Source organism: Hoylesella loescheii DSM 19665 = JCM 12249 = ATCC 15930, from assembly GCF_000378085.1.
Lineage (GTDB): Bacteria > Bacteroidota > Bacteroidia > Bacteroidales > Bacteroidaceae > Prevotella > Prevotella loescheii.
The window spans coordinates 1-57,671 of sequence record NZ_KB899216.1; the positions used below are offsets into that span (position 1 = coordinate 1).

General features: G+C 48.9%; 32 protein-coding genes and 1 pseudogene (1 of these 33 running past the window's edge). 24 read left to right on the forward strand and 9 right to left on the reverse strand.

The window, feature by feature from the left end:
• The 3 genes and pseudogenes from F453_RS0108340 to F453_RS0108350 all read right to left on the reverse strand — a co-directional run.
• Nucleotides 1–225 (reverse strand): annotated as a pseudogene (locus tag F453_RS0108340) (transposase); the annotation flags it as partial.
• A gap of 295 nt (nucleotides 226–520) precedes the next feature.
• Nucleotides 521–1,855, reverse strand: coding sequence for an MFS transporter (locus tag F453_RS0108345; protein ID WP_009237404.1), 1,335 nt, complete (start codon nucleotides 1,853–1,855; stop codon nucleotides 521–523).
• 113 nt (nucleotides 1,856–1,968) lie between these two features.
• On the reverse strand, nucleotides 1,969–3,123 hold the full coding sequence (locus F453_RS0108350) for a LacI family DNA-binding transcriptional regulator (RefSeq protein WP_025789983.1): 1,155 nt from the start codon (nucleotides 3,121–3,123) through the stop codon (nucleotides 1,969–1,971).
• Nucleotides 3,124–3,900: 777 nt separating this feature from the next.
• Between F453_RS0108350 and F453_RS0108355 the strand changes: the two genes are divergently transcribed.
• From F453_RS0108355 to bglX, 20 genes are all read left to right on the forward strand, one after another.
• On the forward strand, nucleotides 3,901–6,921 hold the full coding sequence (locus F453_RS0108355; RefSeq protein ID WP_018967612.1) for a SusC/RagA family TonB-linked outer membrane protein: 3,021 nt from the start codon (nucleotides 3,901–3,903) through the stop codon (nucleotides 6,919–6,921).
• Between the two features lie 23 nt (nucleotides 6,922–6,944).
• Nucleotides 6,945–8,534: a RagB/SusD family nutrient uptake outer membrane protein gene (locus F453_RS0108360; RefSeq protein ID WP_018967613.1), complete on the forward strand. Its 1,590-nt coding sequence runs from the start codon at nucleotides 6,945–6,947 to the stop codon at nucleotides 8,532–8,534.
• A 19-nt stretch (nucleotides 8,535–8,553) separates the two neighbouring features.
• Entirely contained in the window at nucleotides 8,554–9,714 is a 1,161-nt protein-coding gene (locus tag F453_RS0108365) for a SusF/SusE family carbohydrate-binding protein (protein WP_018967614.1), read from the forward strand.
• A gap of 1,535 nt (nucleotides 9,715–11,249) precedes the next feature.
• On the forward strand, nucleotides 11,250–11,816 hold the full coding sequence (locus F453_RS0108370) for a LemA family protein (protein WP_009237399.1): 567 nt from the start codon (nucleotides 11,250–11,252) through the stop codon (nucleotides 11,814–11,816).
• A gap of 21 nt (nucleotides 11,817–11,837) precedes the next feature.
• Nucleotides 11,838–12,848, forward strand: a complete 1,011-nt coding sequence (locus F453_RS0108375; protein WP_018967615.1) for a M48 family metallopeptidase — start codon at nucleotides 11,838–11,840, stop codon at nucleotides 12,846–12,848.
• A 1,016-nt stretch (nucleotides 12,849–13,864) separates the two neighbouring features.
• The gene (gene nagB, locus F453_RS0108380; protein WP_009237396.1) at nucleotides 13,865–14,650 is read left to right on the forward strand and encodes a glucosamine-6-phosphate deaminase; all 786 of its coding nucleotides are present in this window, start codon (nucleotides 13,865–13,867) and stop codon (nucleotides 14,648–14,650) included.
• A 4-nt stretch (nucleotides 14,651–14,654) separates the two neighbouring features.
• Nucleotides 14,655–16,652 (forward strand): glucosamine-6-phosphate deaminase, encoded by a 1,998-nt coding sequence (locus tag F453_RS0108385; protein ID WP_018967616.1) that lies wholly within the window; start codon nucleotides 14,655–14,657, stop codon nucleotides 16,650–16,652.
• Nucleotides 16,653–16,932: 280 nt separating this feature from the next.
• Nucleotides 16,933–18,027, forward strand: coding sequence for a phosphotransferase enzyme family protein (locus F453_RS0108390; RefSeq protein WP_018967617.1), 1,095 nt, complete (start codon nucleotides 16,933–16,935; stop codon nucleotides 18,025–18,027).
• A gap of 89 nt (nucleotides 18,028–18,116) precedes the next feature.
• The gene (locus F453_RS0108395; protein WP_018967618.1) at nucleotides 18,117–18,773 is read left to right on the forward strand and encodes a carbohydrate-binding family 9-like protein; all 657 of its coding nucleotides are present in this window, start codon (nucleotides 18,117–18,119) and stop codon (nucleotides 18,771–18,773) included.
• 29 nt (nucleotides 18,774–18,802) lie between these two features.
• Nucleotides 18,803–21,505 (forward strand): 3'-5' exonuclease, encoded by a 2,703-nt coding sequence (locus F453_RS0108400; RefSeq protein WP_018967619.1) that lies wholly within the window; start codon nucleotides 18,803–18,805, stop codon nucleotides 21,503–21,505.
• Between the two features lie 63 nt (nucleotides 21,506–21,568).
• Nucleotides 21,569–23,701 (forward strand): M6 family metalloprotease domain-containing protein, encoded by a 2,133-nt coding sequence (locus F453_RS0108405; protein ID WP_018967620.1) that lies wholly within the window; start codon nucleotides 21,569–21,571, stop codon nucleotides 23,699–23,701.
• A 1,313-nt stretch (nucleotides 23,702–25,014) separates the two neighbouring features.
• Entirely contained in the window at nucleotides 25,015–25,968 is a 954-nt protein-coding gene (locus F453_RS0108415; RefSeq protein ID WP_018967622.1) for a FecR family protein, read from the forward strand.
• Nucleotides 25,969–26,052: 84 nt separating this feature from the next.
• Nucleotides 26,053–29,472, forward strand: a complete 3,420-nt coding sequence (locus F453_RS0108420) for a TonB-dependent receptor (protein WP_018967623.1) — start codon at nucleotides 26,053–26,055, stop codon at nucleotides 29,470–29,472.
• 5 nt (nucleotides 29,473–29,477) lie between these two features.
• Nucleotides 29,478–31,235, forward strand: coding sequence for a RagB/SusD family nutrient uptake outer membrane protein (locus F453_RS0108425; RefSeq protein ID WP_018967624.1), 1,758 nt, complete (start codon nucleotides 29,478–29,480; stop codon nucleotides 31,233–31,235).
• 32 nt (nucleotides 31,236–31,267) lie between these two features.
• Nucleotides 31,268–34,153 carry a SusC/RagA family TonB-linked outer membrane protein gene (locus F453_RS0108430; RefSeq protein ID WP_018967625.1) on the forward strand — a complete coding sequence of 962 codons (2,886 nt, stop codon included), beginning with the start codon at nucleotides 31,268–31,270 and terminating at the stop codon, nucleotides 34,151–34,153.
• Nucleotides 34,154–34,194: 41 nt separating this feature from the next.
• Entirely contained in the window at nucleotides 34,195–35,889 is a 1,695-nt protein-coding gene (locus F453_RS0108435) for a RagB/SusD family nutrient uptake outer membrane protein (protein ID WP_018967626.1), read from the forward strand.
• Between the two features lie 439 nt (nucleotides 35,890–36,328).
• On the forward strand, nucleotides 36,329–38,350 hold the full coding sequence (locus F453_RS0108440) for a cadherin repeat domain-containing protein (RefSeq protein ID WP_025789981.1): 2,022 nt from the start codon (nucleotides 36,329–36,331) through the stop codon (nucleotides 38,348–38,350).
• Nucleotides 38,351–38,472: 122 nt separating this feature from the next.
• A complete protein-coding gene (locus F453_RS0108445; RefSeq protein ID WP_018967628.1) occupies nucleotides 38,473–39,996 on the forward strand; it encodes a glycoside hydrolase family 16 protein in 1,524 nt (507 codons plus the stop codon).
• 53 nt (nucleotides 39,997–40,049) lie between these two features.
• A complete protein-coding gene (locus F453_RS0108450) occupies nucleotides 40,050–42,545 on the forward strand; it encodes a glycoside hydrolase family 2 (RefSeq protein WP_018967629.1) in 2,496 nt (831 codons plus the stop codon).
• A gap of 48 nt (nucleotides 42,546–42,593) precedes the next feature.
• Nucleotides 42,594–44,876, forward strand: coding sequence for a beta-glucosidase BglX (gene bglX / locus F453_RS0108455; protein WP_244869413.1), 2,283 nt, complete (start codon nucleotides 42,594–42,596; stop codon nucleotides 44,874–44,876).
• A 1,106-nt stretch (nucleotides 44,877–45,982) separates the two neighbouring features.
• Here the strand turns inward: bglX and F453_RS0108460 are convergent.
• Nucleotides 45,983–46,195, reverse strand: a complete 213-nt coding sequence (locus F453_RS0108460) for a PspC domain-containing protein (RefSeq protein ID WP_018967631.1) — start codon at nucleotides 46,193–46,195, stop codon at nucleotides 45,983–45,985.
• A 753-nt stretch (nucleotides 46,196–46,948) separates the two neighbouring features.
• On the opposite strand from F453_RS0108460, the gene F453_RS0108465 reads away from it, so the two are divergent.
• The gene (locus tag F453_RS0108465; protein ID WP_018967632.1) at nucleotides 46,949–48,352 is read left to right on the forward strand and encodes a T9SS type A sorting domain-containing protein; all 1,404 of its coding nucleotides are present in this window, start codon (nucleotides 46,949–46,951) and stop codon (nucleotides 48,350–48,352) included.
• Between the two features lie 96 nt (nucleotides 48,353–48,448).
• Nucleotides 48,449–50,893 (forward strand): phosphodiester glycosidase family protein, encoded by a 2,445-nt coding sequence (locus F453_RS0108470; protein WP_018967633.1) that lies wholly within the window; start codon nucleotides 48,449–48,451, stop codon nucleotides 50,891–50,893.
• A gap of 482 nt (nucleotides 50,894–51,375) precedes the next feature.
• Here F453_RS0108470 and F453_RS0108480 read toward each other — a convergent pair whose 3' ends face one another.
• The 5 genes from F453_RS0108480 to F453_RS16230 all read right to left on the reverse strand — a co-directional run bounded on the left by F453_RS0108480 (nucleotide 51,376) and on the right by F453_RS16230 (nucleotide 56,222).
• Nucleotides 51,376–52,020, reverse strand: a complete 645-nt coding sequence (locus tag F453_RS0108480) for a trimeric intracellular cation channel family protein (protein ID WP_018967635.1) — start codon at nucleotides 52,018–52,020, stop codon at nucleotides 51,376–51,378.
• A gap of 183 nt (nucleotides 52,021–52,203) precedes the next feature.
• Nucleotides 52,204–53,163 (reverse strand): D-2-hydroxyacid dehydrogenase, encoded by a 960-nt coding sequence (locus F453_RS0108485; RefSeq protein ID WP_018967636.1) that lies wholly within the window; start codon nucleotides 53,161–53,163, stop codon nucleotides 52,204–52,206.
• A 176-nt stretch (nucleotides 53,164–53,339) separates the two neighbouring features.
• A complete protein-coding gene (locus F453_RS0108490) occupies nucleotides 53,340–54,614 on the reverse strand; it encodes a replication-associated recombination protein A (RefSeq protein WP_025789980.1) in 1,275 nt (424 codons plus the stop codon).
• A gap of 83 nt (nucleotides 54,615–54,697) precedes the next feature.
• Nucleotides 54,698–55,423, reverse strand: a complete 726-nt coding sequence (locus F453_RS0108495) for a hypothetical protein (RefSeq protein WP_244869414.1) — start codon at nucleotides 55,421–55,423, stop codon at nucleotides 54,698–54,700.
• Between the two features lie 592 nt (nucleotides 55,424–56,015).
• Nucleotides 56,016–56,222 carry a hypothetical protein gene (locus tag F453_RS16230; RefSeq protein WP_018967639.1) on the reverse strand — a complete coding sequence of 69 codons (207 nt, stop codon included), beginning with the start codon at nucleotides 56,220–56,222 and terminating at the stop codon, nucleotides 56,016–56,018.
• A gap of 388 nt (nucleotides 56,223–56,610) precedes the next feature.
• Here F453_RS16230 and clpP point away from each other — a divergent pair, with 388 nt between their 5' ends.
• Nucleotides 56,611–57,273: an ATP-dependent Clp endopeptidase proteolytic subunit ClpP gene (clpP, locus tag F453_RS0108500; protein WP_009231443.1), complete on the forward strand. Its 663-nt coding sequence runs from the start codon at nucleotides 56,611–56,613 to the stop codon at nucleotides 57,271–57,273.
• A gap of 166 nt (nucleotides 57,274–57,439) precedes the next feature.
• A protein-coding gene (gene clpX, locus F453_RS0108505) for an ATP-dependent Clp protease ATP-binding subunit ClpX (RefSeq protein WP_018967640.1) crosses the window boundary here: on the forward strand, nucleotides 57,440–57,671 show its 5' portion. It continues 1,001 nt past the right edge of the window; the window shows 232 of its 1,233 coding nt (coding positions 1–232); it begins with the start codon at nucleotides 57,440–57,442; its stop codon lies off the right edge, out of view.

Sequence of the window (57,671 nt, forward strand, 5' to 3'; positions counted from 1 at the left end):
CTCTTTGGCAAGCAAGGCCTGAAGCTCCTCCACTGTGGTGGGAATATTCTCTTTCTTCATCAGCTCCTGTATTGAGGACAAGTCGGGATTGCCATACTCCCGACAAAAATTGAGGAATGTGGTATAGGGCACACCGCAACTTAACGCAAAGCTGCGGGCATCCATACCGCTCGTGATGTACTTACTTAATAACAGAATTTTCTCCGTTTCATTGTACTTTACCATGTTTTTTTACTTTTTTTTGTTTGAGGTAAAGTGTCAACTTATTTAGTACACTACATTGTGTCGTCAATTGTGCTTTTGGGGGTTAGCAAACGTGGTTCTAGGGCTTGCCTGATGGGTAACCAGGGCGAATGTTTGAAAAGCGGTTCTGAGGTAAGAATGAAAACGGGGAGGCTCCAAGTGGAACATCCCCGTTATGAGTTTATTATGTTGCAGACGTGCAAAGCGAGGGCTTGTGTTTATCCCTTTTGCGCTTGTTTAGCTTTTACGTTGCTGTTAGCGCCTTGCTTTGTCGCCTTTATTTCTCCTTGTCGCTGATAATTGCAACGCAGAATGTGCCGATGACGAGCATTACGCCTGCGGCCATCATCATGTGGCTTTGCACGCTGCCTAATAGGTGCAGCAATGTGCCACCTAAGGCTGCTGCGATGATTTGAGGCACGCAGATGGTGCCATTGAATAGACCTAGGTATGCGCCCATGTGTCCTTTTCCCTCCAAAGCGTTGGTTACGAAAGTGAAAGGCATGGCCAAAGTGGCGGCCCATGCACAGCCAATGAGGATAAAGGGCACAAACATGAGATATTTATCCGTAACGAAGGGCACGAGCATAAAACCTATGCCACCCAACAAGAGTGAGAGGCCGTAGGCCGTTTTGCGGTTGCGGATGTTGGGTAATACCACTGCCCACAGCACGCTACCAATGGCCTGAACGGCGAAAAGTATGCCCACCCAGTTGCCCGCTTCTTGATATTCGGGCGTGCTAGTGGCCGAATGCAATTGCATGTCGACGCCCCAAACGGTGTCGGCAATCGAACCTGTGGTGTAGGTCCACATGTACATGAAGGCCGCCCAGCAAAAGAATTGCACAAGTCCAACGGTCCAGAATGTCTTCGGAGCATGGCGCAGCAAGGTGAAAACGTTGGTTTTCTCCTTGTCGAGTGGCTTTTCCAGTTGGTTGTATTCGGCATATTCTTTCGGATTCCATTCCTTAACCTTCACCGTGGTGTAGATAACGCAGAGTATAAGTATGGCTGCACCCACGTAGAACGACCATATCACCGAGTCGGGAACAACGCCTTCGGCGGCTATGTTGCTAATGCCAATGAAGGTAAAGAAGAAGGGGAAGATAAAGCCCACTACCGAACCAGCATTGCAGAGAAAGCTTTGAATGGAGTAGGCCAGAGCCTTTTGTTTCTCATTTACCATGTCGCCCACCAGCATCTTAAAGGGCTGCATGGCCATATTGATGCTCGTGTCGAGGAACATCAATGCCATTAGGCCGAAAATCATGGCCATACTGGCCTTCATACCAAACGAACCGGCATTGGGCAACAGGCACATCACCAGTACCGCTATTGTTGCACCCACAAAAAGATAAGGTATGCGACGGCCGAAACGTGTCCAAGTCTTGTCGCTGAGCGTACCTACGATGGGTTGAACAAGTATGCCCATCAGTGGCGGAAGTATCCAAAAGTAGCTCAGGTTGTGTGGGTCGGCGCCTAGTGTGGCGAATATTCGCGAGATGTTGGCACTTTGTAGGGCGTAGGCTATCTGTACGCCGAAAAATCCGAAACTAAGGTTCCAGAGTTTCCAAAAGCCTAAATCGGGTTTCTTTTTTAGTTCAGTGTTCATATTTAGATGTATTCGTTATCTAGCGTTAGTTTTCTTTGGTGCTATTGCCTTGCGTTGATTATTGGGGTATGATCTATACTTTGCGCAGTTCGACTTGAAGGGCGCGGTGGCGATTAGGCCGTTTGCTGCGGTTTGCCAACACTGGCTAGCGATGGCTCGGCTAGGCTTTTGCCGTCGTTATGGCGTGTGTCGGTATCCTTTGGCAGGGTTCGTGCCAGTTGTTCGGTTACCGATGTGGCCACGGGGCGTGTGGATTGTCTTACCACGAGCCGAGTACGTACCAACCTTCGTTCTACTTTCCCTTTCTCGATTTTTCCCTCAACGTGGCGTATTAAGATATCGGCAGCCTCTTCGCCCACCTTAAAACCATGTTGGTCTACGGTGGTAAGGGCCGGGTCGCAGGCCACGGCGCGCTGTCCGTTGGTAAATCCGCACACGCTGATGTCTTCGGGAATGCTGAAGCCCTTGCGCTTGGCCGAGTAGAGAATGCCTATGGCGGTATCGTCATTAACGGCAAAGAAGGCATCGGGTCGGTCGTTCCTGTCTAGCACTTCGGGTGTAATGCGTTCGGCATCGTTGCGGTTGTCGCACTGAAACACCAACGAAGGGTCTACCTTGATGCCATGTTTGAGCAGCGCATCGCAATAGCCGTTGTAGCGGTTCTTGGATATTTCGAGTTTCATCGACGAGTTGAAGCAGGCCACCCGCCTACAACCTGTTTCCACCAGGTGGCTAACAGCGGCGTAAGCGCCCGCATAATCGTCTACAACCACACGGCTGGCGTTTACGCCCGTGCATACCCTGTCGTAGAAAACCAAAGGTACGCCCCTGTCAATGAGGTTCTGAAAGTGTCCCCATTGTGTGGTGTCTTTTGCCTGCGACACGATAATGCCACACACTTTGTTTTCGAAGAACGACTTGCAGATATTTACTTCGCGTTCGTGTTGTTCGTTACTGTGGGCCACCATGATGCGATAGCCCTTTCTTTCGGCTGCTTCTTCGATGCCCGCAAGCACCGATGAGAAGTAAAAGTGCGTTAGTTCGGGTACGATTACACCGATAATTTTCATCGGGCGCACCCTGCTGTTGCGCAAACTTTCGGCGATGAGGTTCGGCGAGAAGTTGTGTTCGTTGGCGTATGCTTGTATGCGTTCGCGTTGTTGGCGGCTGATGCGCGGACTGTTTTTCAACGCGCGTGATACTGTCGCAACCGAGACGTTCAACTCCCTTGCGATATCCTTCATCGTGATAGACGCTATTTCTCCCATATTCAAATTCTCTCTTGCCGCTAAAAAGCGCGCGTCATTTTGTGTGTGAAGTACTATTGTGATGGTCTTATGTTGAGGTAGACCTTGCAAAGATATGAATTTATTCTGTATTTCATTGCTTTTGCACGGAATAATTATTTTTATAAAGGAGTAAAAGGAATAAGGAGTAAAGGAGTAAGTGGGAAGGAGTAAGGGAGTAGGTGGAAAGGAGTAAGGGAGTAAGGGAGTAAGTGGTAAGGAGTAAAGGAGTAAGTGGGGAGTAAAGGTAGTAAGTAATAAGGAGTAAAGGAGTTAAGCCAAATGTATTGTTGCAGGGTGACGGACAGGCTTGTAAGTACGTCAACTAGTATCCAGGTTAAGGAGGTAAGTCAAATGCGCAATGGGCGTTAGCCATCTTTTCACCCTTTTCCCTTTCCTCTCTTTCCCCCTTTCTCACATCTTTCCCGTCATTTTACCTTTAATAATGCAAACGTTTGCATTAAACATTTTGTGCTTTTAGTGCGAAAAAAGCACAAGCTAACATAAAGAAAGCTACTTTTGCAAAACAGATGTTGTGTGTCCACTAAAAACCTTGGGTCCAACAAACCTAGACGAAAAGAGACAAAAACTGAGTTATTTGATGTACCCACGAACGGTGATGGCCATCCCTATAAACAGTAGGGGATGACGCCCAAAAGGGATAAGGCTTGCCCTCTTACGCGCGCGCGTACATTATATATAATATCAGCAGACGATTATAATTTAAACAATGCATAACTTAAACTTTTAAAACTGAGAATGATGAAGCAGCTAATTAATGCGATGCCTCAAAGGATTGCCATGCTAGTGTGTGGGCTTATCCTCTCTGTCAGTGCCTTTGCCCAGCAGATAGTGGTAAAGGGTCATGTGAAAGATGCAACCGGAGAACCCATAACGGGTGCTACGGTGCGTGTCGCCGGACAAGAAGGCGGAGTGGTTACTGACATCGATGGTAACTTTAGCATCAACGCTAATGCGGGCGCCGAGGTAACGGTGTCGTACATTGGGTATTCAGACACAAAGGCTCCAGCCACGGCCAATATGGTCATAGTATTGAAAGACGATGCCGCCAAGTCGCTAAACGAAGTGGTGGTGATTGGCTATGGCGTGGTAAAGAAGAGCGACCTCACGGGGTCGGTTGCAGCCTTAAAGCCCGATACGAAGAATAAGGGTCTTGTGGTTAACCCCCAAGACATGCTTTCGGGTAAAGTAGCTGGTGTGAACATTACGTCTGATGGCGGTGCACCCGGTGCAGGTTCGAGCATCCGTATACGTGGTGGCTCGTCGCTAAACGCCTCTAACAATCCCCTTATCGTTATCGACGGAATCGCCATGGATCAAAATGGCGTGCAGGGTTTGTCTAACCCCTTGGCGATGGTTAACCCCCAAGATATCGAATCTTTCAACGTTTTGAAAGACGCTTCGGCAACGGCCATCTATGGTTCGCGTGGTTCTAACGGTGTTATTATCATCACCACGAAGAAGGGTCGCAAGGGTATGGCTCCCCAAGTGAGCTACAATGGTAGCGTAACCGTTGGTGTTAAGAGCAACTCGCTCAAACTGATGAACGGTGACGAATACCGCGATTTCATTACGAAGAAATATGGTGCAGGTAGCGATGCAGCAAATGCATTGGGCACGGCTAACACCGATTGGCAGAAAGAAATTTATCGCACATCTGTGAGCCACGACCACAATGTGGCCGTACAAGGGGCTGTTAAGAACTTGCCTTACCGTGTTTCGGTGGGTTATACGGGACAACAAGGTATCCTTAAGACCTCCGACTTCAAGCGTGTTACGGCAGCTTTGAACCTCAACCCTTCGCTTTTCGACGACCACCTGACGATGAATCTCAACGCCAAGGGTATGTTTGCCGAGACGAATTATCCCAACTACGCAGCCATTAGCGATGCTTTGCGCTTCGACCCCACGCAAAACATTTACGATAACGCTAGCCCCCAGAGCAAGAACTTCGCTGGTTATTTCCAGTGGCGTTCGCCAGGTGGCTTCCTAGATGACACTGATTACAATTTCGCCAACAACAACTTGGCTCCCGCTAACCCTGTTGGGGCATTGGCTTTGCATTACGAAAGGGCTTACAGTCGCTCGTTCGTGGGTAGCGCAGACATTGATTATAAAGTACATGGCTTTGAAGACCTGCGCCTGCACCTTACTCTCGGTGCCGACATTTCTGAGGGAACACAGAACAAACGTGTACCGCGCACTGCGCCCGAAGCATTCTATTATGGTAGCTATGGTGCAGCCAACAAGCTGAAACGTAATCTTTCGCTCAGCATGTACGCACAGTATTTCAAAGATTTTAATGAAAAACACCACTTCGACATCATGGCTGGTTACGAGTGGCAGCACTTCTGGCGCAACGAAACAAGTGACTATGTAGGCTACTATGGCGCTAAACATAAGACGAAAGCAGGCCAAGAAACCCTGCACGCTCCTTATCACTCGCGCACGGAGAACTATTTGGTGTCGTTCTTCGGCCGTGCCAACTACACGTTGCTTAACCGTTACTTCTTTACGGCAACAGTTCGTGACGACGGTTCTTCTCGCTTTAAGAAACACTGGGCTTGGTTCCCATCGTTCGCTTTCGCATGGAAGGCTAAGGAAGAGGGTTTCTTGAAAGACGTAAACGCTCTCTCTGACTTGAAGCTTAGATTGGGTTGGGGTATGACTGGACAGCAAGAAGGCATTGGCGACTATAACTATTTCGCCATCTACAACATCAATACGGGTACACAATCCTACTATCCCATACTCGAAGATGGTAGGCTAGCTATGCCGCAGGCTTACGATAAGAATCTCACTTGGGAAACAACCACCACCTTTAACGTGGGCTTAGACTGGGGCGTACTTAACCAAAGGCTTAGCGGAAGCATCGATTGGTACTACCGTAAGACCACCGACTTGCTCAACTTTGCACCCGCAGCAGCAGGTACGAACTTTGATAACCGTGTGAATACCAACATCGGTGCATTGCGCAACACGGGTGTCGAGGCTACGCTAAGTTGGAAAGCCATCCAGGCTAAAGACTGGTATTGGACGCTTGACTACAACGTAACCTTCAACCAGAACCGTATTACCCAACTGGTTGGTGCAAATTCGCGACCAATAGAAACAGGTGCCTCGATACATAGTGGTACAGGTAGAAAAGTTTTGGCTTACGCCGTAGACCGCGCTGCCACTGCTTTCTGGGTGTACCAACAAGCTTACGACGCTAATGGTAAAGCCATTGAAGGCGCTGTTGTTGACCGCAATCAAGATGGTATTATTAACGATGACGACCGTTATTTCTACAAGCAAGCAGCTCCACCTGTAACGATGGGTCTCTCTTCGCGCCTTGAATATAAGAATTGGGACTTGGGTATGTCGTTCCGCGCAAGCATCGGCAACTACGTTTATAACGATGTTGAGTCTAGCCGAAGCAATATGAGCCAGCTATGGGCACCAAGTGGTTACTTGGAGCAACGCCTTAAGTCGGCCCTCGACTTGAACTGGCAAACCAACGATTGGACACAAAGCGACTACTTTGTACGTAACGCTTCGTTCTTGCGTTGTGACAATATTACCTTGGGTTACAGCTTCGACAAGCTTCTTCAAATGGGATCTTGGCATGGACTCAGTGGTCGTGTCTACGCCACTGCATCCAATGTGTTCACCATTACCAAGTATAAAGGACTGGATCCTGAAGTGTTCAGCGGTCTCGACTACGAACTCTATCCACGTCCTACCTCCTTTATCCTAGGTTTGAGTTTGAATTTCTAACAACCCCCAAAAGAGAAATTACAATGAAACGATATATCAAAAATATCCTTCCAGCAGCTGCAATGCTGCTCACCGTTGGGCTTTCTTCGTGTATTGGAGATCTCGACGTAACGCCGATCGACCCTAACAAGAGAACGGAACTGGACCCCGTAGCCCTGTTTAACCAATGCTACGCCAACTTGGCTATCGAGGGTTTGGAAGGCCCCGGCAAGTCTATCGTTACTGCCGACGATGCAGGAACAACGGGATTGGTGCGCCAATACTTCAACGCCAACGAACTAACTACCGACGAAGCCATCTGTTCGTGGACCGACCCTGGTGTGGCTACGATGAACACCAACGAGCAAGGAGCCAGCAATGCCTTCCTTGCCATCTACTATAACCGCCTTTATGCTGGCATATCTGTGTGCAACCACTATTTGGATGTGGCATCAGACGTAGATGCAACGCGTACGGCCGAGGTGCGTTTCTTGCGCGCATTGCAGTTCTATTTGGCCATGGACGCCTTTGGAAACATAGCTCTGCCGCTCACGGTTAGCACCGAAAAGCCTGTGCAAAGAACTCAAGCCGAGGTGTATGCATGGCTCGAAAAGGAACTGTTAGAGATTGAACCGCTCTTGGCCGAACCAAAAGCCAAGAAGTCTACCGATGCTGGTTACGGACGCGCCGACAAGGCTGCGGTTTGGATGTTGCTAACTCGCCTTTACCTCAATGCAGAGGTTTACAGCGGCACTGCACAGTGGCAGAAAGCCGCCGAGTATGCCGAGAAGGTTATAAAGTCAGATTATAAGCTCTTTACTGCAGGTACCGCCAAATATTCTGCTTACCAAATGCTCTTTATGGGCGATAATGGCGAGAGCGGTGCATCAATAGAAGCGGTGCTGCCACTGCTGCAACAGGGGAACAAAACGGCGGCTTTTGGTAACACCACGTTCCTCATTGCCTCTACGTACAATGGCGATATGCCCGATCATGGCATAAGTGGAGTATGGGCAGGAAACCGTGCACGTCGCGAATTGGTGCAGAAGTTCTTCCCTGGAACACCCCCGACGGGAACCACCGACGCCATTCTGGCTGCTGCTGGCGATAAGCGCGCCCTGTTCTTTGCCGTAGATCGTACGTTGGAAATTCCCACAAACGATGCCGTTAAGGATTTTAAGAAGGGTTATTCGGTAGTGAAATTCACGGGTATAAAGAGCGACGGATCGCCTGTAACAGACACTGGCCATGCCGATACCGACTTCTTCTTCTTCCGTGTAGCCGAGTCTTACCTCGCATACGCTGAGGCAACGGCACGTCTTAATGGCGGAACCACCACGACACAAGGTACTGCTTACCTTAATGAGTTACGTGATCGGTCGGGTGCTCCTGCATTCCGGAGCTTCACATTGCGTCAAATTCTCGACGAGCGTAGCCGTGAATTCTACTTCGAAGGCCAACGTCGCACCGACCTTATACGTTATGGATACTTTGGTGGAGACAACACTTATATGTGGTCGTGGAAGGGTGGAGCGCCCAACGGGCGTAGCTTCGATGTACGTCGCAACATCTTCCCCTTGCCTGCTTCCGACCTCTCCGTTAACCCGAACTTGAAGCAGAACCCTGGATATTAAACCATTAATTCAGACAAACATGAACAAAATCATAAAAACATCCTTGATGCTGCTGGGCGGTATCTTTGTGATGGCAGCCTGTTCGGACGATAGAGACGACAACCCCACTATCAAAGTGCCGACAGAGTTTAAGATGGAAACGCCTTCATTTGCATCCTCGCAAGTGGATTTGAACAATGCAGCCCAATTTAATCTCGCATGGGAAAAGCCCGACTTTGGCTATTTTGCCAAGGTGAACTACACCCTTGAAGTGTCTAACACCGGCAAATTCACCGCATCGCTAGCTGATGAAGAGGCCGACCTCGAGGGTAAAGTCGTGGCCGACTATGCAGAGATCCCCACCATCTTCCCCCTAAACAGGGCCACGATTACCAACGACGACTTGGCTCTGGCCGTTGTGCAAGTGGGGCATTGGGAAAAGCCCGAACAATTACCAGCCACGCAGAAGGTATATGTGCGCGTAAAAGCGACATTGCCAAATGTAGCTTCGCTGCACTCTAATGTGGTAGAATTCACTGTTATTCCTAAGTATGTGAAGTTGCCACCCAAAATTACCGAATGCTATCTCACAGGTAGTGAATACGGATGGGGTAATAATGAAAAGAGCTGGAAGCCGCTTACGCCAGTGAAAGGCACTATAGGAAAGCAAGGTAAGGGTGTACCCACCTTCTGGATGGTAGCTTATTTCAAGGCTGATGAGCAGTTTAAATTCGCTCCAAAGCCTAAATGGGGAGATGATTTTGGCGCAGGTAACGCCACGGTTACTGATCATGCGTCGGCAAGTCCCAGTGATGAAGGAGGTAATATCAAGGTTGGCAAGGCTGGCTGGTATCTCATTGTCGTTACAAATAATGGCGAAAAGCGTACCGTTAGCTTCGAAAAACCTGAAGTTTACCTACAAGGTCCTACAATAGGCAACTGGGATTGCAAGAAAGAAAACATGTTCACTGCGCCCACAACGGCCACTGGTGAGTTTGTTTCGCCCGCTTTCGTTGCTACGAATGAGGTTCGCATGTGCGTAAAACTTAAGGACTTCGAATGGTGGAAGAGTGAGTTTATCGTGAACAAAGCTGGTAGCATTGTTTATCGTGGCGACGGAAACGACCCAGAAAAAATCACTGTAACAGCAGGTCAACGCTGTTACTTGAACTTCTCTACTGGTAAGGGTTCGTACAAGTAACCAACGGTTTTGGCTGATGCCGAACCATCCATAACCTTTAACAAGGCCATACCAACGTCTCTCTTACGAGACTTGGGTATGGCCTTGTTTTCGTTTTTTAATATGTAAAGGTGGTATTCTTACATCGGTTTGGGATATTGTGCTCACCACTGTGTAGTGGTTAGCATAATAGCTTTCTGTTCGGCTTGTTCGAGACAGCAAGCAACTCACGAGCGCCTATTTAAAGGTTAGGGATGTCGTGCCAACTACCTCGTAGCGGTTGGCATGATGATTGTTTCTTATCCAGAACTCGCTTTGACTTGCAAGTTGAAATATTATCACTAAACTTATCAAAGAGAGGCATGAGTGGACTAACCAACCCGTGTGTTCTTAAACATATTTTTGCATACGAGAGCATTCTCCCGCCGTCCTTTTTCTCTCAAAACACAGCATTAAAGCTGCATTCGTAAACACGCATTAAGCAATAAAGGCATAACCGAAACACCTTTATTTTGTGTTATAAAGCATAAATTACAGAGCAAAATAATAATACGCGAAGTATTTAAGTAAAATGTTTTATTTTCTTTTAGAAACATTTGCATCATATTTAATAAATGTGTAACTTTGCATCAGTTTAATGAATACGACCGATTTCCAAAACATTTGAATCGAAGACCGCAATAATCTACTTCATAGAAAACTGAAATGCCTTGTAAAGGGAGTGACGTAAGTTGCTCCCTTTCAATTTTTCCCTCCATTTAGAAAATATTAGGTACACGCCCCGTTGAAAGCAACGGCACGCATGCTTTGCAACCGTTAGTAGGCAATATGGGTGTTAACGAATGGGCTGTTGGCTGTTGTGTTCAGTAGTAATGCCCTTGTATGTCATATCACATTTGCTAAACGATTAATTGTCGGCATGTCTTCATGGTCGATGCGAACGGTGGTTCAGCCATTCAATGCTTAATGTTTAAAACCTGCAAGACCTGAATTTGGAGAACGTGAAATAAGCCCTTGTAGTATGCTTTTTCAGTACCTGCCATGTTATCGCTAAGGTGTAACAGTGTTCCATATAAGATGGAACCCTATTCCATTTATGATGGAACAAGGTTCCAGATGATGTGGAACAGCATTCCAAGATAGATGTACCAGCACGTAGGTTGATAAACCATAGTGCAAGGGGTGTGTAAATGCATCGGTAGAGATAAGCAAACGCCTCGGTATATGTAATATTGGGCATTGCTATGCACAACATCCGGCCGTGGGCGGGCTAATAGGTGAGGGAGCAGAGGGAGATTTCTCTCTCTTTGAAGAGGTCTTAAGGGTAGGTTATTTTTATTTCCATTTGTTTTGCATTATCTCGTTTTTACGCTATCTTTGCAAAACGTAATGTTCGCACTCCCTTTGCATACCGCAGACCCAAGCCGAACTACGGGCTGGTAAAAGGCAACGCAGGGCGAGGCGACTTACCGAGAGTGAATTTACATCTGGGAGCGTGGCGTATGCCAATGGGCATCTGTCGGTACGCACCTTTAAACGTTAAAACTAATAATCCAATGAGTGTAACAGCAATCATTATCATTGTAGTAGCGGTCTTGCTCTTGATTTGGGGCGTGGCTTTGTATAACAATTTGGTGAAATTACGCAACAATCGTGAGAACGCTTTCGCCAATATTGATGTGCAATTGAAGATGCGCCACGATCTTGTTCCACAGCTTGTAGGAGCAGTGAAAGGATATGCCGAACACGAGAAAAACGTGTTTCAGCGTGTAACCGAAGCGCGCGCCGCTGCCATGGGCGCAACAACCATCAACGACAAGATTGAGGCCGAGAACATGCTCACTAGTGCCTTGTCGGGATTGAAAGTGTCGCTCGAGGCCTATCCTGAGCTGAAAGCCAACGCCAACTTCATGCATCTGCAAGAAGAACTCGCCGATATCGAGAACAAGTTGGCTGCTGTACGCCGCTTCTTCAACTCGGCTACGCGCGAGCTTAACAATGCAGTGCAGACCTTCCCATCGGTAATCTTTGCCAAGATGTTTGGTTTCCACAAAGAACCGATGTTTGAAATACCCAACGACCAGCGTGCCGAATTAGATCGCGCACCCGAGGTTAAGTTCTAATTAGCTTAGTCCGACGTACAGATGAAGTATGTAGGAATGCAAACGCAGATAAGCCGCAACAACATGCTCAGCTTGTTGTTGCTGCTGCTGTTTCCTGTTATCATCTTGGCCATGGTGTGGGTTTGCCTCGCCTTGATCAACTATTTTGGCAATGGCTATTACGATGCTGATGGCGAATTTTATCGTCAGCTAGACGTAAATACCGTTAACTACTATTTCCTTGAAGCTCTTCCGTGGGTGGTGGGTATTGTAGGCATTTGGTTCGCGATAGCCTATTTCGCCAATGCAAGCATGATACAGCGTGCGGTTCGTGCGCGCCCGCTCACCCGAAAAGAAAATGCGCGGGTGTATAACATCGTAGAGAACCTTTGTATGACCTGTAACATGGACATGCCGGCTATCTACGTGGTTGACGACGATCAGCTAAACGCCTTCGCTAGCGGCATTAACAAGCGTACATACGCCGTTACGGTAACCACGGGAATGCTCAATTTGCTTGACGACGACGAACTGGCGGGCGTGATAGGGCACGAACTTACCCACATCCGCAACCGCGATACGCGCCTGCTTATCACAAGTATTGTGTTCGTGGGCATTGTAAGTACGGTGATGATGTTGGCTGCCCGAACGTTGTATGCTGTGATGTGGAGTGGCGGAACACGGTCGCGCAGCAGAGGCAAGGACGATCGCAACGGCCTGTCGATAATGTTTGTCGTGCTGGTTGCTGTGATTGTGTGTGCTGCTGTGGCCTATTTCTTCACCATGCTCACGCGTTTTGCCATCTCGCGAAAGCGCGAATACATGGCCGATGCTGGTGGGGCCGAACTCTGCGGCAATCCTTTGGCGCTGGCTTCGGCGTTGAAGAAGATATCAGGAAATCCCGGACTAGACCATGTTGACCGTGGTGACGTGGCCCAACTCTTCATTGTTCATCCCGACGAGATGGACCTTGGCGTGCTGGGATTTGTGGAAGGGCTATTTAGTACACACCCCGACACCGAGAAGCGAATTGCCATTTTGGAGCAGTTCTAGTCATCGTGGCAGTAGCTTAAACCGTCATTCATCCGTCTGCTTGTATGCAAATGCGGGATGAGATTTTGCCTCGCGCGCGTGTATATATAAGATGAGTGCGTGAGGATGGCCGTGAGGCGGAACCCATAAGAAATGTTACAACGCATCGTTTTCATAGCCTTCGAGCGTAGCCAAGTAATTGTGGCTCGCCCAAAGGGATGAAAGCGATGCGTTATGTTTTTGTACCTAGTAGGCCGATTTGTGATAAGATACCATTCGGTTAGAACAAGACAGGGGTATAATAATGACGCCTACATTCTGCTCATTCGGTATTAAGCGCCATATACTTAGCATCTGGCCCAGATGCAACAGGCATCTATTACACCAACTACCGCGTAGCGGTTGGTCCGTTGGAAGGGCAGGGTTGGGAGCGAAAGCGACCTACCCTGCCTAGGCTGCACCGAGAGAAAACAATGCCGTAGGTATTGGTCTGTTTCCGTTGAACACACTTCTAGATGAAGAATGGGTGCAACGCTCTCCTCGTCGTTCTATCATTCTGCCTAATGTATTGGTGACATCTCCTCTTCCAATATGTCAAATTACACCCACAACCAAACACCATCCCCATACAAACTAACCAGCAGAAAAAGACCAACACCTAGGGCATTGTGTGGTTAAACGCCTCGTTATGACAGGGTAGACCGCTTTTGCTCCTAGCCCTGCTCTACAAAAAGGTCTACCGCTATGCATTAGTTAGCGCCACATCCCTCACATGTACAAAAGCTATTATGAGTTGTTTGTTGTCTCGAACGCATCATCAAAATAAAATGATAGATAACTGGTTAATGGCCGATTGGGGTTAAGGCGCTATGAATAACAGGCATCTTGCTTTCCACCCATTATCCTCATGGCTATCCTCATGAAAGAGGAAAAACACGGTTTACTTAGATTTTCTCTATTTTAGTTGCCCTTATTAGGCTTATTTTGTGTATATTTGCAGTTCATAATCTTACAAACAAATTTATATTTAAAAAGCCATGCGATTAATAATAAAGGCAGATTATGACGGACTGTCCAATTGGGCAGCTGAACACGTCATTGAAAGTATTAACAAGGCAGCACCCACTAAGGACCGCCCCTTTGTGTTGGGATTGCCCACTGGCGGAACTCCCATAGGCATGTACCAAGCTTTGGTGAAGGCATGCAAGGAAGGTAGGGTATCGTTTAAGAACGTCGTTACGTTCAATATGGACGAATACGTAGGCTTGCCCGTTGAGCATCCCGAGAGCTACCACTCGTTTATGTACCGTAATTTGTTCGACCATATCGATTGTCCTAAGGAAAACGTGCACATCCTTAATGGTAATGCAGAAGACTGGGAAACAGAATGCCGTCAATACGAAGAGGCCATTAAGGCCGCAGGAGGTATCGACTTGTTTATCGGTGGCGTAGGTGTAGATGGCCACTTGGCCTTCAACGAACCGGGTTCGTCGCTTACTTCGCGCACCAGACGCATGCCCTTGACCCACGATACCCGTGTGGTTAACTCGCGTTTCTTCGATAACGACTTTGAGAAAGTGCCTCGCTTCTCGCTCACCGTTGGTGTTGGCACCGTGATGGACGCACGCCAAGTGATGGTATTGATCAACGGACACGGTAAGGCTGGTGCTTTGCGCGACGCCGTTGAAGGACCCGTTACGCAGATGCGCACTGTTAGCGCGCTGCAAATGCACGAAGATGCAATCATCGTTTGCGACGAAGCAGCCACCGACGAACTGAAAGTTGGAACTTACAAATATTTTAAAGACATAGAAAGGGCTTAACGATATGAGACTTAATCTAAGTTCGGAAATCGTTCTGAACAAAATTCCCGAAGAATATTACAACCCTAAAACCGCCGTCGAACGCTCTGAAATAACACGCTGCGAGAAAATAAACACCGACATCTTCCCTAAGATTGAAGAGGGTGCAGAGCATATCGCACGAGCCATCGAGGCAGAAATTAAGTTTAAGAACGACCAAGGTAAGCTTTGCGTATTGGGTCTTGGAACGGGCAATTCGCTAACGCCCGTGTTCGAAGAGCTTATCAAGCGCCATAAGGAACATGGGCTGAGCTTCGCTCGTGTGGCTGTTTTCAATGCCTACGAATATTTCCCGCTCAACGAAGGAAACCCGCATAGCAGCATCAGTCAGTTGCGCGAACGCTTCCTCAACCATGTAGACATTGCTCCCGAGAACGTCTTTACGCTCGACGGAACTGTTCCGCAAGAGATGGTGAACAGCAGTTGTAAGCAATACGAACAGCGCATTATCGACATGGGTGGCATCGATTTGATGTTGCTTGGTGTTGGTCGTATGGGCAATATTGCCACTAACGAACCCGGTAGCGGACTTACTTCGGGCTCGCGCTTGATACTTATCGATGCCGTTTCGCGTGAAGAAATGACGATGAGTTTCGGTTCTAAAGAGGCCGTTCCTCCGTGTTCTATCACCATGGGTATTTCTACTATCCTTGGTGCACGTAAGATTTACCTCACTGCTTGGGGTGAAGATAAGGCCGACATCATACAGAAGGCGGTGGAAGAGAAGATTACCGACGCGCTGCCCGCTTCGTTCTTGCAAACGCATAAGGATGCTAACGTGGTCATCGACCTACCCGCAGCGTCGCGCCTTACACGTATTGTGCACCCTTGGTTGGTAACTTCTTGCCAATGGACAGACAAGCTTGTGCGTTCGGCTTTGGTGTGGTTGTGCCAGCTTACGGGCAAACCCATCCTCAAGCTTACCAACAAAGACTATAACGAAAATGGTCTAAGCGAGCTCTTGGCCTTGTATGGCTCTGCCTATAATGCCAATATCAAGATATTTAACGACCTGCAACACACCATCACAGGATGGCCTGGCGGCAAGCCTAACGCCGACGATACCTATCGCCCCGAGCGTGCTACGCCTTATCCTAAGCGTGTGATCATCTTCTCGCCACACCCCGACGACGACGTAATCTCTATGGGTGGAACGCTGCGCAGATTGGTTGAGCAAGGTCATGAGGTACATGTGGCTTATCAAACGTCGGGTAACATCGCCGTAGGAGATGAAGAAGTGACCCGTTTCATGCACTTCATCAATGGCTTTAACCAACTTTTCGGTGGTGATGCTGATACCGTTATCAAGGATAAGTATCGTGAAATAAAGGCTTTTCTCAAAGAAAAGAAAGACAGCATTGGCGATACGCGCGACATCCTTACTATCAAAGGACTTATTCGTCGCGGTGAGGCTCGCACGGCTTCTACCTATAACGATATCCCCTTGGATCGTGTTCACTTCCTCGATTTACCCTTCTACGAGTCGGGTAAGATTGAGAAGCTGCCCATGGGCGAGGCTGATGTGAAGGTGGTTCGCGAGTTCATCCACGGCATTCAACCGCATCAGATATACGTTGCAGGCGACTTAGCCGACCCACATGGTACGCACAAGAAGTGTACCGACGCTGTTTTCGCCGCCATTGACGAAGAGTTGAAGGCCGGAGAGAAGTGGCTTGACGATTGTCGCGTTTGGATGTATCGTGGCGCTTGGGCAGAATGGGAAATCGAAAACATCGAAATGTGCGTACCCATGAGTCCTGAAGAGTTGCGCGCAAAGCGTAATTCCATCCTCAAACATCAGTCACAAATGGAGAGCGCACCTTTCTTGGGCAACGACGAACGCTTGTTCTGGCAACGTTCGGAAGACCGCAACCGCGGTACTGCCGAACTCTACGACAAGCTCGGTTTGGCTTGTTATGAGGCCATGGAAGCATTCGTTGAGTATAAGTTCAAGGAGATGTAGAGGAAGAAGAGGGGTTAACGAGTTGGTTATTTCTTGGTTAACGAGTTGACAAGTGAACAGGTTGACAAGAGAAGAATGAACGAGTTGACCAGTTCTTAGTTAACAAGTTGACAAGAGAAAGGCTAACGAATTGCCCGTTAACCACCCGTCCTCACCATATAGACAATACCATTTAAATCCCCGTTGGACTTATTCTGACGATGCGCCAGACCCTGTGCCGCGTCTCCAAAGAATAGACCCAATGGGGATTTTACCTAATCTAAACGATCATATTATCATCATGGAAGAAAAGAATTTGCTCCAACTGGTGTCGCATTTCGACGTGAAAGGCACCGTTAAGAGCGTGAAACCACTGGGAAACGGACTGATTAACGACACCTATAAGGTGACGATGAACGAACCGAACGCTCCTTGTTACGTATTGCAACGCATCAACAATGCCATCTTTAAAGATGTGGAACTGCTGCAACGAAATATCGAAGCCGTTACCGCGCACTTGCGGAAGAAACTGGAAGAACAGGCTGCAACCGACATCGATCGCCGTGTGTTGACCTTCATTAAGGCAGAAACTGGCAAGACCTATTGGCGCGAAGCCGACGATACTTTTTGGCGCATGATGTTGTTTATACCTGATGCCTTCACCTACGAGACGGTAAACGAAGAGTATTCGCACGCAGCAGGGTTGGCCTTCGGACAGTTCGAGGCTGCCCTTGTGGATATTCCCGTGCAGTTGGGAGAAACCATTCCCGACTTCCATAACATGGAATTGCGCGCCCGACAACTGAAAGATGCCGTGCAGAGAGACCCCGTTAAGCGACTGTCTGTGGTGCAAGACATGGTTGATGAACTAAATCGCAACATGGAAGAGATGTGTAAGGCCGAACAGCTTTACCGCGAAGGCAAGCTGCCTAAACGTATCTGCCACTGCGATACCAAGGTAAACAACATGATGTTTGATGCCGATGGCAACATCCTTTGTGTAATCGACCTCGACACGGTGATGCCTAGCTTCGTATTTTCAGACTATGGCGACTTCCTACGCACTGGTGCAAACTACACCGCCGAAGATGATCCCAACCTCGCTAACGTGGGCTTCAACATGGCTATCTTTAAGGCTTTCACCAAGGGTTACTTAACTTCGGCGGGTGCATTCCTTACACCTATCGAGCGCGATAACCTGCCTTTCGCGGCCAAACTCTTCCCCTTTATGCAATGTGTACGCTTCCTCACCGATTATATTAATGGTGACGAGTATTACAAAATCAAGTATCCCGAACACAATCTCGACCGTGCCAAAAACCAATTGGCATTGTTCAACAGCGTTTGTTCGCACGAAGTGGAGATGCAACAGTTCATCGCCGAGAATAGTAAATAATTGTGGCTAAGGTGCAACAGGGATGCAACCGCATGGCTGTATCCCTGTTCGTCCATCGCCAAACACACCCCAACACCAAATTATAAAGCATGAAAAAGTACATTGTAACATCCATTCCCGTAGGCGATGTGAAGGCCGAGAACGTGCCATCGCTGCTCGATAAGGCCGAAATAGGCTTCGAACCCATTGCCAATGCCAATTGGGCGGAGGCCTTTCCTTGCAAGCCCAATGTGGCTTTTCGTATGGCTTATGCCGGCGATAAGATACTGCTTAACTATCAAGTAGAGGAAGACAGCGTGCGCGCTGTTGCTCCCGCAGATAACGGACGCGTATGGGAAGACTCGTGTTGCGAGTTCTTTGTCAGTCCTGCCGACGATGGCACGTATTATAATATTGAGTGTAATTGCGCGGGAACGCTCCTCGTTGGTTTCGGTCCTGGTCGCGAAGGGCGACAGCATTTGCCCGAAGACGTGTTGCAAAAGGTAGACCGATGGTCGTCGTTGGGTCGTCAACCGTTCGACGAAAGGGTAGGGCGATGCCAGTGGCAAATGGCTTTGGTCATTCCCACAAGTCTTTTTATGCACCACCCCAACCTCGAATTGCAGGGCAACGAGATGCGTGCCAACTTCTATAAGTGTGGCGATAAGACGCAAAAGCCCCATTTCCTATCGTGGAATCCCATTGCTTTGCCCAAGCCCGACTTCCATTGTCCACCCTTCTTTGGCACCCTTTCTTTCGCTCGCTAACTCCCTTTTAGCCCCTCGCATCAACCAATATGCCCAATACCAAACAAGCTTGGCAACCCGACGAAAGCCAACAACGGGTGATAAATCTACAACAAGGCATTCACCTTGTGTTGGCTCCGCCTGGCTGTGGAAAGACACAAATACTTACCGAACGTGTGCGCTTGGCTCGCAAAAGCGGTGTAAACTACGCCGATATGCTATGTCTTACCTTCACAAACCGTGCTGCACGTGGTATGGTAGAACGCATAAAGGCCAACATCGACGATGTTGCCGCAGCCGAAGTGTATGTGGGTAACGTGCATCGCTTTTGTTCGCGCTTTCTATACGACAACGGATTGATTGCCGCCGAAACGTCGGTTATCGACGACGACGATGCCCTGAGCATCCTTGTACGCTACACCGAGGAAGACGAAATGAAGGTGGCCGAGAGCTTTAAACGCCGTCGCGACTACTTCGAAATTATCTTCCTGTCGCACCTGATGCACCAAATCGCACACGCGCATCCTAAAAACCTGCGCCTGCATGCTGACTGCTTGTCGGCCGAAGATGTGCATGCCATGCGCAAGTTGTGCGAATTGAGCCATGTAGACTTCACTCCGCAGGCCATGACCGACATCTACCTGCACGCCTCCACTTACGAAACCATGGTGCAGGGCGCACAGATAGACTATGCGGTGCTTTGTCTTGTGATGGCTCTTTTGCGCAAAATGAAGTTCGCCAAGCAATACGAAGACTATAAGCGAGAGAACAAACTGGTAGACTTTGAAGACCTTCTGCTTCTTACTTACGATGCCCTCGTGGCCGATGTAGCGGGTGTTTATCGGCGATACGCTTGGTTGCAGGTAGATGAAGTGCAAGACCTTAACCCCTTGCAACTGGCCATTGTCGACGCGCTAACGGCCAAAGAAAACCCCACTGTGATGTTTCTTGGCGACGAGCAACAGGCCATTTTCTCCTTTATGGGAGCGAAACTCGACACCCTTAATCAACTTCGCCAGCGTTGCGGAACCAATGTTCACCAACTTTCCGTTAACCATCGTTCGCCCAAATACCTGCTCAACGTGTTCAACACTTATGCCAAGGCCATGCTCAATATCGACGAACGACTGCTACCCGAGGCTGACAACAGCGACATGGGCATAGGAAACGAGCTGCAAGTGGTGAGCAGTAACGTGTTGGATACCGAGTATAAGGACGTTGCCCAACTGGCTGGAAACCTGCAAACACAAAATCCCAACGAAACAACCGCCATCATCGTGAACGCCAATCGCGATGCCGACGACCTTAGTCGGGCACTTCATGCGCAGGGTTTAAGTCATTTTAAGGTGTCGGGACAAGACCTCTTCGCCTCGCCCGAGGTAAAATTACTCTTTGCCCACCTTAACATCTTGGCCAACGCCCACAACTTTATTGCTTGGGCTAGGCTGTTAAAGGGCTTGCGCATATTTGACGGTAACGCCGCTGCGCGTAACTTCGTACAATCCCTTTTGCGCTGTGCCATGCTGCCAACCGACCTGCTTTCGGCCGACCTGCCCACCTATATCGAGCGGTTTGCCCATAGTTTCGACACCGAAGAGATTGTGGTTTTCGACACCGAAACCACAGGTTTGAACGTCTTCGAAGACGATATTGTGCAGATTGCAGCCGTAAAAATGCGTGCAGGTTGTGTGGTAGAGGGTTCTGCTTTCAATGTTTTCATCAAGACAGAACGCCCCATTCCCGCCATGCTGGGCGATATTCCCAACCCCATTGTTGCCGAATTGCAGCGCAATACCTGTCTGCCCGCAGCCCAAGCCTTGCAAAATTTTATGCAATATGTGGGCGATAGCGTGTTGTTGGCTCACAATGCCGACTTCGATTACAACATACTCCGATTTAATTTGCAACGCTATTACCCCTCGATAGACTTGCATGCCACCCATCCCACATACTTCGATTCGCTCAAAATCATTCGTTTGCTCCAACCAGGCCTTAAACAATATAAGCTTAAAGCCCTACTCGAGGTGTTGCATCTGGAAGGAACAAACTCGCATTTGGCCGACGAAGACGTGCAAGCCACGGTGAGTCTGGTGGGCTATTGCAGACAAAAGGCTGCTGAAATGATACCTGCCCAGCAGCAATTTCTGGCTCGTCAGCGTGTGCAACATTGTGCTGCTGTGTTTCGGCAACGTTATGCCGAGCTTTTCAATGCTCACTATGCACAACTCTATCGCATGCCCACCGAAGACCAGAAGCCTGCCTTGGTGCGGGTGATGAACGATTTCTACACCTTCCTTATTGAGGAAAACCACATCCAACCTGTGGCAAATATCGCCTACGTTGAGGCTTATTTGCAGGGCAACATGCTTGTTGGCGACGAGGCACAAGCCTTGGTTCAGCAGCTGCAAGCCCACATCATGGAGCTGAACACCTTGAAAGAGGCCGACCTTTGCGGTAGCGATTTTATCGCCGAACGCATCTACGTAACCACCATTCACAAGGCTAAGGGGTTGGAGTTTGATAATGTGCTGATATTTGATGCCGTAGATGGGCGTTACCCCAACTTCTATACGCGTACCGATGAACGGCAAACCAGTGAAGATGCGCGCAAGTTTTACGTCGCCATGACACGTGCCAAGCGTCGGCTTTTCATTTCGTGGGCCTTGACGCGCGAGGCATACAACGGCACGTCGCGCCCTTGCGAGCTAACCCCTTTCATGCGTCCTGTGCTGCATCTCTTTGCTGGCGGTTAGTTTTGCGATACCTTTTTCCACTTTATCTTTCATCCCAACACACATCCATACCATATATAATATATGCGAGCTAAATTGCTTCTCCTTACGTTTCTAACCTTCGTGCTTATCACTTTTGCCATTCCCACCATGCCAGGGATATGGCGAACGGCCAAGCTTGCCGATGGAACAGAGATTCGCCTTGAACAAGTGGGCGACGAAAACCTGCACTATTGGCGCGATGCCCGTGGCCTTTGCTATAATGTAGACGATGATGGCGTGGCTACACCCATCGTCAATATTGAGGCCGTAAGAGCAGAAACGGCCACCCGAATTGCACAAAACAACGCGCGCCGAGCTGCCGCCGCCACTCGCACAGTAGGCATCTCGCGCCGCCACGTAGGCAAACGCAAGGGCCTTATCGTGCTGGTTAACTTCAGCGATGTACGCTTTCAGCCTGCGCATACCAAGTCCCTGCTTTCGCGAATGGCCAACGAGGTGGGCTTTACCTATAAGGACGGACACTGTGGGAGCCTCCACGACTACTTTAAAGACCAGAGCAACGGTCTGTTCGACCTCACTTTCGATGTCGTAGGGCCTGTTCAGCTACGTCACGACATGGCTTATTATGGCAAAGACACGCTTAATCTGCGTGGTTCGCGCACCGATGTGCGCGCTGGGCAGATGGTGGCCGAGGCCTGTATGGCCATTAAAGACTCTGTGAACTTTCGCGATTACGACTGGGATGGCGACAATGTAGTCGACCAAGTGCTGGTAATCTACGCCGGTTATGGTCAGGCTTCGGGAGGTAGTAGCAACACCATTTGGCCACACGAGTGGGCTTTGCAACACTCCGATTACGGTCGTGCGTTGGGTATTGACGGCAACATACTGATTAATACCTACGCATGCAGCAACGAGTTGAACTACAATACCACCCAGTTAGGCGGTTTCGGAACGGCTTGCCACGAGTTTACCCATTGCCTAGGACTACCTGATATGTACGATACCTCAGGTAAAGAGAGTCTTGGTATGGGCTTTTACGACTTGATGAGTGCAGGTAATTACAATGGCGAAGGCTATGTTCCGGCGGGCTATACAAGCTACGAGAAGATGTTTGTAGGCTGGTTAACGCCCCAAGAACTAACGCGCGACACCACCATCACGGGCATGAAGCCGCTAAGCGAACATGGTGAGGCGTTCATCATACGCAACGACGCTAATCCCGATGAGTATTACCTGCTGGAGAATAGGCAGCGAAATGGTTGGGATACGCATTTGCCTGGCGAGGGTTTTGTGGTGCTCCACGTAGACTTCGACCAAATGACTTGGATGACAAATCGCGTAAATGCCACACCCACGCATCAGCGTTGCACCCTTGTTCCTGCCGATAATCGCCAACGAAAGATATGGAACGCACAAGATAGCATACCTTATCCGCAAGCTGGCAACGACAGTCTTACGGCCACATCGCTGCCTGCTGCCAACGTGTTTACTTCCGATTTAGACAGTTGTTACAAGTTGAACAAGTCGGTGTTGGGCATCAAAATCAACAACGAAGGCCATGCCTCGTTCACTTTCCGCATTGACGAATTACGGCCAAAAGACTTGAAAGGCGACACGCTTTTTTACGAATCGTTCGACAATTGCCTAGGCAAGGGTGGCAACGACGAACGTTGGGGCGGGTTTATAGGTGCTAGTGGCTTCAAGCCCGACCACCAAGGTTGGCGCTTTTCGGTGCCCGAGGCCACGTCGGCAGGCAGTCGTTGCGCCCTGATTGGTACGAGTACGAAGTACGGCATCGTTGAAAGCACCCCTTTGTTTTACGTTGAAGACGGCAGCACCATTAGCTTTAAGGCTGCTGCATGGAGCAATGAGGATGGACGTTTGACTGTGGCGAGCTTGAATCCCAAGGTACAACTATCCAAAACCATGTTCGTTTTGCCCAACCGCACATGGCAAACTTTCGCGCTCACCGTTAAGGGTAGCGGTCTGTTACGCCTCAGTATGCGAAACGCTCAACGTCGTTTCTTCCTCGATGAGCTACTGGTTAAGCGTCCCGCCACGTCCTCCATCACCGATATTCCAACTGCGCAGCCCGCCCATCGTACCACCTCTGGCCGCATATACAGCCTCGATGGCGTATATCTCGGCACCGATATCAAAGTGTTGGGTAAGGGCGTGTACGTTGTGGATGGTAAGAAAGTAGTGAAATAGAAGTAACAGCCAGCCTCACCCCCAACAGCTACAGGCCTCATCCCCAACAACTACCGGCCTCACCTCCAACCCCTCTCCAAGGGGAGAGGGGAGTGATATGCGTTGCTGCGATGGCTGTGATAACGTTGCACAAAATGAATGAACACCAACTTTCCTATTGCCTGGTTGCGTTGCGTAATAAGCAAGTTGGTACTCGTTAGTTTTCACAACACAATCATATAATTAAGAAGCTTCCCCATCATAACATGCCATATAAGTTGTAAGTGCATTTCGTTGTCGGCCAACATGTGTGGTATAGGGGAAATGTTTAGTGAGGCTTTTTTCTTTATTTGTAAATATTTTGCACTGATTTTTAACATTGTGAGCGCCTGTCTAATTCACAAACGCGACATAGGTTTGCATTTAAACGATTTTCGCGATAGTTTATAATGGGTTGATACAGTGTTATTTGCGCTGTTGTCTGCAATGGCGCGGGAGGCTTTTAAGGGCATTTAGGCATGTTTTACTACTAGGTTTGAGTGTTCTGGACGTAAATTCTAAGTTTGCGATTCCTTATCACGTGTTTCCTGTTTTCTATGGCTTGGCGTTGCATTTTCCCATTTCTTTCGTTGCATTTTAAGGTAAAACGACGTGTTACCTATAATATGTAACGTTGTTCCATGTGACATGGAACAATGTTCCAGATGATATGGAACGTTGTTCCAGCTTATATGGAACAGGTGTCCCGCTTATGAAAACCATGGCAATAAGCCTAATAATTCGCTGCAAACGATAATGTTGCACAACTCGTTAGTTTGTACATTAGGAGGCGTGGGAATAACGTTGCTTTGTCGTTTGGTGAAATCAGGAGTTGGTAAAACATGAGTGATGGTGGGTGAAATGGGGTGTGACGAGGTGAAAAAAGAAAGTCGTGAAGATATGCTTTTACCGCTTTTTGCAAATAAACCCTTCTAGAATGGTGTAGAAATATGATGTATGTTTGTAAAGATTAATTACTGGATTTAACCTTGTTAGAAAACTAAAGGAAGGATGGGCTTGTTTATTTGATTTGGCTCATTTCGTTGGATTCCCATGTGGAGCAAACCAAGTACACAGCGCATTGGCGCACCCCACATCGCTTTTTTGCTCTATCGTGTCACGACCAGCTCCCACTTACACCATATTATATATATGTGCGCATACGCACACACTAGAAGATACCCCCTTCTTTCATGGCATTTAGGCAGACAACGTCGGATGACCAATTCTTAACGAACCTTAAATTACGGTACCTTCGTGAACTTTTGGCGTATAACCAATAACAAACGGAAGTTATGGTTAAACCCATTGACATATTATATCAGCGATATTTGCGAGGCGAATTGTCGAGCGAGGAGTTGGAGAAGTTTCGGCGATTGGTTTCCGAAACTACCGATAACGAATTGTGGGACTTGATGTGCCTCGACTTCGTAAACGCTTCGGAAACGACACGGATGCCCTCTGAGGCCAAGCAAAACTTGCTTGCCAATATCGAACAAGAAACGCAAACGAAACGCAAACCGTGGCTGGTGCGCTATGTGGCAGCAGCCGTTGTGGCGTTGGTTGTGCTTGTTGGAGGCTATGCTTGGTATGCCATGAACGATGCTTCGGCAAGCCATTTTGCCACCATCACCGTGAAATCAGGGCAGAAAGCCGGTGCGGTGTTGCCCGATGGGACGCGTGTCGACCTGAATGGTGGAACGCAATTGCGCTACGATGTAGTGCCGGGGAAACGGCGCGAGGTGCTGCTCTGCAGTGGCGAGGCCTTCTTCGACGTGGCCAAAGATGCCAATTGCCCGTTTCATGTCAGGGCGAATGGCATGCAAGTGGAGGTGCTTGGCACGCGCTTCAACGTGAAGACGATGAACGGGCGCGTGGAAACGGCCCTCTTCTCGGGCTCGGTACGCCTTACGTCTGACAAGTTAGCCAAGGGCTATCGCATGCAACCAGGCCAAAAGGCGGTGTACTTAGACGGCAAGGGAAGCCTAACCTGGATGCCCAACGACATGCACCGCGATGCGGGATGGAAGGATGGATACCTTGTGTTTAGTTCCACACCGCTGACCGAAGTGCTGCAACAAGTGGCTAACTGGTATGGTGTGCACTTCGTGTTGGCAAGGCCGCGCATCGGGGGCGACCTGTTAACGGGATCGTTCCATAACGAAACGCTCGAAAGTGTGCTACACTCATTGAGTCTGCAATACGGCTTTAAATACCGCAAGCAGGGCAAAGATATCATCGTGGAGTGAATGGCCCAGTCGCGTTTTGGGCTTCGCGCCCCAACGTCGACAAGCATCTCCCCATGTAACTAGAAACCTAAATACACATCTAAAATGACTAAGAACCGAAGAAGTGGACACAAAGACAGGCGCGTTTGGCTGCTTGTGGCTTTGCTTTTGTGGATGGTTCAGACCGTAACGGCCCAAACACAGCGCGTTACGCTCAACCTTCACAACGAAGAGGTTGCCACCTTTATCAGGCAGGTGGAAAAACAAACGCCCTTCACCTTTGTCTATCGCAACAGCGTACTCAACCCTAAGACGCGCGTATCGATGGTGTGCGAGGGCCAACCGTTAGAAAAAGTGTTGGCGCAAGTGCTGTCACCATTGGGCGTGCAGTTCTCGTTTAACAACAACACTGTGGTGTTGGTGCGCAAGACAGATGAAAGCACAAACCGCCAAAGCACTCCTAAACAGGGGTCGGCAAGCCGACAACAGGACGGAAAGAAAATCTCGGGCGTGATAAAAGACGACTCGGGCGAACCCATTGTGGGTGCCAGCGTCATGGTAAAAGGCACTAGCCTTGGCACCATAACCAACGTAGACGGTGAGTTCGCCCTTGAAGTTCCCGCCAATGCAACACTCTCTGTGTCGTATATCGGCTATGTTCAGCAAGACGTAACCGTGAAGAACAACAATCGCCTACGTATCACCATGACCGAAGACGCTGCCAGAAAGTTGGACGAAGTGGTGGTCGTAGGCTATGGCACACAAAAGAAAGCTAGCGTAACGGGTGCCATCTCGTCTGTAACGACAAAAGACCTGGTGCAGACTCCGCAAGCCAACATCAGCAATATGTTGGTGGGAAAGATGCCCGGACTTATCGCCATGCAACGCAGTGGTGCGCCAGGCGAAGACGGTTCTACGCTGTTGATACGCGGTGTGAGTACCTTTACCGACAACACCGCACCGCTGGTGATGATCGATGGCGTAGAAAGGCCCAACTATAACGGTGTCGATCCCAACGAAATAGAGTCGATCAGCATTCTTAAAGACGCCTCGGCTACGGCCATCTATGGTGTTCGTGGAGCCAATGGCGTTATCCTTATCACCACGCGTAAGGGTAAAACGGGCAAGCCCCAGTTGAGTTATTCGGGCAATGTGGCCATACAACGCCCCACGGCTATTCCCAGTTACCTTAACAGTGCCGATTATGCCACGCTCTATAACGAGGCTCAACGCAACGACACTTATGTGTCGGGTGCTCCATACATGCCCCGTTTCTCGGATAAGGACATTGAATTATACCGTAATGGAACCGACCCTTTGTTTCATCCCAACATGGATTGGACGGGCGATTTCTTGCGTAAGAGCACCCTGCGCACCCAGCATAACTTTACGCTAACAGGTGGAACAGACCGCGTGAAGTATTTTGTTTCGGCTGGATATTACTCGCAAGAGGGTATGTATAACCACACTAAGGTAGACGCCGACCATGACGTAAATGCCCATAACTCGCGTTACAACTTCCGTTCGAACCTCGATTTTGTCGTCACACAAGACTTCAAGGCCTCTTTGCAGTTGGCTGCGCAGGTGGAAAACGTGCGTACGCCTGGTTCGGGGAATAGCACCATCTGGCGCGAAATATCGTGGGCCAATCCCCTAAGCTCACCTGGGCTAATCGACGGCAAAGTGGTTAGGCTGCAAGATGTGCTTGGCGAGCAGAACCCTTACGGCATGTTGCTGGGCAATGGCTATGACGCCGACAGTAAGAACAATGTGAACACCACCTTGCGATTAGACTACGACCTAAGCCGATGGTTGCTCAAGGGCCTCTCGGTACATGGTAGCATATCGTTCGACAGCTATTATTACAGTCGTAAGAAGTTCCGCAAGAGCATTCATTATTATACGCCCGAGCGCGACCCTAATGCTGCTGGGGGCGTGGTGTTCGTTCCTAAGGAGGAAGAAACGGTGTGGGCTGCCTCGGCCGATTATGGAAAGAACCGCAAGATATACGCCGAATTGGGCTTGCACTACGACCAAAGCTTTGGCAAACACCACACTACGGCCCTGTTGCTTTACAACCAAAGCAAGTATTATTCGCCCAATTTGCAGTATCTGGTGCCCAATGCCTACCAAGGTTTGGTGGGTAGGCTCACCTACGAATATGCTTCGCGTTATCTGGCCGAGTTCAATATGGGCTACAACGGCACAGAAAACTTCGCCAAGGGAAGGCGCTTTGGTTTCTTCCCCGCAGTGTCGGCGGGTTGGGTAATTAGTGAAGAGCCCTTCTTTCCAAAGAACGATTACGTGGTGTTCTTAAAGCTTAGGGCCACCTATGGCGAAGTGGGTAACGACAAGATTGGTGGCGACCGCTTCCTTTATCTACCCTCTTCGTATGGCGATGCAGAAAACAAAGACCTTTACAAATATAATTTCGGTAAGGCTTCGCAACCCGTTAACTCGCAAATGGTGGTTGAAAACAAGATTGGAAACCCCGAACTGACGTGGGAAAAAGCGCGGAAGCTGAACCTCGGTATAGAGATGAACCTCTTGAAGAACCATCTCACCGTGGCGTTCGACTTGTTTAAGGAACGTCGCAATAACATCTTGGCCAACCGCAACACGCAACCCATGGTTATCGGAGCTAACTTGCCCGCCTATAACATGGGTGAAATGGAGAACAAAGGATGGGAATTGGACGTGAATTATCGCAACAACATTCGCGACTTACGCTATTGGGCACGCTTCAATTATTCGTTCGCGCGCAACAAAGTGCTGTTTAAAGACGAGGTACAGAAGAAATATGCGTACCAAATGGAGACAGGACGGCGAGTGGGACAGTTCTACGGACTGCTTTTCGACGGATATTATAACTCGTGGGAAGAGATAAACGCCCTTGACCGACCAGTGAGTGCGTGGAACGGAAACAAGTTGCAGCCAGGCGATGTGCGCTATGTGGACGTGAACAAAGACGGACGTATAGACGACTACGACAGGGTTCCTATTGGCTATTCGCCCACTCCTGAGATCGTTTACGGTTTCTCTTTCGGAGCAAGTTGGAAAGGTTTCGACCTCTCGGCGCTGTTCCAAGGGGCTGCCAACGTGTCGATCAAGTACTTCGGACGCTCGCTTTGGCCTTTCTTTAATGGAAAGGAGAGTGCCAAAAGCCTTATCTTGGAGCGGTGGACAGCCGACAGATATGGTCGTGGCGAACGCATCAGGTTTCCCCGTCTGTCGTTAAACCCAAACAAAGATACCGACAACAACTATAAGGATTCTGACCTTTGGACGCGCGATGCCAAATATCTGCGCCTGAAAAACCTCGAGTTGGGCTACACCTTCGATAAGAGACTGGTGCATCCCTTGGGTGTGCAGAGCGTGCGTTTATATGTTAGCGGCTCGAACCTTATCACTTGGACCGACGTGATAGACCTTGACCCCGAAGCTCCTTCGCGTGGGGGCAACGTGGAAATAAACACCTATCCGCTGCAAAAGATATACAATATTGGACTTAACATCAATTTCTGACAATCATGAAAAAGTTCATCTATCTATCCATTATATTGCTCGCGGCCACGGCCACAGCTTGTTCCGACTATCTGGAAACACCTCCATCGGTAGAGCTAGACGAAGACAAGGTGTTCGCCGACCGAACTTTGGCCGAGAAATACCTTACCGGCATCTACGCGCAAGGCCTGCCCTTGGGCTTCAATGCCAGCACCAGCAACACCGATAGACGACTAGGCTCGTCGTCGACGCTTGGCTCGGCTTGCGACGAAGCCGAAGATGTGGCCGACTGGGCCAAAGGAAACTCGGCATGGAATGTAGACAATCATAATAACAATAGCATTGAATGGGACGAAGACAGCCGTTTTTACCAACGCTGGAACGTGCTGCGCGTGTGCAACAGGATATTGAAACGTGTGCACGAAGTGCCTTACGATGCAGGCGATCCCGACTTTAATAAGCGTGCAATGGGTGAAGCTTATTTCATGCGAGCCATGCTTTTGTGGGAGGGCACTTATCGTTATGGTGGCATGCCCATTATTCGTACGGTGCTAGATGCCGCAGACTTCTCTACATATCCACGCAACACGTTCGCCCAATGCATCGATTCGATATTGGTAGACTGTGATCGTGCTGCCCAAATATTACCCGATTACTATACCGACGATACCAAAGTGGGGCGCGCCACGCGTATTGCCGCCTTGGCATTGAAGAGTCGTGTGTTGCTTTATGCAGCTAGTCCGCTGTTCAATACCTCCACGCCTTACCTGCCTTTCCCTGGTCATGAAGACCTGATTTGTTATGGCAACTACGACAAAGAACGATGGAAGAAGGCGGCCGATGCCACAAGAGAGGCCATCAACGCTGCTACGGCATCGGGCCATTACGGTCTTCTGAACACAGGAAACCCCGAACAAGACTACGAAAACGTATGGGCAGAACCCGACAACGTAGAAATAATACTGGCCAATAAGAAATATCGCAACTTCAAGGTGAGTCGTTTACCCATGGTGGCCAATCTGCCCATGTGGGCCATGAACAAGTCTTGGGGCGACGGTGGATTGTATGTTACGTTCAACTTCGTGAAGTTTTACGAGAAGAAAGACGGTACACCAGCCGATTGGAACGAAGCGGGCGGTAGCAATCTCATGGAAATCTACAACTCGTTAGACCCCCGTTTCAAGCAAACGGTGGCTTATCATGGGTCGTCTTGGAACAACGAAATCACCTTTATCGACTTTCTGCCAGGTGGATTACACCGTTCCAGCACCGACAAAACACGTCATTTGCTCCACAAATGGGTGCCTCGCACGGTGCGCGTTACGCCTCCGCTCAACTCGGTTAACGTCGATTGGATTAATTTCCGTATGGCCGAGCTGTACCTTAACTTAGCCGAAGCACTGAACGAGTATGCCGACACGCCACCCGCAGAAGCCTTCGAGGCCGTAAATAAGGTGCGACAGCGTGCTGGTATGCCCGATTTTCCAGCTTCGCTAACCAAAGAACAGTTCCGAGCGAAGCTTCACAACGAGCGTGCCGTTGAGCTAGCGTTCGAAGATCACCGATTCTGGGACATCCGCCGATGGATGATTGCCGAGAACGAAGGCGTGATGCGCGGTAAGATATACGGGCTAAACATCTCTTCGCCAGATGGAAACAAGAACCATGTGCATTACAAACCATACGTGTTCGAGAATCGTTCGTGGAGTCGCCACTCGTATTTGCACCCACTGATGCAGGTAGAAGTGGACAAGGGACAACTCTTACAAAACCCCGGTTGGTAAATCCGTTCAACACATCCAAATTGCAAACAACTATGATAAGAAGATATATCAGCTTGATAACAGCATGCGCCTTGTTGCCCCTAGGCCTGTGGGCGCAGCTGTATAACGAAACCGATACGGTGGAAACAACCGAGATAAGCGACAAAGGAGACGCATCCAAGAGCTATTCTGTTGAACACGTGCGCTACCTTAACCATGTGGCTTACGGCTTGCAAGACGTTTGGAAAACCTCGTCGGCCATGTCTACCACAGGTGGAGAACAGCTCATGCGCATCACTTCACCAACGGTTGGTAACGCCCTTAAAGGCTTACTGCCCGGACTTACCGTGATGCAGCAGGCCGACGAACCCGGTTACGACTTCTATATGCAAAACATGTACACACGTGGCGTTAGTTCTTTCGTTGGCGGACAAAAGATGTTGGTGTTCATCGACGGGTTCGAAGCACCGCTCGACTATATCTCGGCCGAAGAGATAGAAAGCGTTTCGCTACTGAAAGACGCTGCAGCACTGGCCCTTTACGGAGCGCGTGGTGCCAATGGCGTATTACTTGTAACCACAAAGAAAGGTAAAATAGCATCGCCCACAATAAGATTCAGGGTGCAAACAGGCTTACAAATGCCCACTACAAGCCCTCAGCCGTTGGGAAGTTACGATTATGCGCGGCTCTACAACCAAGCTTTGGCCAACGATGGCTTACCAGCCCGCTACAACGACGAAGCTCTGGCAGCCTATCAAAATGGTAGCAATCCCTATCTTTACCCCAATGTAGATTGGCGCAAGCAGCTTTTGCGCAGCTCGGCACCGCTAACCATGGCCGAGATGACGTTTCGCGGGGGCAGTTCGGGTATTCGCTATTATGTGATGGCAGGTCTGTTGCATAACGGCGGACTATATGCAGGTACCGACCGAAAGCAAAAAGAGAATGCCAACGCTACCTATTCGCGCTATAATTTTAGGGCCAACCTCGACGTGAACGTGCTACCCGAACTTACGGCATCCTTATATAGCGGTGTGAGTATTGGCGACCAAAGCACGCCTGGTGGTGGAGTGAGCGCAGGCAAGATAATGCGCTCGATGTGGACGACACCCCCCAACGCCTTCCCCGTTATCAATCCCAATGGCAGTTACGGTGGAACGAGCAACTATACAAACCCTGTTGGCGATATCCTAAACCGTGGTTTATACGAAGAGAATGCACGTTCGATGCAGGTAATCTTCAAGTTAGACTACAACTTCAACAAGCTCGTGCGGGGTCTTAGCGCAAATGTGGCAGTGGGATATAACAACTACGTGGCCGAAATTTCGCAGAAAACGCGTAACTATGCACGTTATTCGCTAACGCAAACAGGTGTAGATGCCAACAATATGCCCATTTATCAGTACACCCAATACGGTGCAAACGAGCCCCTACAAAGTGCAGAAGGATTCCGAACAGACTTTAATCGGGCCAATTTTAGGGCGCAAATAGCATACGGCAACACTTTCGGCCGACATGGTTTGGATGCCATGGCCATGTTCGTATCCGATATATATAAGGAATATGGTGTGCGCGACGACGCAAGGTATTTAAATTGGGCAGGTCGACTTACCTATAACTTCGGCAAGAGATATGTGGCCGAGTTCACCGCTTCGTACATGGGAACCGACAATTTTTCACCCAAACATCGCTTCGGGTTCTTCCCTGCGGGATCGGTTGCATGGGTAATAAGCAACGAAAACTTTATGCGCAATGCCCGATGGGCCAACTATATGAAGCTGCGCGCATCGTATGGTAAGATAGGAAACGACCAAACCACGGCCCGCTACATCTTCGATGCCACCTACGATTATAACGGTGGCTACCTGTTTGGCACTACCGCCAACAGCTCGGGTGGCTTCCGCGAAACCACCTTGCCCAATCCCGACATGCGTTGGGAAGACAAAGCCATTCTCAACATAGGCTTCGATGCCAAGCTTTTCAATTGTCTTACGCTATCGGCCGATGTTTTCAACGAAGTGCAATCGGGCATTCTCACCCGTCCTTATTCGCGTGTTCCTGGGTTTGTTGGTGCATCCTGGGGTGGCATTCTGCCCATGACCAACATCGGACGCGTAGAAAACCACGGCTTCGAGTTCTCTGCCCGATACGAGAAAACCTTGAAAAACCAGTTTGCCTATTATGCCGAGGCAGGTCTGTGGTATGCCAAAAGTAAGGTAACCGAGCAGGGCGAAGACCTCAGGGCCGAACCTTACCTCTACCAAAAGGGGTATAGCGTGTGGCAGCCTGTTATGCTCGTGGCCGACGGTTTGTACCAAGAGAGCGACTTCGATGCCGATGGCAAGCTCAAGCCAGGTCTTCCTGTACCCCAGTTTGGGCACGTAGCGCCTGGCGATATCAAGTATGTCGACCAAAATCACGATAACGTTATCAATGCCAACGACGCTTATCCTGTGGGCAATACCACTGTTCCCCAGTGGAATTACATGCTGGCTTTGGGTTGCAAATGGCGTGGACTGAACCTCAACCTGATGCTTCAAGGTGTGGCAAAGCGCGACATCTACATCAACGGACCTGGTGTCTACTCGTTTAAAGACAATGCCACGGCATCGCCTTTGGCACTTGACAGCTGGACACCACAAAACCCCACGGCCAGCTATCCACGACTTTCTACAGTAGACTTCGACAACAATTACCGCTCGTCTACCTTCTGGCGACGCAACGGCAGTTTCCTTCGCTTGCGTAATGTGCAGTTGGGTTACACCCTTCCACAGCGTATGGCGCAGGCCATAAAATTAAGCGACGTTTACCTCTATGCCAACGCCACCAATGTGTTTACCATCGATGCCTTGCACGATTTGGGCGATGCCGAAGCGGGCAATCTCTACAATTATCCACTGATGCGCACCCTAAGCCTAGGCGTAAGGGTGGCCTTCTAAACGTCAGTACTTCCTTATAATTCCCTAAAAACAGCATATCTATGAGTAAAAGCATCATTAAGCGTGGCGCCGCAGCCCTTTGGTTGGGCATCGGCATGTCGCTGATTTCGTGCAGTGGGTTTCTCGACAGGGAGGCCAACTCGTACATCGACAAGGATATGACCTTTTCTTCTTATATCCGCACGCAGCAATATCTCACCAACATATACACCCTTTTGCCCGACGGACTGACGCGTATGGACGGCAACGCCATGTTCGATGCCGCCACCGACGATGCCGAGTTTGCCCTGCAAACGGCCGAAGTGCAGAGCTTTAACACGGGTGCATGGAACGCTGCAACCAATCCCGACAATCCGTGGGACCGTTGTTACATGGGCATACGCATGGCTTGTGAGTTGATGGATCATGCCGACGAGGTGAATTTAGACGCCTATCGGCTCGATCCGAAGACCCATACAGAATACGAAAACCGTAAAAAAGACATCCGTATATGGAAGGCCGAGGCGCGTTTCTTGCGTGCATTCTTCCATTTCGAACTGCTCAAACGTTTCGGTCCTGTGCCCATCGTCAAGTCGTCGCTCAGCATTTCGGGCGATTATAGTGGTATGGCTCGTCCCTCGATGGACGAATGTGTGAAGTTTATAGTCAACGAGTGCGATACTGCCGCTAAATATTTAGACTTGAAACCTTGGCGCGACGACACGGCATTAGGTCATGCCACCAAAGGCGCGGCATTGGCTTTGAAAAGCCGCGTGTTGCTTTATGCGGCTAGTCCTCTGTATCTCGACTACGAGAATCTCGACGAAACAAACCTCCCAACCAATGCCGAGAAATGGGAACTAGCCGCCAAAGCTGCCAAGGCCGTTATCGATTTGGGCGCCTATCAGTTGGCAACCAGCTATGGGCAGTTGTTCCAAAACCAGTTCCAAAGCACCGAATACATTTTCATGCGTCGCTACACGGTTTCCGATAATGTAGAAAAGGCCAATTTCCCCGTTAGCTTTGGCGGTACGGGTGGTACAAACCCGTCGGTGAACTTGCTTGATTCATACGAGATGACAGATGGAACGGACTTCTCATGGACCAACCCTACACAGGCAGCCAACCCCTATGCCGACCGCGATAGCCGAATGGATGCCACTTTCCTCTTTAACGAGCAAAACTTCCATAATGGTAAGGTGGAATGCTATATCGGTGGTAAAGACGGATTGTATCAAACCAATGCCACAACAACAGGGCACTATCTGCGCAAGTATCTTAACGAGTCGGTGAACATTCAGACGGGTGGCGGAAAGCTGGGACACACCTTCCCCTTCTTCCGTTTGGCCGAAATATACCTCAATTACGCAGAGGCATTGAACGAATACGCCCCCGACAATGCCGACATTGCACGATATGTGAACCTTGTTCGTGAACGTGCCGACCAGCACCCGCTGCCCTCTGGGCTTACTCAAGACGAGATGCGCCAACGCATTAGACGTGAACGCCGTGTGGAATTGGCCTTCGAAGAGCATCGTGCTTGGGATGTTAGGCGCTGGAAAGTGGCATCGTCTACACTGGGCGCACCGCTAAGAGGATTGCGAATAGAGCGCGATAACACGCAGGCAACGCCCACTTACACCTACACGCCCTATGTTGTTGAGCGGCGCGCGTTCCAACCTAAGATGTATTGGTACCCCATTCCGCAATCCGAGCTGATGAAACTTGTGGGGTGGAAACAAAACCCACAATGGTGATAAGATTGGCTCGCAATGGTGATAGGGTGGACATGTCATGGTGAACCAGTGGCAATACGCACGCCCGTCTCATGTCATTCTTGCGAACGGCACTTGGCTTTTGCAAGGCCATAAATAAGCCTTTGTAGCAAGCTTTAAGGTAAAACGTCGGGGTCCCGCTAAGATGTAAGGCTGTTACAGATCAACTGTAATGAGGTTCCATATAAGCAGGAACACGATTCCATCTTATGTGTAATGGCAGTACAAAACGTATGCAACTCGACCAGTATCAATTAAATGCCTTTTAAAGGTTTAGTTGGGACATGGCTAAAGTTTGTGAAATGCAAAGCTAGGCTTAGTGCAGAGCCATGAGAAGGCAGGGATATGGCAGGAGAATTTGTCAACTCGTTAACTGTCCAACTCATCAACTAAAAAACATAACATGTAATAAGATAAAGTCATGATAAAGCTAAAACATACACTGCTAGCAGTGCTTTTGCCACTGATGGCAGGCTGCGCAGACAACAATATAGGGTTCGACCCTGTTGAAAACGTGCCTGCGGGCGTTTACGTTTCAGGCTCATCCACCGAGTTTTCGCGACCCATTGCCACAGGGCAACTCGTGGCCAAGACGCACGAAAACATCCTTAGCCACAACGTATGGCTAACAACCAATGGCGGATTGCGCATCTCTTACGTGGGCGATGATGGTCATCCCGTATATTATGGTGGCCAGATAACATCTACCGATGCAGCCTCTGGCGTGATGGAATGCCAACTTGGAGAAGGCAACGGAGAGATAACCGTGCCTGCCGAGGGCTTATATACACTGGTGGTGAGTAAGCAAAAGAAAAAGCTAACAATCATTCCCGTGAAATTGTATGTGCGTGGCGAATTGGCCTTGAACGATAAGGGCGACCGCACTTTGCCTTTGGCCAAGATGGAATACGACCGCTTGCGCCACGTGGTGACATGGAGTAACGCCGATAGCACAGAGTTTGTGTTGCCCACCGAATACGCTTTTGCCTATGCAGATGGCAAACCTGTGGTGGTGAGCGACGATAATGAGGCCGAGACCGATACCTTTGCCACCGTACTAACGGGTACTGGTAAAAGTGTTCGAACCAATGTGCTTAATGCCAAGTACGCACCACTCACGGCAAAATCTGACGTTAATTTGCGCTTCACCCTTAAGGGGCAGTACGCCATTAGTGTGCAATATAGCGTGCTCGACAATGCTTTTACCGCTCGAGTAGGTGGCGACGGCGTCGAGGCTACTGGTCTTTCCGAGCATCTTTACATGGCAGGCGATGGCGTTGGCTCATGGAACTCGCCCCAAATGGTAACGATGACGCCCGTGGGAGCAGCTGGCAACGGCGAATTTTGGTGCTTGTGCTATGTAGAGGCAGGTAAAACGTTGGCGTGGTCTACATCTCCCGATGGCGCTAATGCAGTGAAAACGTTCAACACCGTTGTGGGAACAAAGCTTGATGGCAATGGTCAAGCCGCGGTAGAACAAACAGGACTATACCTTGTTTATGTAGACTTGAACCGCAAATTGCTTGCATTCGAGAAGCCCGAGGTGTATGGCACGGGCGAATGTTTTGGCGGTGATGAAACCAAAGCCGAGATAAAGGGTGCGAAACTCTCGCTGAACACGTCGAACACAGGTGCTTTGAAGCTTTACGCCACATCTAAATACAACGCGCGAGATTGGAATACGATGCTCTTAACCATCGAAAATGGCAAGCTGGTATATCCAGGATTGAATACAGCCAACGTGCCCGCTGTGCCCGTTGCCAAACAAACGACGGTGAATTTGAATGTTGCTGAGGGCAGCGCAGACTTTGGTGAGCCCACGCCCGAGAGCAAAATCTCTGGCAGTGTAGACCAACTTTACCTCACAGGTGATGCTTTTGGCCAATGGAATTGGGCTTCGCCAGGTGTTGTTAGTCTTGAAAATGGCTACGCAGGCAAGTCGCGTTGGTTCTATATTGCCTACCTTAAGGCTGGCACAGGCGTGAAATTCTCTGAAGAAAAGGCATTTGGAAACGGCAATTTTGCTACCCTTGCCACCTCCACAGGATTCACCGTGCAGAACAATCGCGCTGTTGTGGCCGCCGATGGCATATATATGATATACGTAGGACTTGATTCGCGCGAGGTGGCTATCGAGCCTGTTAAGCTCCAAGCGTGGTCGGGAAGCAGCTCGGCTACCTTTACCGTTGATGCCGATGGTAAGAGTATGAGCGTTACTTTGCCCGAGACGGGGCGCGTGAGGATTTATCCCAGCATCCCAACATTCAAGCATGTGAATAAGTTTGGCGACTGGAAACGCGAGGTTTACGTTGATCCCGATACGGGAGAATTCCTCTTTCGCAAGCAAGGAGCACCCGAACCAAACAAAGATTACGTATGGACGGCCGGCACGAAGATAACCATCAACTTCGAAACGATGAAGGCCACCATCGTAAAACCCTAGTTCTTTTGTAGTCGCTCGCCAAACTTTGCCTTCGCAGGCATCGTTTTTGGCGAGCGCAGAACAGGCTAACCGCCCCTTTTAAGTCAGGCATTTTATACATGTAAGATCCCCAAAAAATATTCATGAAAAAGTTATTTCTTTTCCCCATTCTGTTGTTAGCGCCCATGTTTTCGGGTGCGCAGGGGCTGCACAAAGGTGTCAACGGCACTGTTCCTGCCAAGGAACAGCCTGCCGGATGGACCTATTTTGATGGTGACGAGTTTACGTCGCCCAAGCTTAATGCCAACTATTGGTTCCTATATGGTGGAGATGGGCATGGTCCCGGTTGGGATTATGGCTTCAATGCAGGCCAAGGTATGGTGCAAAACTATTATGCCAGTCAGGTTAAACTTCTGCCAGCAGACAAGCCAGACTTTGTGCGTATCACCGCACAAGTAGACCAACACATAACAGCTCCTCATGCTCCGGGCAAGCTTTGTTGGCGTTCGGGGGCGTTGTCTAGCACACATCCCTATCGCGCAAAGCCCCAAGAGAACTATTATCCTCAGCCAAAGAAGTATTATCCGTTATATTCTCGTATTGAGATGCGTGCTAAAATACCTTACGAATATGGTGTTTGGATGGCCCTGTGGTTACGTCACATCAAGGGAGCGAGCATGTTTGAGATTGATTTGGAAGAGGTTTTCGTGAGCAGTGCTCGCAAATACCATCCCGGAAAGTATATGGTTAACCAGAGCATACATGGCAAAGACATAACCTGGGGCGATAAAGTGCACTACAATATCAATGATTCTGCCCACCGTATTCGCCCGGTTGACTTCAATCCAAGTGCAGATTTCCACGTCTATGGCGTGCAAGTTGACAAGCAAACCGACCGCAATGGCATTGTGGTTACGTTCCTTATTGATGGCAAAGTGCGCTCGGTGTGGCAGTCAACGGAGAAGTTTGAGAGCTTGCTTAAACCCGAAAACATGCCCAAGGGTGAAGACCAGGTTTGGGATTTAGCCATTACGGGCCAGATAGGTGGTAATAATTGGGGCGTCAGCTATCCCGAAGACAATCCCGAACTGAATGGCAAACGTTTTAACCGAAACACCAAATACACGCTAGACCTTGATTGGGTGCGCGTTTATAAGCGTGCTAACAGACCGATATGGTTTGGCGAAGTGCCCTCGGTAGACGTTAAACAGGTGAAGTCGCCCGATGCGCAAGTGGTGCTCGAAGCAAGTCGCTTCGCCAAGTTAGCGGCAAATGATGCGCTGGTTGTCGATATGGAGACCTTCGGCCATTCGCCTTCGCTCTCGCTTTGTGATGCCCAAGGCCACGAATTGGTTAAGCTATCGGGCACGATGAAAGAAGGCAATACCCACGCCGTGTTTAAGATAGGTACCGATGCACTGATGAAACGCCTTCGTAAAGAGGGCTGCGTGCTTCGCGCCCACAATGTGCGCATGTTCATTGCTAGCCTTAACACGCCCGCACAAATACCTGTAAGCACGGGTATAGACATGCCAAAAGCCGATAAGCAACGAGCAAAGAAAGGCGTTTATAGCGTGTCGGGGGTGAAGGTAGCCGATGAATTGGAGGACGGAAAACTGCAACCTGGTGTCTATGTAGTAGATGGCAACAAGATATTGGTGAAATGATGCGCCCCTTATCTATACTTGTCAAGGCTTGGTTGGCCTGCTCCTTGCATCGTATGGAGCAGGTTTGCAAGTTGTCGCTCTTGTCGTTTGTGACATGGGCGACACTTGGCTTGCATGCAATGGAACGCCAATTGTGGGACGCCAACTGGCGTTTCGCCTTGGCCGACAGTGCAAACATGGCGCAACCAACCTTCGACGACACTTCTTGGCGTGTGCTTAACCTGCCTCACGATTGGGCTATCGAGGGCAACTTCTATGTAAAGAACCCCTCAGGAGCCGTTGGCGGTGCGCTGCCAGGTGGTGTGGGGTGGTATCGTAAACATCTAACGCTGAACGATAGCGATACTTTAAGCCGCTACGTACTGCATTTTGATGGTGTGTTTATGAACACTTCGGTGTATGTTAATGGCCATTTGGTGGGCATTAGGCCCAACGGCTTCATCGGTTTCGGCTTTGATATCACCCCATTCTTAAACAAGAAGGGGGGCGACAACGTTGTGTGCGTGCGGGTAGACAATGCCCAACAGCCCAACTGTCGTTGGTACACTGGCTGCGGAATTTATCGACATGTCTACCTATTGCGTAGTTCTGAGGTTAGGGTGGCTCAATGGGGCGTGCAGGTTTTGCCTACGGTGAAAGGCCATAAGGCAACCGTCGCCCTCAATACAACCATCGAAAGCTTTGCAAAACAAAATCGCAAGCTTAGCGTTAGACAATCGCTCTACGATGCCGAAGGGCGTCGTGTGGCGCAATCGGTAACTGGATGTGTGGCGCGAATGGGTAAAACCACCGTCAATCAGCGACTCAACGTGTCGCATGCTAAGCTGTGGTGGCCCAATGCCCCTCATATATATAAGGTGATAACCGAATTGATGGCGGGTCGCGAGGTAATAGATCGCGACACCACCACCATGGGATTGCGCACCATTGCCTTTGATGCCACCACGGGTTTTTCCATCAACGGTCAGCCTACAAAGCTCAATGGCGTGTGTCTTCATGGCGATTTGGGTTGCTTGGGCACAGCTATCAACGAAGATGCCTTGTATCGGCAGCTGCGTATGATGAAAGAAATGGGCACCAATGCCATTCGTTGCGCCCACAACCCACCTGCTCCCGAACTGCTTAACTTATGCGACACCATGGGACTGATGGTGATAGACGAGGCTTTTGATCAATGGCGGGTGGGCAAAACGGAGTTCGACTACGCCTTATTCTTTGATAAATGGGCCGAACGAGACCTTACCGACATGGTACTTCGCGATCGAAACCACCCTAGTATCGTTCTGTGGAGCATCGGCAATGAAGTTCTTGAACAATGGAACACCACCAAAAAACAAGGCGTAGACCTCGACGACGTGAACATTTTGCTAAATAACGCACGCGACCCAGTACGTTTGGCCGCAGACAAAGGACTTAGCGACAATGCCAAACTTACGCGTTGGCTGGCCGATATCGTACGTCGTAACGACCCTTCGCGTCTTATAACGGCTGGATGCAACGAGGTTTCGCCCAACAACCACTTGTTTAAAAGTGGTGCGATAGACGTTGTTGGCTTTAACTATCATAGCAAGCAAGTGGCCAATGTGCCCAAGAATTTCCCCCGAAAGCCATTCTTGATGACCGAGAGCGTATCGGCTTTGCAAACCCGCGGCTTTTATGCTATGCCCAGCGACTCCGTTAGGCGCCTGCCAGGTAAGCGTCGTCCGTTTATCGACCCTTCGTTTCTTTGCTCGTCTTACGATAACTCGTGCACGTCGTGGAGCGCAACTCACGAGGCCACATGGGATGTTGTGAAGCACACACCCTATTGTTCGGGGCAGTTTATTTGGACTGGTTTCGACTACATTGGCGAACCAACACCCTTCAATTTCCCTGCACGCAGCAGTTATTTTGGTATCGTAGACTTGGCGGGATTTCCCAAAGACGCCTATTATCTCTACCAAAGCGAGTGGACGATGAAAACCGTATTGCACCTATTTCCACACTGGAACTGGATGCAGGGACAAGAAATCGACCTGTGGTGTTATTACAACAATGCCGACGAAGTGGAGCTTTTTGTCAATGGGCAGTCGCGTGGCGTTAGGCGAAAGGCCAACAATCACCAATACCACGTTATGTGGCGCGAACGGTTTGAACCAGGAACGGTGGAGGTTGTGTCGCGAAAAGGCGGACAAGTGGTGGCAAAACGAGCCATCAACACCGCAGGACAACCCCACCATTTGCGACTGACGGCCGATAAAAATACGCTTCGTGCCAATGGGAGAAGCCTTGTCTTCGTCACCGTTGAGGTGGTAGACAAGGATGGCAACCTTTGTCCTTGGGCCGAAAACGAGGTGCTTTTCTCGCTCGAAGGCAGTGCCACGATAGCTGGAGTAGACAACGGTAGCCCCTTCTCGCTCGAAAGATTTAAAGACAATCGTCGTAAGGCGTTCTTCGGGAAGTGCCTTGTGGTGGTGCAGGCAGGCAATGAAGCGGGTGCGATTAACCTCAAGGCGAAGTCTATCGGACTAGAAACGGCCGAGGTGAAGATACAAATGATTGATAAATAAGAGATGGAGTGGGGACTCAGCCTATCTCAAACGTAACACAAATACATAATGAATTTACAATTGCAAATACGACGTGCAACAATGTTGGGCATGCTCCTGTTGGGCATTGCCTTAACTACGAATGCCCAACGGCAGCGCAGCAAGGCTGTGAAAAAACAGGTTCCAGTTCTTGGGAGACATGTTATAACAACAGCCGAAGACCTTTTTGTGGCCGACCTTCTGCGCAAGATGACGCTCGAAGAGAAGGTGGGGCAACTCTCCCAGTATGTAGGCGGCTCGCTATTAACGGGTCCGAAGAGCGGGGCGCTTAGCGATTCGCTCATGGCACGTGGTATGGTGGGGTCGGTATTGAATGTGGGCGGAGTAGACAACCTACGCAAATTGCAAGAGAAAAACATGCGCTTGTCGCGCTTGAAGATACCTCTAATCTTCGGTTTCGACGTTGTTCATGGCTACAAAACCATCTTTCCCACACCATTGGCTGAGTCGTGTTCGTGGGATTTAGACCTTATGTACCGCACGGCAAAGGCTGCTGCCATCGAAGCTTCTGCTTCGGGAATACACTGGACCTTTGCCCCGATGGTGGATTTGGCACGCGATCCGCGTTGGGGACGTATCGTAGAGGGGGCGGGCGAAGACCCTTTCTTTGGCTGTAAGGTGGCCGAAGCGCGCGTAAAAGGATTTCAATGGAACTTGGGAAAACCCAATTCGGTGTTGGCTTGTGCCAAACATTTCGCCGCGTATGGTGCTCCGCAGGCTGGTCGCGACTATGCCCCCGTAGACATTTCGCCCGCTACCTTGGCCGAGATGTACCTGCCTCCCTTTAAGGCTTGCATAGATGCGGGGGTGCAAACGTTCATGTCGGCCTTCAACGATCTTAATGGCGAACCCGCCACTGGCAGCCATTGGTTGCTCACCGACTTGCTTCGAAACCAATGGGCATTTAAGGGATTTGTGGTGAGCGATTGGAATGCGGTGGTTCAACTCAAAGCGCAAGGCGTGGTAGAGAACGATAGGGATGCCGCCATTATGGCCTTAAAAGCGGGCGTTGACATGGATATGGTAGACGGATTGTATAATGCGCACATCGCAGATGCCGTGCGAAAGGGCTTGATAAGCGAGTTTACCGTGAACACGGCAGTGGAAAGAATACTACGACAAAAATATCGTTTAGGCCTGTTCGACAATCCATACGCCTTCTTAGACAAGGCCCGCGAGCAACAAACTGTTCGTTCGGCCGAGCTTATGGCCTTAGCCCGCGAGGCGGCAACAAAGAGTATGGTGTTGCTTAAAAACGAAGGTGGGGTGCTTCCACTTTCAAAGCAGGTTGGGCGAATAGCCGTTATTGGACCTTTGGCCGACAATCAAGCAGAGGTGTTGGGCTCGTGGAAAGCACGGGGTGAAGATGCCGATGTGGTTACGGTGGTTAAGGGATTGCGCAACAAACTTGGGACTAACGCAAATGTGGTGTATGTTCGCGGTTGCGATTTTCTCGACATGAAGAACAACGAATTTGCAAAAGCAAGGCAGGCTGCTGCCAATACCGACGTGGTGATTGCTGTGGTAGGCGAGAAAGCTTTGATGAGTGGCGAGAGCCGAAGTCGTGCCTTTTTGTCGCTTCCCGGTTTGCAACAGCAGCTTATTGATACGCTCAAATCCACGGGTAAACCGCTTGTTACGGTGCTGATGAACGGTCGCCCGCTGACGTTAGCTCATGTGGCAGAGCAGTCAGACGCATTGTTGGAGGCGTGGTTTCTTGGTACACAATGTGGAAACGCTGTAGCCGACGTGCTCTTTGGCGATGTAAACCCTTCGGGAAAACTCACTGTCTCGTTTCCATACGCCGAGGGACAGATACCCAACTATTATAATTACAGGCGGTCGGGACGGCCTGGCGACATGGAACAAACATCCACCGTGCGCCACATCGACCTAAAAAACCGCAACCTTTATCCCTTCGGTTTCGGACTTAGTTACACCACTTTCGAATACGGTGCCATAGAATGTGCATCGCATTTCGATGCCAACGGACGCCTAAAAGTTAGTGTAGACGTGAAGAATACGGGCGATAGGGATGGTGAAGAGATCGTACAGCTCTATGTAGCCGATAAGGTGGCGTCGATGGTTAGGCCTGTAAAAGAATTGAAGGGATTTAAGAAGGTGATGATTAGGCGTGGCGAAACGCAACGCTTAGACTTCGAACTGCGTGTGCACGATCTAGGCTTTTATACCAACACCATGAAGTATGTGGTTGAGCCTGGCGAGTTCGATATCATGGTAGGACCTAACAGCGAACAGCTAAATGGCAAGACCGTGGTATGGAATAAATGAGTCGCGCCATAACAGGAAACTAACGCATGCAGCCCGCTTTGTGACAAACAAGCGGGCTGCATGCATTAGTGGTCGAACCTAAAGATAATAGCGCTCGTAGGGAGATAGGCAAAAAGCGTTTCGTACATCATAGGAATGTCTCTCGGCATCCCTATAAGCATGAGCTAGTTTGTGATAAGAAACCATTCGTTTTCATATTTGCATAAAGTACGCTATTTCAGAATAAGGTGGCATTCGTATCAAACAAGACAAAGGAATTATGATACCTACCTTCGGCAAATTTGAGATTCAGTACCATAGACTTTGAATTAGGCAGACGCAACGGCTAACTATCATGCTAACTACCGCGTAGCGGTTGGTCTGTTGGTAGGACAGGGTTGGGAGCCAAAGCGACCTACCCTGCCTAAGCTGTGCAGAGAGGAAACAATGCCGTAGGGTATTGGTCTGTTTCCGTTAAATGCGTTTCTAGGTGGATAATGAGCACAATACTCTCCTCGTCTCCCTATTATTCTGCCAGTATATTGGTGACATTTTCTCTTCAAATATGTAAAATTACACCCGCAAACAACTAACATCCCTATACAAACTAACCAATGGAAAAAGACCAAGACCTACGGCCTTGTGGGGTTAAACGTATCATTATGACAGGGTAGGTCGCTTTGGCTCCGAACCCTGCCCTTCCAAAGGACCAACCGCTACGCGGTAGTTGGCGCAACATCTCTCACATGTACATAAGCTATTACGGGTTGTTTCTTATTTCTACATCACATAAGCATACGTGATGTAGTTCTTTTCCCCATCACTTAAAGCTAATAGATACGCTATATCTTACGGATATGGGTTTGCCGTAAATATGTGGCCTTATGATAATGCACCTTATTCTTTGAGCAAGGTTGGATGCAACTGAAAACTATTATGCCAACAGTTACGTGGTAATTAGCGCAACGCCCACTACCATGTGCATAAGATGTTACGAGTTGGTTGTTATGCCCAACTGGTGTGTAAATGCTGCCAGAAACCTATCAAGGCATCATTTTTATAACTTGTATAGCCTCTTTATCTAGTGTGTGATGTTGGCTGCGGGTAATCTATTATTAGCCCAAAGCTTATTTATTTTGCTCTGGGTTAAACTCTTCACTAGGCACAACAAGCCATGCCACGAGGTAAACCAAGACGCCCGAGAAGGCTGTGGTTACGGTGGCGAGGGCGTAAACGAGGCGAACAAGGGTGACATCCCAATCGAAAAACATGGCGATACCACCACAAACGCCTGCTATCTTGCGGTCTCTAGAACGATATATACCTTTATTTGTATTCATGATGCTTATGCTTTTTGTTTATTATTAGACGAATAAAAGGAGGTAAAAGTTGCAGTGACTTATGCGCAACGTTTGTTCTTATGTAATCTAATCAATAAAAACGCACCAACCGCAGCGCAGTAGTTGGCATAATAGTTTCTTCTTATACCCTTGTCTTGCGCAAAATGTTTGGTAGTTTATCCCGAAGTAGGAATATGCTTCATGCCTGCCTTTTTCTTATTGTTTTCGAATGGAAAGATATGCGATTGGAAGGTGATAAATAACCCCTTGTACAGTGCTTTTTAAGTACCCGCATTGTTATCGCTTAGCTGGAACAGGATTCCAGTTGACATGGAACAGTGTTCCAGTTGATATGGAACAATGTTCCAGATAAGATGGAACAGGAGTCCAAAATAGTGGTAACATGTCGATGGTTCATTTCGAGTGTTACAAGCTCATAGCTAATATACAAGGTAGGAATAATTAATGCCATGCGAGTTTAGGATAATGAACAATCGTTATGTTAACTGCCGCTATGCGGTAGATGGCGAGATGGCCATTTCTTTAATAAGGAAAGCTTATCCAAAACAAGCGTAGGGATTACAAGTCGCTTTGTTTATAACCAACCTTAAAGGAAAAACAAAGAAAATATGTCAAAATGATGGGAATGTAAAAAAATATATATACTTTTGCAATAAGACAAAGAATACTTAGTGTTAGCGAACATAAAACGATTAACGATACCCATTTATTGACATTTAAAACCTAGACATCATGAGTAAAACTTTACTTCATTTGGCTGTGTGCGCTTTATGTAGCGTTTCAGCAGTGGCACAAACCACAAAAGACGCGGCAATATACGCGCCTACAGCAACAGGTGAACAACTCACCAATTTGTATCTTAACTCTGCGATTTTAAACGGTGGAAACGCCGTGTTACCTGGTGGCGTTGCTGGAGATGCACGTGGAATGGCCGTTGTTAACGGTAAAATGTACGTGTGTAACAGAGATGCAGAAGGGTCGAAACTTATTGAACTCGATGCGAGAACAGGTGCATTGCTCCGAAAAATCGAACTTCCTGCAGACATGTGGAAAGAAGGCGAAAAGGCTCTTGGCTTTATCTGCAACGATGTGCAGGTAGATAATGCTGGACATATATTCGTTTCCAACATGGCTACCGAAATGCGCGGTGATGGCGCAGCCCATACTTTTAGGGTGAATTATGTGGATGTAACGAAAACGCCTGTGGAATATAAGACGGTTTTGAACGCCACATTGCCTGCCACCTTGCCAAAAGCGATGCGCATAGATACGTACGACCTATACGGCGACATTCTGAATGGCGACGGCATTATCATGCTTCCCGTGAGTGGTAATGAAGCAGGTGCAGGCAATACTGTAATTAAATATACCGTAACCAGCGGCGTAGCAGATGCAGCCAATCCGCAGACGATAGTGCTTACAAAGTTTAATCCTGAGAAAGCGGTGGCTTCTGGTGCTGCTCCACGCATCAATATCATCGATAACGACCTGTTTTATCACGACGGTTTCAACACAATGCCGATGCTGTATGATATGAATGGCGCTGTGGTTGACGGTTTCCAAAATAACAAACCGTTGACTCCTGCAAGCACGGGTCAAAATGGTGTTACGGAATTCGAACTTAATGGCTCGTATTATCTTATCGTGGCTTCAACAAACACTGATGATAAAGAAGCTCCTCAAGCTTTCGACATCTTTAAATTTAAAGACGAAGGTCGTTCGTTTGCCGACATGACGCTCCTCTATCGCTTCCCGCAAGCAGGGCTAGGAGGTGTGGGCAATGCCGTAAGGACGGCTTTGCCCAGAGTAGAAATCATTGATGGAGAAGGTGGACATAAAAAAGCGCTTATCAATATCTATGCCTACAGAAACGGTTATGGTGGCTATGAATTTGTAAACAATGTGTCGACCGGCATCACCAAGGTTGAAGGCGAGCAACTGGACTATACTGTTAGTGGCAACGTTATCACGGTGAATGGGGCAGCCAAAGCCATTAGTCTTTACAATGTCATTGGACAGAGAGTGGCAGAGACGGTAAATGGACAAACGGTTAAGGCTCCTGCACGTGGTGTATATGTACTGAACGTTCAAGGTAAGAACGGAAACACGAAGACGGTAAAAGTAGTTATCGATTAGTATAGACAGCCGATAGAATGCCTTGAAGAAAGGTTTCTATCGGCTCACTTTTGCCTTATTTTATAGCATAAACACTTATTCTTCTTATTTTTTCTTATGAAAAAGCTTTTTCAAAGTATCCTTTTTCTGTTGTTGCTCACAACCTATGCGCAAGCAAATGATGTTGTCATCGATGGAAAGAGTTATCGTGTAGATACGGTTGCCATATTTAAAGCGGGGCCCGGAACGCAATATATGGCCTTAGAATTTAAAGGCGCCAAGCGCATGAATGCGTTTTTCTTGAAAGTAGACCTTACCAATCCCTATATCACTTATCGTGCGGCTTTGGGTCGTGACTCGATTTACGGAGGCGAACAGCCATCGAAAGTCGCTGCCCGAAAAAGCAAAGAGAACGAAGTATATATTGCCGGAACAAACGGCGACTTCTATAATGTGTCTGACTATGTTGGTATGCCGATTGGTTGCACGGTGGTTAATAATGAGCTGGCCAACAACAATTCGGAGTCTTATCATCGGCAGGTGTTTGCCTTCGACAAGTCGAAAGTGCCCTATATCGGTAGCATGAGTTATTCGGGAAACCTGCAAATTGGGGCGGATCGTTATGAGATCAATCATGTTAACCACCTGAGAGGGGATAACCAATTGGTGCTCTACAATCAGTATAACGGACAATATACCCACACGGATGCAAAAGGAACGGAGGTGTTGGTTACGCTGTCTGATGGTGAAACGTGGGAACTGAACAAGGAAGTTCGTGCAAAGGTGGTTTCGGTTGTACAGAATAAGGGCAACATGCACATACCCGCAGGTAGTGCGGTTTTGTCTGCCAACGGGGAAATTGCCAAAAAACTGGCAGCTCTAACTGCTGGAACGGAAGTGAAAATAGCGCTAAACTTGTCTATTGGTGGTGCTACTGCGCCATTTGCTGATGTGATTGGCGGCGATCCACGCAGTCCGATGTTGCAGAATGGAACCGTAAATACGACCGAAATATGGAACGAACTGCATCCGCGAACGGGTTTCGGCTACACGCAAGACAAGAAAACGGCTATTCATTGCGTGGTAGATGGTCGCAGTACGATTTCTGCGGGAGCCAATACTAAGGAGTTGGCTGAAATCATGAAGTTTGTTGGCGCCTACAATGCCATGAACCTCGACGGAGGTGGTTCAAGCTGTCTGTTCCTAAAAGATTTTGGTCCGATGAACAAAAACAGTGATGGAAATGAGCGAGCCGTAAGCAATGGCATCTACGTAGTTTCTACAGCACCCGCCGATAACACGATAACCGAGATCAAATGTCTTCAAACAAAGGTGCGTTTGCCACGTTATGGCATCTACAAACCTACGTTCTACGGATATAATCGATATGGCGTGCTCGTTTCAAAGAACGTTGAGGGCGTGAAACAAACCGTCGATGCCAAGGTAGGAGAAATCTTAGCAGATGGCAGCTTCTTTGCTTCGGGAAAGCAATCGGGTGAAATTATTGCCCGTTACAATGGTGCAACGGAGAAAATAGAAGTGGAATTACTACCCGAAGCACCTGTAACCATCCGCTTAGACTCTGTTTTGCTCGACAATAAAGTGGCTTATCCCATCGAAGTACAGACAGAAGTGGGTGGTAATGTGTTTAATTTGTATCCTGGCGCAATGCAATGGGAAGTTGCCGATCCAACTGTCTGCACCGTCACCGATGGTGTTGTTAAGGGCCTGAAGAATGGTTCGACCATCGTAAAGGGTAGGTTGGGCAGCTTTACCGACCAAATAAAAGTGAACGTTGAGATAGCCAATAGGCCCACGCTCACCGCTCGTGCGTTTACCGATGCTACGTGGAAGGTAACCCATTCGGCAAATCTGAAGGATGTTGTCAATGCTCCCACGAAAGACGAGGTTAAAACGACCTTCACATATAATGCAGGACGTAATCCCTATGTAGCCTATAATAACGATATTCCTCTTTATAGTCTGCCCGACAGTATTAGGCTTACGTTCAATGCAGGTGAAACGAACATCAGCAAATTAAGCCTTCGTTTTAAGGAGCACAACAGTAACATGACCACCATTAACAAAGAGTTTCAGGACTTTAAGAAGAACAAAGACAACACCGTCAGCCTTGCATTGGCCGACTTGATGGACCATCCCAACGATAGGGGATCCTATCCGTTGCACTTCAATTATATGCAGTTCTCCATCAATGGCTCGGGTATGACGCCTAAGAAAAGTTATAGCATCACCGTTAAAGAGCTTGTGCTGGTGTATAAAGGCATTACCACAGCCATTGCCCGTCCTGCAAACAACGGTTCACAAAAGGTGTTTGTTGGTGCCGTTAAGGATAATGGGCTAGTGGTGCACTTTGATTTCGACAAAGAGCAGCAGGTTCAAATCGAGCTTATCTCCGTATCTGGGAAAGTGTTGCACAAAGCTCGTCTGGGCTTTGTAGGAAAAGGTAGCCGTGTCATCCCTATGCAACAGTCGGCACCTGGCGTGTATTTGCTGAAAGTGAGCTATGGCAATAAGCACGAAACGATAAAGGTTATGATTTAAATTCTATCCATATACGCTCTTCAAAGGAGGAAAATCCAAGGAATATATAATAAGGAGTAAAGGTGAAAAGATGCACGCGTTGCATCTTTTCACTGATTGGGTTTGGGCTTGTTGTTGCAGCAATAGGCCAGCATATATATGATCGGCCTATCTCAACCTACGCCCGAAGAAGACGGTAAAGAGTGAGAAAAGGAGGGCAAAGCCTAGTGTCTCGATTGAGGCAAGGATTCTTTGCGCAGCTATATGTTCGTCGAGAACCATGCTTTCGAGCATTTTCACGACGACGAATATTACGTATGTAACTACGAATTGAACGGCAAATTGTTTTGTTCTGTTTGGTTTCATGGTGTAATATCATTTTGGTTGTGGTTATGGCTTATTATTAATCAAGGTGCTGTTTCGTTATTTGGCGGATGTAGAAGGTTACTTGCTACATCCGCTCTATTGGCTGTTTTCTTGTTCTCAATGTTGCCTTTCCCCTACTATTCCTTGAGTTTCTCTTCGCGGAGAATGGGCAGCGAGATGTGATAACGCATGGCCAGGAACCGCACAAGGCAGATGAAGAGGAAGCAGATGATAACCGTTAGGCTTATCTCTACGCGCAAGGCGTATAACGCCCAATAAAGTAATCCACCCGCGATGCTTGCCATGGCGTATATCTCCTTGCGGAAAATAAGCGGCACGTTGTTGAGCAACACATCGCGAATGACACCACCTGCCGACCCCGTGATGCAGCCCATGATGATGGCTACCCAAAAAGGCTGTCCCAAGGCGAGGGCTTTTTGCAAACCTGCAATGGTGAAGAGGGCAAGCCCGAGTGTGTCGAACACGAACCAAGCATTGTCTAGTCGCCTGACGTATTTGGCGAAAACGATGATGGAGAGGAGAGCCAACACGGTGCAAATCATGTAGACCGACGAGGTCATCCAAAAGGGCTTAACGCCCAGCATCATGTCGCGTAACGTTCCTCCGCCAATGGCCACCGCAATGCCACATACCAATCCGCCGAACCAATCTACTTGTTTGGCCGAGGCATGGCGTATGCCCGATATGGCAAAGGTGAAAGTTCCTACTATCTCTATTATGGTTTGAACGGTCTGAACCAGTTCTGGATCTCTGTATATCATTTCTTTTTTATTATCCTGAGAGGGGAAGTGGTGGGCGAGGCGTGTTGTGTTTAGCACCTTGTGCCTATCCAACGTCTGTGCTTTTTGTAGTCACTGGTCTAGGCGTTGTGTGCTATTTGTTGTCGTCAGTTTGGTTTCAAACCTTGCTGGTAGACGTTTATGCACGCCGTACGCTATGCCATGTTACAGTCCGTTCACCACGTTTTGGGGTTTGCCGGCGATAAAAGCCTTGGCGTTTTCTATGGCCGTGGCCATTAGTCTACCTCTCGCTTCGGCCGTTGCCCATGCTATATGGGGCGTGATAAATGCATTGGGCTGTTTCAGCAGTGGGTTGTCGGCCTTCGGTGGCTCGCTACTCATCACGTCGCTGCCATAACCAGCCAGTCTGCCTTCAGCTAAAGCGTCGGCCACATCAGCCTCATTAACCAGCGGTCCACGACCAGTATTCACCAGAATGGCACCGCGTTTCATCTTTGCTAGTGACTGGCGGTTAATCATTTCGCGTGTGTTCTCGGTGAGCGGACAGTGCAATGATAGTACGTCGCTTTGGGTAAGCAACTCTTCGAGGTCGGCTTTCTCCACGCCTTTGGGCATTTCTTCGGCCTTCTTACTGGTGAGAGCGATAACGCGCATGCCAAAGCTGAGGGCGATGCTCGCCACCTTTTGTCCGATATTACCAAGGCCTACGATACCGAATGTTTTGCCAGCCAGTTCGCTTAGGGGGGTGTCCCAGTAGCAGAAATCAGCAGCCGCGCTCCATTGTCCCTTACGATTTTGGTCGGCATAATGCTCTATGCGGTTGGTGATGTTCAGCACATGGGCAAACGTCATCTGTGCAACGCTGTCGGTGCTATATGCTGGAACGTTGGCCACCACGATGCCACGAGCGCGCGTTTCTTCAACGTCGATGATGTTATAGCCCGTGGCCAGTATTCCAATATATTTGAGTTGGGGTAGTTGTGCAAGCGTTTCGCCCTTCAATACCACCTTGTTTGTCAGCACCATATCGGCGTCTTTGGCTCGTGCAATTACCTCGTCGCGCGATGTACGGTCGTATATTTCAACCTCCCCAAAGCTGTTCAGCTCTTTCCAAGAGTAGTCGCCGGGGTTGGCCGTATAACCATCTAATATTACGATTTTCATGTTTAAATTTTATTTTATGGGTAAATTATTCCTTTCTTAATTGACAAGTAAACTAGCTAATAGGGTGGCAAGGGCTTTGCTAGTTGAAAAGCCGACCTGTAAACGAGTTGACAAGGTTGTTGCCCTGTTATGATTTCGCCCTTATACTTAGCCCAAAACGCTTCTTTGTAGCATGTTTATTTTTTCTTTTCGCCCCACAGTTGCACTATTCTTTGATATAGTTTCTCTTCGGAAGGGGAGTGTTGCGCATACCAGAAACGTGCGTCTTTAAGATCATCGGGCAGGTATTGCTGTTGTGCAAAGTGGCCCTCGTAGTCGTGCGCGTACTTGTAACCGTTGCCATATCCTAACTGTTTCATCAGCTTGGTGGGTGCATTTCGGAGGTGCAGTGGCACAGGAAGATTGCCCGTTGAACGTGCCGTTTCGAGCGCGGCATTAATACCTTGATAGGCCGAATTGCTCTTTGCGCTGGTGGCTAGATACACGGCGGCCTCGGCTAAGGGATTTCTACCCTCTGGCCAGCCTATCTTCATCACGGCATCGAATGCCGCATTGGCGATGAGCAAGGCGTTGGGGTTGGCCAATCCGATGTCTTCGGCTGCGCTAATAACCAGTCGGCGTGCAATGAATTGCGGGTCTTCGCCACCTTCAATCATTCTCGCCATCCAATAGAGAGCCGCATCGGGGTCGCTGCCACGTATGCTTTTGATGAAGGCCGACACGATATCGTAGTGCATTTCACCATCCTTGTCGTAGGCCAAGGGGTTTTGTTGCAGGCATTTCACCACCGTTTCATCGTCTATCAGCACGTTGGCGTTGGCTGGCGAGGCCTCAACCACCAGTTCAAGTATGTTTAACAGTTTGCGCGCATCGCCTCCGCTGTATCTTATTAGGGCTGCGTTTTCCTTCATTTCGATGTGTCGCTGCTGCAAAATCACGTCGGTTTTCAGGGCGCGTTCTATCAAATCTTCGAGGTCTTCTTTGCTTAGGCTTTGCAGCACATATAGCTGACAGCGCGAAAGCAGTGGGCGAATAACCTCAAACGAGGGGTTTTCGGTGGTGGCTCCGATGAGCGTAACGATGCCTTTTTCTACCGCCCCGAGCAGCGAATCTTGTTGCGACTTGCTGAAACGGTGTATCTCGTCGATAAAGAGAATGGGCGAATGCGACCCGAAAAAACGTCCGCCTTTGGCCTTTTCTATCACCTCGCGCACGTCTTTAACGCCACTTGTCACCGCGCTTAGCGTGTAGAAGGGCGTTTCTAGCTTTTTCGCTACGATTTGAGCGAGCGTAGTTTTGCCTACCCCAGGTGGTCCCCAGAGTATGAAAGAGGGTATGCGGCCGGCTTCAATCATGTTGCGCAGCACGGCATTTGGCCCTACCAGATGTTTTTGCCCTACGTAATCGTCGAGCGAACGCGGGCGCATTCTTTCGGCTAATGGTTCACTCATTGCTGCAAAGTTAGCGAAAACGCGCTACACCACAAAATAAAAGAGGCGTAGATTAGTGGCGTGTGAGGGCGCGTTGGATGAGGCTAGGGTCTGTATGTGCTTGGTGGCATTATTGTGGGCGAACTGTTGCGACGCTCGAAAACGGTTTTTTCAAGAATGTCGCGTACCATTTCGCCAACTGGAATTTCAATGGTGAACTTCTTTGAGATATGGTATTGGGGTGTTAGGATGGGGGATACAATCCATTCGCCACGATAGGGATCGTAACGCCGTTGCACACCAACGTCAACGCCCCAACGGCCATTGTCGAGGGTGAAAAAACCTCCGTATGCAGAGCTGTTCACGTAGGGAAAGGCAGCCATAGAGAGGTATGGCTGTATGCTATAATAGCTGCCGAACAGTGTTGCGCTGGCTTGTGCACTGAAACGGTAGGTTAGCGAACCGCCAATGCCAAATTGTGTGGCTGTATGGAACGTGCAATAACGGTCGGCCGAGGCGTAAACCGAGAGCGAAAGGTTGTCCCACGAACGACTTAAGCGCAGTTGTGCACCTTGCCTTACCAACATGGCGGGAAACGTTTCGCGGTAGCTTTGGCCGTAAAAGTCGATGCCTTGCCAACGGCCTAGCTGTCCGTTGCGGTTATAATCGGTTGCTGGTGTGGTGGATAGGCTCATTGCTTGCTTGGGTATGGGTTGCGATAGGCGCAGGTCCAGACTGTCGTTTGCGCTCCAAAAACGGTTGGCAATGGCGATGGAATCGGCTGTTGATAGTGCTTTTGCTTGGATATTGGGTGCTATGGCAGATGTCATTGCAGGGCTTGATGTGGTGTTTGGCTCTGCAAATTGTGGTTTGGGTAACGGCCGTTCAGTGTTTCGCGCCGTCTTTCGGTGCTTCTTTTGTTCTTGTGCCAAGATGTTTGTGCAATATAACAACACACAAACCAGTATGCAAGCATATTTCATATCGTCGGCGTTTGATTGTTACTTTGTGCACAAAGCATTAGAGATAAGAAGGTTATGTGGATGTTTCTTTTGCGAATTTACGATGTTTTTTCGATATTTGCAACAAATGCGGGCAATTTAACATGATGATGGCGCGATGTTTGCTTCAATGTCATTGGTGAGCGAGTGCTTAAAGTAGGTTGTTGATAGGTTGACAAGCTGTAGCCGACGATACTGAATAATGGCCCACACCATATATATAATACGCGAGGTAGGGATAAGAGATGTTCGCCATGCCGACTATCGCATAGCGCTAGTTGGCGAGACAACTATTCGTTTTTTATCTAATCTTGTTCAACAAAGCATCGTATCTTATCCTGAGTTCACGCAACGCTTGATACTAGCTTGGCACGATCTAGGCGGTTCGTTCCACAGCCTATCACCGCCATTAACTCACCCTTCATGCCTCCAAACGCCATCTTTCACTCCTCACCAGATAAGCCCTTGCAGTGAGCTTTTTCAGCTCTCGCTTTGTTACAGCTAAGTTGGACTCCTGTTCCAGATAAGTTGGAACGGCATTCCAGCTTAACTGGAACTGCATTCCAGATAACTTGGAACAGCCGTCCAAAACATGTTTAACACGGCGGTTAATGTAATAATGCATCATCAGGGCTTAGAACGCGCATTCTCGGAACGATGAAAATGCGAACGACGGAATGGCTAATTGGCGTGTTCGGGATAAAATACCATGTCTCTTGAACAAAACTAGGCCAAGTGAAGAAATGACTATCTCGCCAACTAGTGCAATGCGGCAGTTGGCATAACAATTGGCTTTTATCCCGAACTCGCGTATATAAGGCGTGGTTGGCGATGGCATCATGGTCGTTTGCACTTGTTCGTTTGCCCTCGCATTTCACCCTAAAATGGGCATTGAAAAATACCCTCAATATTTTTGGAGTAGACTTTTTTTTTATTAACTTTGTTGTTCAAACAAGCGGGATAGCTGGCCAATAGGTCCTAAACCGCAAACATCAAGAAAGGATATTAGTAAGAATATGAACGATTTTAGAAAGTATGCCACCGGACATCTTGGCATGAACGGGATGGTGGTAGACGACGTGATGAAGGCCCAAGCGGCTTATCTCAATCCCTATATCTTGGAGGAACGCCAACTGAACGTTACACAGATGGACGTGTTTTCGCGACTGATGATGGACCGCATCATTTTCCTTGGCACCGAAATAAACGACTATACGGCCAACACCTTGCAAGCGCAGCTGCTGTATCTAGACTCTGCCGACGCAGGTAAGGATATCTCTATCTACATCAATAGCCCTGGCGGGAGCGTAACAGCTGGTCTCGGCATCTACGATACCATGCAGTTCATCTCCAGCGATGTGGCTACGATATGCACTGGTATGGCCGCTTCGATGGCCGCAGTGTTGTTGGTTTCGGGTCAAGAAGGTAAGCGTTCGGCACTTCCACATAGTCGTGTGATGATTCACCAGCCATTGGGCGGCGTGCAAGGGCAGGCTTCCGACATCGAAATCGAGGCTAAGGAGATCCTGAAATTTAAGAAAGAACTCTACACCATCATATCTAACCATTCGCATACGCCCTTCGAGAAGGTATGGAACGACTCTGATCGCAACTACTGGATGAATGCCGAAGAGGCTAAAGAGTATGGAATGATCGACTCGGTTTTGGTGAAGAAGTGATATTAAACGGCGTTTCGCCCGTGGCGTAGGTTGTGCTATCTGCGGACGAGACCCTCTTGCCCAGCCGTCATCTTATGTTGTTGATGGGCGTTTTTCGCCTTGGTCGTATGGCAAAGGCAAGGTGGCAAAGGGGTTGAAGTTAAGCCGTTAACTAACGAAAATACAAATGCCAAAGAATGTATGTAGCTTCTGTGGAAGAAGCGAAAAAGACGTAAACTATCTTATAGCAGGACTTAACGGGTACATCTGCGACAGCTGTGCACAGCAGGCCTATGAAATTACGCAGTCGGCAAATGCCTCGAAGGCTCAGCCTACTACGGAAAAGAACCCCGACGCGCTGAAAAACGTGCCCAAGCCGATGGATATCAAGGCCTATCTAGACCAATATATCATTGGGC

Excerpts from the sequence above, each read along its gene's own strand:
- F453_RS0108345 (WP_009237404.1), bottom strand. The coding sequence starts at position 1,855 with ATGAACACTGAACTAAAAAAGAAACCCGATTTAGGCTTTTGGAAACTC.
- F453_RS0108350 (WP_025789983.1), bottom strand. The coding sequence starts at position 3,123 with ATGGGAGAAATAGCGTCTATCACGATGAAGGATATCGCAAGGGAGTTG.
- F453_RS0108355 (WP_018967612.1), top strand. The coding sequence starts at position 3,901 with ATGATGAAGCAGCTAATTAATGCGATGCCTCAAAGGATTGCCATGCTA.
- F453_RS0108360 (WP_018967613.1), top strand. The coding sequence starts at position 6,945 with ATGAAACGATATATCAAAAATATCCTTCCAGCAGCTGCAATGCTGCTC.
- F453_RS0108365 (WP_018967614.1), top strand. The coding sequence starts at position 8,554 with ATGAACAAAATCATAAAAACATCCTTGATGCTGCTGGGCGGTATCTTT.
- F453_RS0108370 (WP_009237399.1), top strand. The coding sequence starts at position 11,250 with ATGAGTGTAACAGCAATCATTATCATTGTAGTAGCGGTCTTGCTCTTG.
- F453_RS0108375 (WP_018967615.1), top strand. The coding sequence starts at position 11,838 with ATGAAGTATGTAGGAATGCAAACGCAGATAAGCCGCAACAACATGCTC.
- nagB (WP_009237396.1), top strand. The coding sequence starts at position 13,865 with ATGCGATTAATAATAAAGGCAGATTATGACGGACTGTCCAATTGGGCA.
- F453_RS0108385 (WP_018967616.1), top strand. The coding sequence starts at position 14,655 with ATGAGACTTAATCTAAGTTCGGAAATCGTTCTGAACAAAATTCCCGAA.
- F453_RS0108390 (WP_018967617.1), top strand. The coding sequence starts at position 16,933 with ATGGAAGAAAAGAATTTGCTCCAACTGGTGTCGCATTTCGACGTGAAA.
- F453_RS0108395 (WP_018967618.1), top strand. The coding sequence starts at position 18,117 with ATGAAAAAGTACATTGTAACATCCATTCCCGTAGGCGATGTGAAGGCC.
- F453_RS0108400 (WP_018967619.1), top strand. The coding sequence starts at position 18,803 with ATGCCCAATACCAAACAAGCTTGGCAACCCGACGAAAGCCAACAACGG.
- F453_RS0108405 (WP_018967620.1), top strand. The coding sequence starts at position 21,569 with ATGCGAGCTAAATTGCTTCTCCTTACGTTTCTAACCTTCGTGCTTATC.
- F453_RS0108415 (WP_018967622.1), top strand. The coding sequence starts at position 25,015 with ATGGTTAAACCCATTGACATATTATATCAGCGATATTTGCGAGGCGAA.
- F453_RS0108420 (WP_018967623.1), top strand. The coding sequence starts at position 26,053 with ATGACTAAGAACCGAAGAAGTGGACACAAAGACAGGCGCGTTTGGCTG.
- F453_RS0108425 (WP_018967624.1), top strand. The coding sequence starts at position 29,478 with ATGAAAAAGTTCATCTATCTATCCATTATATTGCTCGCGGCCACGGCC.
- F453_RS0108430 (WP_018967625.1), top strand. The coding sequence starts at position 31,268 with ATGATAAGAAGATATATCAGCTTGATAACAGCATGCGCCTTGTTGCCC.
- F453_RS0108435 (WP_018967626.1), top strand. The coding sequence starts at position 34,195 with ATGAGTAAAAGCATCATTAAGCGTGGCGCCGCAGCCCTTTGGTTGGGC.
- F453_RS0108440 (WP_025789981.1), top strand. The coding sequence starts at position 36,329 with ATGATAAAGCTAAAACATACACTGCTAGCAGTGCTTTTGCCACTGATG.
- F453_RS0108445 (WP_018967628.1), top strand. The coding sequence starts at position 38,473 with ATGAAAAAGTTATTTCTTTTCCCCATTCTGTTGTTAGCGCCCATGTTT.
- F453_RS0108450 (WP_018967629.1), top strand. The coding sequence starts at position 40,050 with ATGGAGCAGGTTTGCAAGTTGTCGCTCTTGTCGTTTGTGACATGGGCG.
- bglX (WP_244869413.1), top strand. The coding sequence starts at position 42,594 with ATGAATTTACAATTGCAAATACGACGTGCAACAATGTTGGGCATGCTC.
- F453_RS0108460 (WP_018967631.1), bottom strand. The coding sequence starts at position 46,195 with ATGAATACAAATAAAGGTATATATCGTTCTAGAGACCGCAAGATAGCA.
- F453_RS0108465 (WP_018967632.1), top strand. The coding sequence starts at position 46,949 with ATGAGTAAAACTTTACTTCATTTGGCTGTGTGCGCTTTATGTAGCGTT.
- F453_RS0108470 (WP_018967633.1), top strand. The coding sequence starts at position 48,449 with ATGAAAAAGCTTTTTCAAAGTATCCTTTTTCTGTTGTTGCTCACAACC.
- F453_RS0108480 (WP_018967635.1), bottom strand. The coding sequence starts at position 52,020 with ATGATATACAGAGATCCAGAACTGGTTCAGACCGTTCAAACCATAATA.
- F453_RS0108485 (WP_018967636.1), bottom strand. The coding sequence starts at position 53,163 with ATGAAAATCGTAATATTAGATGGTTATACGGCCAACCCCGGCGACTAC.
- F453_RS0108490 (WP_025789980.1), bottom strand. The coding sequence starts at position 54,614 with ATGAGTGAACCATTAGCCGAAAGAATGCGCCCGCGTTCGCTCGACGAT.
- F453_RS0108495 (WP_244869414.1), bottom strand. The coding sequence starts at position 55,423 with ATGACATCTGCCATAGCACCCAATATCCAAGCAAAAGCACTATCAACA.
- F453_RS16230 (WP_018967639.1), bottom strand. The coding sequence starts at position 56,222 with ATGATGCATTATTACATTAACCGCCGTGTTAAACATGTTTTGGACGGC.
- clpP (WP_009231443.1), top strand. The coding sequence starts at position 56,611 with ATGAACGATTTTAGAAAGTATGCCACCGGACATCTTGGCATGAACGGG.